At 63.5% G+C, this 51624-nt stretch carries 44 protein-coding genes; 19 read left to right on the top strand and 25 right to left on the bottom strand.

Going from position 1 to position 51624, the window contains the following annotated elements:
* Positions 1 to 306 precede the first annotated feature (306 nt).
* Entirely contained in the window at positions 307 to 1722 is a 1416-nt protein-coding gene (locus JQ586_RS35755; RefSeq protein WP_212399339.1) for an adenylate/guanylate cyclase domain-containing protein, read from the bottom strand.
* A gap of 552 nt (positions 1723 to 2274) precedes the next feature.
* Between JQ586_RS35755 and JQ586_RS35750 the strand changes: the two genes are divergently transcribed.
* The 3 genes from JQ586_RS35750 to JQ586_RS35740 all read left to right on the top strand — a co-directional run bounded on the left by JQ586_RS35750 (position 2275) and on the right by JQ586_RS35740 (position 5434).
* Positions 2275 to 3633 (top strand): MFS transporter, encoded by a 1359-nt coding sequence (locus tag JQ586_RS35750; protein WP_212399338.1) that lies wholly within the window; start codon positions 2275 to 2277, stop codon positions 3631 to 3633.
* Positions 3634 to 3841: 208 nt separating this feature from the next.
* Positions 3842 to 4600, top strand: a complete 759-nt coding sequence (locus JQ586_RS35745) for a phosphotransferase (protein ID WP_212399337.1) — start codon at positions 3842 to 3844, stop codon at positions 4598 to 4600.
* Between the two features lie 318 nt (positions 4601 to 4918).
* Positions 4919 to 5434, top strand: coding sequence for a response regulator (locus tag JQ586_RS35740; RefSeq protein ID WP_212399336.1), 516 nt, complete (start codon positions 4919 to 4921; stop codon positions 5432 to 5434).
* Here JQ586_RS35740 and JQ586_RS35735 read toward each other — a convergent pair.
* The 11 genes from JQ586_RS35735 to JQ586_RS35685 all read right to left on the bottom strand — a co-directional run bounded on the left by JQ586_RS35735 (position 5431) and on the right by JQ586_RS35685 (position 17448).
* Positions 5431 to 6639: an HWE histidine kinase domain-containing protein gene (locus JQ586_RS35735; RefSeq protein ID WP_212399335.1), complete on the bottom strand. Its 1209-nt coding sequence runs from the start codon at positions 6637 to 6639 to the stop codon at positions 5431 to 5433. The genes JQ586_RS35740 and JQ586_RS35735 overlap by 4 nt on opposite strands.
* A 709-nt stretch (positions 6640 to 7348) precedes the next feature.
* Positions 7349 to 8722 carry an amidohydrolase family protein gene (locus tag JQ586_RS35730; RefSeq protein WP_212399334.1) on the bottom strand — a complete coding sequence of 458 codons (1374 nt, stop codon included), beginning with the start codon at positions 8720 to 8722 and terminating at the stop codon, positions 7349 to 7351.
* Complete coding sequence (locus tag JQ586_RS35725) at positions 8719 to 10302, bottom strand: ABC transporter substrate-binding protein (protein WP_212399333.1); 1584 nt, start codon at positions 10300 to 10302, stop codon at positions 8719 to 8721. Before JQ586_RS35725 ends, JQ586_RS35730 begins: the two co-directional genes overlap by 4 nt.
* A 12-nt stretch (positions 10303 to 10314) precedes the next feature.
* Positions 10315 to 11634, bottom strand: coding sequence for a dihydroorotase (locus JQ586_RS35720; protein WP_212399332.1), 1320 nt, complete (start codon positions 11632 to 11634; stop codon positions 10315 to 10317).
* 10 nt (positions 11635 to 11644) lie between these two features.
* Positions 11645 to 12301, bottom strand: a complete 657-nt coding sequence (locus tag JQ586_RS35715) for an aspartate/glutamate racemase family protein (protein WP_212399331.1) — start codon at positions 12299 to 12301, stop codon at positions 11645 to 11647.
* Between the two features lie 7 nt (positions 12302 to 12308).
* On the bottom strand, positions 12309 to 13193 hold the full coding sequence (locus JQ586_RS35710; RefSeq protein WP_212399330.1) for a polysaccharide deacetylase: 885 nt from the start codon (positions 13191 to 13193) through the stop codon (positions 12309 to 12311).
* Positions 13180 to 13995, bottom strand: coding sequence for an ABC transporter substrate-binding protein (locus JQ586_RS35705; RefSeq protein ID WP_212399329.1), 816 nt, complete (start codon positions 13993 to 13995; stop codon positions 13180 to 13182). Before JQ586_RS35705 ends, JQ586_RS35710 begins: the two co-directional genes overlap by 14 nt.
* A gap of 14 nt (positions 13996 to 14009) precedes the next feature.
* On the bottom strand, positions 14010 to 14774 hold the full coding sequence (locus JQ586_RS35700) for an amino acid ABC transporter ATP-binding protein (protein ID WP_212399328.1): 765 nt from the start codon (positions 14772 to 14774) through the stop codon (positions 14010 to 14012).
* The gene (locus JQ586_RS35695; protein WP_212399327.1) at positions 14771 to 15628 is read right to left on the bottom strand and encodes an amino acid ABC transporter permease; all 858 of its coding nucleotides are present in this window, start codon (positions 15626 to 15628) and stop codon (positions 14771 to 14773) included. Before JQ586_RS35695 ends, JQ586_RS35700 begins: the two co-directional genes overlap by 4 nt.
* Entirely contained in the window at positions 15625 to 16452 is an 828-nt protein-coding gene (locus JQ586_RS35690; RefSeq protein ID WP_212399326.1) for an ABC transporter substrate-binding protein, read from the bottom strand. The genes JQ586_RS35695 and JQ586_RS35690 overlap by 4 nt, the downstream gene beginning before the upstream one ends.
* Before the next feature lie 39 nt (positions 16453 to 16491).
* Positions 16492 to 17448, bottom strand: a complete 957-nt coding sequence (locus JQ586_RS35685) for an N-carbamoyl-D-amino-acid hydrolase (protein ID WP_212399325.1) — start codon at positions 17446 to 17448, stop codon at positions 16492 to 16494.
* Positions 17449 to 17600: 152 nt separating this feature from the next.
* Here JQ586_RS35685 and JQ586_RS35680 point away from each other — a divergent pair, with 152 nt between their 5' ends.
* Together JQ586_RS35680 and JQ586_RS35675 are read left to right on the top strand one after the other, a co-directional pair.
* Complete coding sequence (locus JQ586_RS35680) at positions 17601 to 18488, top strand: LysR family transcriptional regulator (protein ID WP_212399324.1); 888 nt, start codon at positions 17601 to 17603, stop codon at positions 18486 to 18488.
* A gap of 135 nt (positions 18489 to 18623) precedes the next feature.
* The gene (locus JQ586_RS35675) at positions 18624 to 19112 is read left to right on the top strand and encodes a dCMP deaminase family protein (RefSeq protein ID WP_249148573.1); all 489 of its coding nucleotides are present in this window, start codon (positions 18624 to 18626) and stop codon (positions 19110 to 19112) included.
* Positions 19113 to 19145: 33 nt separating this feature from the next.
* Here JQ586_RS35675 and upp (JQ586_RS35670) read toward each other — a convergent pair whose 3' ends face one another.
* Genes upp (JQ586_RS35670) through JQ586_RS35660 form a run of 3 tightly spaced genes read right to left on the bottom strand, consistent with a single transcriptional unit; the run spans position 19146 to position 22290 of the window.
* Entirely contained in the window at positions 19146 to 19775 is a 630-nt protein-coding gene (upp, locus tag JQ586_RS35670; RefSeq protein WP_212399323.1) for a uracil phosphoribosyltransferase, read from the bottom strand.
* Positions 19776 to 19789: 14 nt separating this feature from the next.
* Positions 19790 to 21001: a URC4/urg3 family protein gene (locus JQ586_RS35665; RefSeq protein WP_249148572.1), complete on the bottom strand. Its 1212-nt coding sequence runs from the start codon at positions 20999 to 21001 to the stop codon at positions 19790 to 19792.
* 41 nt (positions 21002 to 21042) lie between these two features.
* Positions 21043 to 22290, bottom strand: coding sequence for a GTP cyclohydrolase II (locus JQ586_RS35660; RefSeq protein WP_212399322.1), 1248 nt, complete (start codon positions 22288 to 22290; stop codon positions 21043 to 21045).
* A gap of 272 nt (positions 22291 to 22562) precedes the next feature.
* Here JQ586_RS35660 and upp (JQ586_RS35655) point away from each other — a divergent pair, with 272 nt between their 5' ends.
* From upp (JQ586_RS35655) to JQ586_RS35610, 10 genes are all read left to right on the top strand, one after another.
* Entirely contained in the window at positions 22563 to 23198 is a 636-nt protein-coding gene (gene upp / locus JQ586_RS35655; protein ID WP_212399321.1) for a uracil phosphoribosyltransferase, read from the top strand.
* A gap of 441 nt (positions 23199 to 23639) precedes the next feature.
* Positions 23640 to 24674, top strand: coding sequence for an ABC transporter ATP-binding protein (locus JQ586_RS35650; protein ID WP_212399320.1), 1035 nt, complete (start codon positions 23640 to 23642; stop codon positions 24672 to 24674).
* An 18-nt stretch (positions 24675 to 24692) separates the two neighbouring features.
* Entirely contained in the window at positions 24693 to 25985 is a 1293-nt protein-coding gene (locus JQ586_RS35645; RefSeq protein ID WP_212399319.1) for a PotD/PotF family extracellular solute-binding protein, read from the top strand.
* A gap of 88 nt (positions 25986 to 26073) precedes the next feature.
* Entirely contained in the window at positions 26074 to 26955 is an 882-nt protein-coding gene (locus JQ586_RS35640; RefSeq protein WP_249148575.1) for an ABC transporter permease, read from the top strand.
* 1 nt (position 26956) lies between these two features.
* On the top strand, positions 26957 to 27835 hold the full coding sequence (locus tag JQ586_RS35635; RefSeq protein WP_212399318.1) for an ABC transporter permease: 879 nt from the start codon (positions 26957 to 26959) through the stop codon (positions 27833 to 27835).
* 10 nt (positions 27836 to 27845) lie between these two features.
* Positions 27846 to 28580 carry an aspartate/glutamate racemase family protein gene (locus JQ586_RS35630; RefSeq protein ID WP_212399317.1) on the top strand — a complete coding sequence of 245 codons (735 nt, stop codon included), beginning with the start codon at positions 27846 to 27848 and terminating at the stop codon, positions 28578 to 28580.
* A gap of 131 nt (positions 28581 to 28711) precedes the next feature.
* The gene (locus JQ586_RS35625) at positions 28712 to 30283 is read left to right on the top strand and encodes an ABC transporter ATP-binding protein (protein ID WP_212399316.1); all 1572 of its coding nucleotides are present in this window, start codon (positions 28712 to 28714) and stop codon (positions 30281 to 30283) included.
* Positions 30267 to 31358: an ABC transporter permease gene (locus tag JQ586_RS35620; RefSeq protein WP_212399315.1), complete on the top strand. Its 1092-nt coding sequence runs from the start codon at positions 30267 to 30269 to the stop codon at positions 31356 to 31358. The genes JQ586_RS35625 and JQ586_RS35620 overlap by 17 nt, the downstream gene beginning before the upstream one ends.
* A complete protein-coding gene (locus tag JQ586_RS35615) occupies positions 31345 to 32262 on the top strand; it encodes an ABC transporter permease (protein ID WP_212399314.1) in 918 nt (305 codons plus the stop codon). Before JQ586_RS35620 ends, JQ586_RS35615 begins: the two co-directional genes overlap by 14 nt.
* 73 nt (positions 32263 to 32335) lie before the next feature.
* Entirely contained in the window at positions 32336 to 33412 is a 1077-nt protein-coding gene (locus JQ586_RS35610) for a BMP family ABC transporter substrate-binding protein (RefSeq protein WP_212399313.1), read from the top strand.
* Positions 33413 to 33468: 56 nt separating this feature from the next.
* On the opposite strand, the gene JQ586_RS35605 is transcribed toward JQ586_RS35610, so the two are convergent.
* Positions 33469 to 34818: an 8-oxoguanine deaminase gene (locus JQ586_RS35605; protein ID WP_212399312.1), complete on the bottom strand. Its 1350-nt coding sequence runs from the start codon at positions 34816 to 34818 to the stop codon at positions 33469 to 33471.
* A 131-nt stretch (positions 34819 to 34949) separates the two neighbouring features.
* Here JQ586_RS35605 and JQ586_RS35600 point away from each other — a divergent pair, with 131 nt between their 5' ends.
* On the top strand, positions 34950 to 35771 hold the full coding sequence (locus tag JQ586_RS35600; protein ID WP_212399311.1) for an FAD binding domain-containing protein: 822 nt from the start codon (positions 34950 to 34952) through the stop codon (positions 35769 to 35771).
* Positions 35768 to 38506, top strand: coding sequence for a molybdopterin-dependent oxidoreductase (locus JQ586_RS35595; protein ID WP_212399310.1), 2739 nt, complete (start codon positions 35768 to 35770; stop codon positions 38504 to 38506). The genes JQ586_RS35600 and JQ586_RS35595 overlap by 4 nt, the downstream gene beginning before the upstream one ends.
* On the opposite strand, the gene pucL is transcribed toward JQ586_RS35595, so the two are convergent.
* From pucL to JQ586_RS35555, 8 genes are all read right to left on the bottom strand, one after another.
* Positions 38503 to 39345: a factor-independent urate hydroxylase gene (pucL, locus tag JQ586_RS35590; protein ID WP_212399309.1), complete on the bottom strand. Its 843-nt coding sequence runs from the start codon at positions 39343 to 39345 to the stop codon at positions 38503 to 38505. The genes JQ586_RS35595 and pucL overlap by 4 nt on opposite strands.
* Positions 39346 to 39485: 140 nt before the next feature.
* Positions 39486 to 40370 carry a 2-oxo-4-hydroxy-4-carboxy-5-ureidoimidazoline decarboxylase gene (uraD, locus tag JQ586_RS35585; protein WP_409334567.1) on the bottom strand — a complete coding sequence of 295 codons (885 nt, stop codon included), beginning with the start codon at positions 40368 to 40370 and terminating at the stop codon, positions 39486 to 39488.
* Positions 40371 to 40517: 147 nt separating this feature from the next.
* Positions 40518 to 41450, bottom strand: coding sequence for a sugar-binding protein (locus JQ586_RS35580; RefSeq protein WP_212399308.1), 933 nt, complete (start codon positions 41448 to 41450; stop codon positions 40518 to 40520).
* A gap of 172 nt (positions 41451 to 41622) precedes the next feature.
* The gene (locus JQ586_RS35575) at positions 41623 to 42705 is read right to left on the bottom strand and encodes an ABC transporter permease (protein ID WP_212399307.1); all 1083 of its coding nucleotides are present in this window, start codon (positions 42703 to 42705) and stop codon (positions 41623 to 41625) included.
* Complete coding sequence (locus JQ586_RS35570) at positions 42705 to 43469, bottom strand: ATP-binding cassette domain-containing protein (protein WP_212399306.1); 765 nt, start codon at positions 43467 to 43469, stop codon at positions 42705 to 42707. The genes JQ586_RS35575 and JQ586_RS35570 overlap by 1 nt, the downstream gene beginning before the upstream one ends.
* Before the next feature lie 327 nt (positions 43470 to 43796).
* Complete coding sequence (locus JQ586_RS35565) at positions 43797 to 44858, bottom strand: ABC transporter permease (protein WP_212399305.1); 1062 nt, start codon at positions 44856 to 44858, stop codon at positions 43797 to 43799.
* Positions 44855 to 46381 carry a sugar ABC transporter ATP-binding protein gene (locus JQ586_RS35560; protein WP_212399304.1) on the bottom strand — a complete coding sequence of 509 codons (1527 nt, stop codon included), beginning with the start codon at positions 46379 to 46381 and terminating at the stop codon, positions 44855 to 44857. Before JQ586_RS35560 ends, JQ586_RS35565 begins: the two co-directional genes overlap by 4 nt.
* 64 nt (positions 46382 to 46445) lie before the next feature.
* Positions 46446 to 47411: a sugar-binding protein gene (locus JQ586_RS35555; RefSeq protein ID WP_212399303.1), complete on the bottom strand. Its 966-nt coding sequence runs from the start codon at positions 47409 to 47411 to the stop codon at positions 46446 to 46448.
* A 239-nt stretch (positions 47412 to 47650) separates the two neighbouring features.
* Between JQ586_RS35555 and JQ586_RS35550 the strand changes: the two genes are divergently transcribed.
* Positions 47651 to 48922, top strand: coding sequence for an ROK family protein (locus JQ586_RS35550; protein WP_212399302.1), 1272 nt, complete (start codon positions 47651 to 47653; stop codon positions 48920 to 48922).
* 70 nt (positions 48923 to 48992) lie between these two features.
* Positions 48993 to 49751: an SDR family NAD(P)-dependent oxidoreductase gene (locus JQ586_RS35545; RefSeq protein WP_212399301.1), complete on the top strand. Its 759-nt coding sequence runs from the start codon at positions 48993 to 48995 to the stop codon at positions 49749 to 49751.
* A gap of 170 nt (positions 49752 to 49921) precedes the next feature.
* On the opposite strand, the gene JQ586_RS35540 is transcribed toward JQ586_RS35545, so the two are convergent.
* Positions 49922 to 51115 (bottom strand): M20/M25/M40 family metallo-hydrolase, encoded by a 1194-nt coding sequence (locus JQ586_RS35540; protein WP_212399300.1) that lies wholly within the window; start codon positions 51113 to 51115, stop codon positions 49922 to 49924.
* Positions 51116 to 51624: the final 509 nt, after the last annotated feature.

Here is a 51624-nt window from a genome sequence, read left to right as displayed (position 1 = left end):
GAAAAATCAGAGACGGTGAGGATGACGTGGGCCATTCCGTTGATTTGGATCATCATTCAAAATCCTTTGCCTGGCAGCAAGACCGTCTGGTGGATTTTCGGCGCTCGGGAGCCTGTTGCAGTGCGCCTACCCGGTGATCGAAATCAGGATCTTGTCTTACTCCGGGAGAGTGCGGCAAGGTCCGCTTGGCCAAGTGAACACCTTCATCTATCGCGTGCTCAACGAGCGAAGCAGCGAGAAGCGTGGCCTGATTGAACCGGTTTTAAGGAGCCCCGGCGTCCCGGAAGCCTTGAGTTCACGCTTCTGCTATGGAATCTCGTACACCACCAGTTCGTCCGTGATACCGCGCAGCGATGCGCGCTGCCGCACCGGCTCGAGGCTGCTGGTCTTGAGGATTGACGAGGAACCGGGATGCTCGACAACCGGCCCGGTCGCGAAAATCGAGCGCGAGACGGCAAGGCCCTGAACACGCGAGGCGATGTTCACCGTCTGACCGAAATAGTCCTGCCGATCGTTCACCATGACCGCGAGGCATGGTCCCTCGTGGATTCCGATCTTGAGCAGCAAATCGCGATCGCCGTGCTTGATGCTGGACATCGCGTCGCGCATGCGCAGTGCGGCCGCGATCGCCCGATCCGGGGTAGGAAACGTGGCCATCACGGCATCACCGATGGTCTTCACGACCGCACCGGCTTCGGCGGCGATGATCTCGTGGAGGATGCGGAAATGCGCTCGCACCATATCGTACGCAACGAGATCGCCGACCCTCTCATAGAGTTCGGTCGAGCCCTTGAGATCGGTAAACAGAAAGGTGAGACTGGTGATTTTCAGCCGCTGGTCGACGTCGAGCGTATCGGTACGGTAGATGTCCCGGAACGTCTGGTTCGTGAGCAGGCGGTTGGCGGTGAGGAACGGACGGCGCTTGCCGAGCAGGTGATGGAGCGCCTCGCCGGCGACACACACCGCCGGCAGGACGCGCACATCGGTTCGGTTTTCCAGCGCCAGCCTCAAAGGTCCGGGACGCATCTGAAGCGTCGCGCTCTGGGCGCGGACCTTGTTGAAAACGACCGTGAGGTTCTGGCGCTCTCGCGTCGGTTCGCCCTTGACGTCGAGGAACTGCGCCGCATGCGTAACCGGATCGAATACGATGACAAACTCGGAAGGCAGTTGCAGCGAAAGTGATGCTCTTTCACCCGGCGGCAGTTCGATCGAGTCGATAACGATCTCATCGATGATTTGCTCAAATTTGTCGGGCAGATCGATGCCGGTGCCAAAAAAGATCTGCCGCTGATATTCCCACATCGGCAGCGCCTGGGGGTCGTGTGCGGCGATCCGCCGAATGCGCGGGTTCACTGTGAAGGAAACCTCGACCATTTCATCGAGGGTCGCCTGGTAGCCGGCGCCACACAGCGCACAGTTGTAGTCATGGGTGTGGACCGTCTTGAGCGACGTGTTGGCGTCGAGCACGCCGCCACACCCTGGGCAGAGGACGTTCCAGGACAAATCGAACAGGCCGACGCGGGCCGCGTGGAGGAACGCCGCAATAGCCCGTTCCTCGTCCAGCCGGTTTTTGACAGCGAAATCCAGAACGTTCACCCGGTTGAGCGCGCGGTCGGGCCCTTCGCGGACCAACGCCTCGATGGCGGTCACCGCATCGCCGTCGGCCGACTGACGCAATACGGAGAACAGTGCTTCCGTTTCACTCGCCTGGACGCCGTTCATGGTCGAACCCTGGCAAGAAAATCTCGGCATCTCCACGGGGCACGTACGAACTTGTGTGAACCGACGTCTGCTGGGGACGGGTTCGCCAGGATGACGATAGCACACCACGGTTTGGCAGGCGACTGCCGCGCTGCGCGATTTCGATCCGGCCGGGGCCCGGAGCGGGTCATCAGCGTCGGCTCGATCGTTTGCGGGTGACTTCTGGTCTCACCTCGACTTCGGACGTCTGCCCTGCTGCGCCAACGGTCGCCAAGGCCACAAGCAGACTCGGGGTCCATGGAGTGATGAGCGAGAATGGCTGCAGGGCGGCCGAGAGGCCGCCTTTTCGCTTCTCGCTAGGGGCCATTGCACCACCTCCGGGTTACCACCTCTGGGCTCCCGCCCTTCAGGATCGAATCCTTTTGATCGCTGGACAGGTTCGCTCGCCGAGCACGACCATCAGGAGTTCGCAATAGGCGATGATCCGCACCCGTTCTGACGGGCGTTGGGTCGGGACGTCGGGCCGACCTCGTCACACGGCCGGCGCCATCGTGACATGCTGGAGGTTGTGAAATGGACTCGCGTCCGACCATAAGCAGCGACCCAAGGTCGATCCGAACGATCGTGGCGGCAAGCGCCATCGGCACCACCATCGAGTGGTACGACTTCCTGATCTACGCGACGGCGGCGTCGCTCGTTCTCAACAAGCTGTTTTTCCCGACCGAGGATCCGCTGGTTGGAAAGCTGATATCGATCAGCACCATCGGCGTCGGCTTCTTCGCCCGGCCGATCGGAGCCATCATCATCAGCCATTTCGGCGACCGTATGGGCCGGAAGGCGCCGTTGATCCTGACGCTGGTGAGCATGGGGCTCGCAACGACCCTGATCGGCCTGCTTCCGACTTATTCCAGCATCGGTATCGCGGCTCCTATCCTGCTGGTCGCGTGCCGCCTGGTGCAGGGATTGGCCGTCGGCGGGGAATGGGGCGGCGCCGTGCTGATCGCCACCGAACATTCGCCACCCAACAAGCGCGGCTTCTATGGCAGCCTGGTTCAGATTGGTTTTCCGCTGGGCATGAGCCTCGGCACCGCCTCGTTCTTTGCGCTGGGCTATCTCGACGATCAGCAATTCATGTCCTGGGGCTGGAGAATCCCGTTCGTCGCAAGTGCGGCACTGGTGGCGATCGGAACCTTCATCAGGCTCCGGATCGACGAAACCCCGGATTTCAAGCGCGTCGTGCGCGAAGGCAAGGTCGCGCGCATGCCGGTTTGGGAGGCCGTATTGCGCCATCCGAAGGACATTCTCATCGGGCTCGGCGCGCGCATCACCGAGATTTCCTGGATCTACGTGTTGACCATCTTCGGGCTGAACTACGCCGTCACGACGCTGGCACTGCCTCGCGGTCTGGCTCTTGGCGCCATCGCGCTCGGAGCGGCGGTGGAGCTGATTACCATCCCGCTGTTTGGCGCACTCTCGGACCGCGTCGGCCGGCGTCCGATCTATCTTCTCGGCTGCGTTGCCGCGATCCTGCTTTCGTTCCCGGTTTTCTGGGCACTCGCCACGCGTGATCCAGCCGTGGTGGTGCTGGCTTTCGTGATCGGCATGTCGGTCGGGCATGGTATCATGTATGGCGTCCAGGCAAGCTTCCTCAGCGAGATGTTCCCGTCGAACCTCCGCTACAGCGGCGCGTCACTTGGATACCAGATCGCTGCACCAATCGGAGGCGGGCTGGTTCCGCTGGCCGCCACCGCGGTCGTGGGATTCACCGGCGGCGCGACCTGGCCGGTCTCGTTGCTGATGATCCTGATCGCATCGATGACCGTGGTCGCCGTGCTGGTCGCACGGGAGACGGCACCGAAGCTCGCGCGTCTCCAGCCGGCCTTGTCGATCGTCGGCGACGCATCGCCCAACACCACTTCGGTCATGCTCTGATGCAAGACGTGCGGCATCGAAGGTGACGACGCGCTCGCGATTGCCCGAAAACGTTGATGTCTGAGCTGCCGGGATCTGAGCTGCCAGGACCTGAGCTGCCAGGATAGAACGGATATGCTCTGCCCATCGGCATTCAGTCGCTTCGGGACAACAGGTGACATTCGCCTGTATGATCTCTTGCCGGCCGGCTCGGCGAGGAGTGCCTTTGATGTCGCTGGCGGGATGGGAGGCACTCGGGCAGTGGGGTGAAGACGCAGCTCGCATCGAAAGGCTCGCTGGCGGGGTCGCCAACGACGTATGGAGCGTGCGCGTCCGCGGACAACTCGCGGTCGGTCGTCTCGGTACGAGAAGCGATGCTGATCTCGCGTGGGAGATCGAACTCCTCCAACACCTTGACCGCGAAGGCCAGACCGTGCCGGTGCCGGTCCCGACGATCGACGGCCGGCTATTCGCAGACGGTCTCCTGGTGATGACACATGTGGAGGGCGGGCGGCCCGAGACCGAGGCCGACTGGCGTCGCGTAGGCGAGACGCTCCGCCGGCTGCATCGGCTGACGCAGGGCTGGCCGCAGCGCCCAGGTTGGCGATCGTCGACCGACCTGCTGTATGCCGACACGGGCACGAGGATCGACCTCGGCGCGATGCCGACCGAGGGCGTCGCTCGATGCCGGGCAGCCTGGGCCCGGCTCGTCGGGCGTCAGACCTGCGTTGTTCACGGCGACCCCAACCCGCGCAACATCCGCATGACCGCCGATCGGGTTGCGCTGATCGACTGGGACGAGTCGCACGTCGACGTCCCCGACCTCGACCTGGTGCTGCCCCACAACGCCGCCGGTCTCGACGGCTGCGCGCATGACATCGCCGCGCAAGCGTCAGCCGCATGGGAAGCCGCCGTCTGCTGGGACGACGAATACGCAATCAAGCGGCTTGCCCAAGTTCGAGCGGTCTGTGCCAGCGCGGCGGCTTGAAGACCGCCCTGTGTCGATGGAATCGGCCAACAGCGGACATTATCGGGCGGACTGTTATTGCGTCTCTTCTGCCGGAAATGGCTCTTACGATTTGCGGCCTGTAAAACCGCTCATAGCGGCACCATCTTTGAGTATTAGCGGGGCCTCCACCAGATATTCGCGTGCTATTGCACGATGTACTGCCTCCAGGTCGTTCGACGTGTTGGACAGGCGAAACCGCTCATTGCGAAGGTTCCATCGCAAAAATACCGGAAGCGCGGGCAGGAATGAGCTAGGATACCGTTTTACGAAGACGGGGCGCTTAGTCCGGAGTTCTTCATGAGCCAATCCCACCGTCGCGCCGACCATCTGCCTCTTGCAATGCGACGAGTTTTGATTGTCGAGGATTCGAGCGTCATTGCCGCCAAATTGTCGCTGATCGTGGCTTCGGCAGGAGCCGAGATAGTTGGTCCGGTGGCGACCGTCGCATCTGCAATCAACGCGATCGCCACTGTGAGCTGGATCGATGCCGCCGTGCTGGACGTCGATCTCCGCGGCGAACTTGTTTTTGGCGTGGCCGAGGCGCTCGTCGCCCGTCAAGTCCCGCTTCTGTTTCTTACGGGCTATGATCTGAAGGCCTTGCCCGAGCCTTGGCGCGCATGGCCGCTCATGCAAAAGCCGTTTGCTTCGACCGACGTCGTCAATGCGGTCCGGGCCGCGATCAAGGCCGGCCCGCGGCGTTTGGACGTCACGCCGTCGCAGACGCTTTCCCTTGGGGATCGCCGGAGGTCCGATGCGGTTAATGCCAGTCGAAACCTGATCATGGAAAGTCGTATTATCCGCAATAAAGACTAGAGCGGCAGATCGACGGAAACGTGCACACCGTCCCTCGTGAAATCAACTGTAGTCCTTGCGTCGAGCTCAAAAGGCAGTAGCGATTCCAAAAGCTCCAGACCAAAGCCCCTGGTCGATGCGTCTGCGGTCAATGCCGCCCCCGATTCATGCCAATCCAGGCGAAGCCTCTCCCGGTCCACGTTCGCGACGCTGCCCCAACTGATCTTCAAGCGCCCCTCAGGCCGTCGCAGAGACCCGTGTTTCACGGCGTTCGTCAGGAGTTCGTGAACGGCGAGCGCAAGCAGTTGAATGGCGGCCGGCGGCAGCGGCTGCTTCGGTCCTTCCAGCAGGACGACCTCGCCGCGCAGGTCGAGCCCGCGAGCGGTAAGCTCCAACCGGATCAAATCCTCTACAGTGACGTTCGGCTCAATATCGCGTGACAGGAGACCCTGCACGCGCCCAAGCGCCGCCAACCGCTCCTCGAAACGAGGCGCGAACTCCTCCAACGACCGGCTGGCGGCCAAGGTCTGGTCGGCAACGCCCGAAATCACCGTCAGCAGGTTTCGGGTGCGGTGCTGGAGCTCGTGAATGAGAATCTCCTGCTCGCGGCTTCTCCGCAGTGCGGCCTCAGCGAGGGCGCGTTCAACGAGATGGGCTGCCGATTGCGCAAACAAGTCCGCCCATCGCAATTCGCGGTCGCTGGGTGTGTAGGGATCGTTGAAGTGAACGGTCATGACCCCCAGGAGTTCGTCTCGCCGGGTTTTCAACGGCGAGCTCAACGCCGCACCATAGCCAAGCTCGGCGGCCGTAGACGCATGGTCTGCCCAGCGAGGATCCGAGGCGATGTCTCCGGCCACTACTCGTCCGCCGGTCCGGATGCAGACGGCGCAAGTGGAGTGGAAGTCCCGATCGATCGGCGGCACGGCGGCAAGCGCCTTCTCGTCAAAGCCCCGCGACGCCGCGTAGGACAGGGTGCCGGCTTCAGGGTCGAGGATCTGAACGGTGCCGCGAACGCTGTCGAAGACGCCCAGTGCTGCGTCGAGCACCTCGTTCAATCCGGTTGACAGGTCCGAGATCGCGAGCAGCCGATCGGCAAGTCCGTGCATCCGCGTCATGGTGCGCAGTTCGTCCGTCAGCGTTCGCTGCAGATCGTCCCGCTCGCTGATTGCGGTCTCAGCTTCGAACAGCTGCCGCCTCAGACTTTCGATGGTCGGTTCATCGTCCATGTCCGATCAACGCAAACTTGCCCATGGGACATTGGGAAATCGATCAACTTTTGGCTCTGCGAGGGTCGGTTTTAGGTCACAAACTGCGCTCGTTCAAGCCGTCGCCATGACCGTCCAGGGCCAACGGCCGGTGCAATCACTCTTCATCGGGAAACGCCGCGGCCGCCACCAACGGCCATCCCGTGTTAGCTTGCGCCGCATGGTACAGGACACAGCGACACTTCTCGCGCGTGCCGACCGGGCTATCGCGGAAGCGAAGCGGCTAGGTGAGATGAACCTGGCCTGGTATGATGTCGTTCGGGCGAACATGGATGCCCTACGGCTTCTGCCCCGGTTTGAAGCGGCCAGATCCGAGACCCGGTACCCTCAGGACTTCGGGGGTAATTCCAAACGCATGTGATTGCCGGGCTACCTTCCTTGGTAGATATTGGAGGCATGTCACCGTCCGAGATGCGGCAGCTGGCAGACACCTATGAAGCGAGAGCCGGTTGGGTTTCTGACCAATCCAAGCGGACCGACCTTCACGCGGCCGCTGATCGCTGGAGGCGCCTCGCTCATCAGACTGAGGCGCTTGAAAAAAACCCCACCTATCGGATCATCCGCCGGGCGAGCGGCGCCAACTAAGGCGGGCCGGACTGAACGCTTTCAGAATGCGTTCTGAGCCCCTTTTAGTGCGCAAGCGGAGCCTGCATCGCGCCCGCTTGCCCTGTCAGCCGCTAAAGGCCGCCTGTGCTTCTGGCAGGTCCCAGATCTTCCGGATCGCAGCCGCACCGGCCGATGTAATCGCTGCTTCGTCGCCGTTGACGTAGCGGCCCTCGTCGATGAGCACAATTCCGTCGACGATCGTCTTGTCGATGTTAGCCCGGTTGGCCAGCGCAACGAGTGCTCGCCTGGGATCGTAGAGCGGCTGAAGGTGCGGATGGGTCAAGTCGACGACGGTGAGATCGGCGGTCGCTCCTGGCGCGACCGTGCCAAGATCGGGACGCCTGATGACGCAGGCCGCGGTTGCGGTGATCGACTCGATCAATTCCGGGGAGTTCGCAACATCGGCGCGCTGCGAAGACGTCTTCGAGATGATTGAAGCGGCGTTGAGCTCGCCGAGCAGGTCCATATTGTAGCCGTCGGTGCCGACCACGGTGCGGACCCCCTGCCCTGCGAAGCGACTGAACGCCGCGGTTACACCGGCGCGCGCAAATACACGCGGACAATTCAGCACGGTCGCACCGCGCGATGCCATCAGCTTCAGATCGTCGTCCGTGCTGGCGATGCAGTGAGCGGCCAGGAGATCGGGGGCAAGCAAGCCGAGCCAGTCGAGATATTCCGCCGGCGTCCGGCCACCGTAGCGCTTGCCGATGGTCTCGACCTCGGCGCGGCTCTGCGCCAGGTGGGTGGTGACGGGAACGCCGAGCTCGCGCGCACGCGCCGCGCAAGCCTTCAACAGATCCGGCCCGCAGGTGTCGGTCGCGTGCGGGCTCATGGCGAGGCCAATGCGGCCGTCGCCGCGGCCGTTCCAGCGTTGATAGAGCGCTTCCCAGGTCGCCATGTCGGCCGCCCCGTCATCGCCAGCGTAGCGGACCACGCCATCGGGACCGGCCTTGGCATCCGACGTCGAGAACAGATAGGGCGCGCCGTAGAAGCGAATGCCCATCTCCTCCGCCGCGTCGAACATCTCCGGGATTGAGTTACGGAACGGCTCCATCACCGTGGTGGCACCGCCCTTGAGGAGCTGGAGGATGCCGAGCCGCGCGATGGCGAGGCGTTCCTCCGCCGACAGCAGGTCTGCGCCGCGCTTGGTCAATGGCAGGAGCACGGTGTAGACGATGCTCTGGTTGTTGCGGCGGCCGTTGCCGTCCTCGGTGTGGCTGCGCGCCACCGCCTCACTGAAGCAATGGTTGTGGAGGTTCAGGAGGCCCGGCAGGATGAAGCGGCCCGGCTTGTCATGGACCCGATCTGCGGACGGCCTGTCACGCGTGACTGCCGCAATTCTCTTGCCCTCGACCAGGACCCAGTGGTCGCGCAGAACATCCTGCGCACCGTCCTTGCGCGCCAACACATAGCTTCCGAAGATCGCGATCGTGCTCATGCGGGTCTTACGTTCCAGAATACGGCAGTGCCGTCGAGGATGCCGGTGATGCTTTTGCGATAGGCGGTCGGCTGCTTGTACAGGCCAATGGGAAGATAGGGAATCTCCGCGAATGCCAGCGCCTGGATCTCGCGGCAGACACGCTGTTGCTCGGCGAGGTCGGAGGCGGCCAGCCACCGGCTGCGCAAGCCGCCCATCTTCTCGCTCGCATACCAGCCGGCGACCTTGCCTTCGCCACGGAGATTGGTATTGGCGGCCGGATTGAGCCAGTCGATCCCCTGCCAGTTGCCGACGGCGGCGCTCCAGCCGCCCTGCCCAATCGGATCCTTCTTGAGCTGACGTTGCAGTACGACGGCGAAGTCCAGCCCGGCATACTCGACGTTCATGCCGGCTCTCCGCAGCGTGTCGGCGGCGATCTCGCCAAGCGGCCGCTGCGCCAGCGAATTGGTGGGCACCAGCAGCACGATCTTCTCGCCATTGTAGCCCGCGGCCTTCAGGTCGGCCCTGACCTTCGCGTAGTCGCGCGGACCGCGGAAGACCTCGAGGCCGACGTCGCTCGCCATCGGCGTGCCAGGGGCGAAGAAGCCGATCGGCGACACTTGATAGGCCGGATCGGTGCCCGCCACCGCCGTCATGAAGCTGGATTGATCGATCGCACCGAGCAGCGCGCGGCGAATGGCGGGATTGTCGAACGGCGGCTGAAGGTGATTGAGGCGCAGCATGCACGCATAGCCGCGCGGGTCGAGAACCCGGGTTTCGATGTCGCCGGCGGCCTTGATCACCGGCAACAGGTCGTGCGGCGTCGTCTCCTGCCAGTCCTGCTCACCGGTCTGGAGCGCGGCGACGCCGGTGCCGGCGTCCGGTGTGGTGGTCCAGACCACGCGGTCGTAGTGCACGATCTTCGGACCGGCGGTCCAGTCCGGCTTGCCTTCGGAACAAGGCTGATAGCGATCGAACCGGGCATAGGCGTTGCGCGCGCCCTGCACGCGCTCGTCGGCGAGATAACGGAACGGGCCGCTGCCGATCACTTCCGTCAGCGGCTTTAGCGGATCCTGGCTCGCCAGCCGCTCGGGCATCATGAAGGCGGCGTTGATCGCGGCCTTGCCGAGCGCCTGCGGGAGGAGCGGAAACGGTCGCTTGAGGCGGAAGCGGATGGTGCGGTCGTCGGCGGCGCGCAGTTCGTCGGTCGCCGCCGCCAGCTCGCCGCCAAAACCGTCACGCGCCGCCCAACGCCGGATGCTCGCGACGCAATCGCGCGCGAGAACGCGTTCGCCGTCGTGCCAGAACAGGCCATCGCGCAACGTGAGGTCCCACGTGAGCCCATCATTGGAGATGACATGGCCCGAAACCATCTGCGGCGAGACCTGGAGCGAGGAGCTCATCCCATAGAGCGTATCGTAGACCATGAAGCCGTGATTGCGCGAAACCTGCGCGCTCGAATAGATCGGGTCGAGGAAAGCGAGATCGATCACGGGGATGAAGCGGAGCGTGGTCTGCTCCTCGGCGCGCAGGATCCCCCCCAGCGATAGCGCCGGCGCGGCAGCGACGGCCTTGAGCAGGGAGCGGCGAGAGACCGGCATCGAACGAAACTCCTAGGACGCGAAACGGGCAAGACGGCCGATCGGTACGCCCAGCACCTCGTCGTCACGCATGACGGCTTGTCCGCGCACGATGGTGGCAACCGGCCATCCCGTGATCTTCTTGCCGGCGAACGGTGTCCAGCCGCAGGGTGAGACGATCCAGGACTCTTCGATGGTGCGTTTCGCCTTCATGTCGACCAGCGTGAAATCAGCATCGTAGCCGGCGGCGAGCCGTCCCTTGCCGACGAGGCCGTAGACGCGCGCGGGTCCGGCCGCCAGGAGATCGACAAGGCGCGACAGCGACAGGCGGCCGGCATTGACATGATCGACCATCACGGGGACCAGCGTCTGCACGCCGGTCAGGCCGGCCGGACAATCGGGCCAGGGCAGCTCCTTGGCGGCGCGTGAATGCGGCGCGTGGTCGCTGCCCACGGTGTCGACGATGCCGTCGCGCACCGCAGCCCAGCTCGCTTCCTGGTGACGCGGACCGCGGATCGGCGGGTTCATCACGCCGAAACCCTTGAGGTTGTCGTAGCAATCCGGCGCGACCTGGGTCAGGTGATTGACCAGCACCTCAACGGTCGCAACATCGCGATGATCGCGCAGATAGGTCAGTTCCTGGGCCGTGGAGACGTGAAGGATGTGCGCGGGCCGGCCGGTCTTGCGGGCGAGGGCCATCAGCCGGCGCGTGCCGAGAAAGGCGCATTCCTCGTCGCGCCACTCCATGTGCGAGCGATGCGGCATTCCGCGCTGGAACATCGGCTTGCGCGCCTGGAGGCGGTATTCGTCCTCGCTGTGGAAGGCGATGCGGCGGCGGCCGGCCCGCATCACCCGTTCCAGATGCTCGTCGTCCTCAACCAGCAGCGAGGCCGTGGACGAACCTGCAAACACCTTGATCGCGCATACGCCGGGCTCGCTTTCGAGATGCGCGAGCTCGCCGATATTGGTCTTGGCGCCGGCGATATAGAGACCGATGTCGCACCAGCTCTGTTCCTCGGCAAAGCCGCGCTTCCAGTCGAGCCGCTCCTGATCGACGATCGGCGGATTGGTGTTGGGCATGTCGAACAATGTCGCAATGCCGCCGAGCACGGCGGCGCGCGTGCCGGTACCAAGCGTCTCCACTGCCGGATCGCCGGGGTCGCGCAGATGAACATGGCTGTCGATCAGGCCGGGCAGGACGTGAAGGCCGCTGGCGTCGACCACCTGATCGGCAGTGTCGGCCGAGCTCGCCGACAGCGTCTTGATGGTGCCGTCCGAGACGCCAATGGTGGCGGCTTCCTCGCCCCAGGGAGTCACGCAGGTGCCGTTCCGGATCAGTAGATCAAAGTGCATCGTCCGCCTTTCAAGCTCTCAACAGAACAGCACCGATCGCAGCGGCGATCGCCTGCTGCGCCGGCTCCACCACGGGTACCCCGATCGCCGCCTCGATCGGCGCACGATGCGAAGCCATGCCCGCGCAGCCCATCACGACGACATCGGCGCCGCGTTGCGTGACCAGCGCCCTGCCCGCCTCGATCAGGCGCTGGCGGATATCGGCTCCCGCCGTCTCCGCTGCGCTGGCGCCCACTGACCAGCTCCCCGCATAGCGGCCGTCGACACTCATCTGCCGCACCATGCGTTGCTGTCGGCGAATGCTTTGCGGCGACAGCGCAATGATGCCGAAGCGCTCGCCCAGCGTCAGCGCGCGCAGAATGCCCCATTCGGCGATGCCCATGACCGGGCGGCCGCCGGCCGCCTCCCGGACTGCATGCAGGCCGGGATCGCTGAAGCAGGCGATCACGAAGGCGTCCGCATTTTCGCGCGCGACACGGCCCAGGAGCGGCATGACGACGCTGTCGGCATCGCGCTGCGAGATGATGCTGGGCGGGCCTTCGGCGAGGCCCACCACGTCAATCTCCGGACCGCCTGATATCCTGAGCGGCGCAGCAGCCTCGTCGATCGCCGCGGTAACCGCTGCGGAGGAGTTCGGATTGATGGTCAGGATGCGTCGGCGGGTCATGCTCGGCTCAGCGATCAGTGGCCTCGTGGCGCTGGAAGTTACCGGCGATCGCCTCGCCGGTGGTGATCCAGAGGTCCGGACAGGATCTTGCGTAGGTCAGGAATTCGCGCAACAGGCGAAGTCGCATGGGACGGCCGCTGCATTGCGGATGCAGTACCGTCGTCACCATCGCGCCCCAGTCCCTGACTTCGTCGAGCTCGTCCTTCCAGATCGAGAGCACATGCTCCTTGGGAAAGATCGACCGCGGGCTGAAGCGGGCCGAGAGGCCGTGCATCCAGTCGTCATAGCTCGCGGTCACCGGCAGTTCGATCGTGCCCGGCTTGCCGTCGGCGAGACGGTGGCGATACGGCCGTACGTCGTCGCGGAACGAGGACGTATAGACGATGCCGTGACGCACCAACGCGGCGCGCAGCTCCTCGGTGAACTCCCCATAAGGCGCGCGATAGCCGATCGGCTTGACGCCGAGCCGCCGCTTCAGCGCCTGGAAGCCGCGCTCCAGTTCCTCCTCGATCCAGGGATCACCGGGATCGGGCAGAAGATGATGGTAGCCGTGATGACCGATCTCGTGGCCAGCCTTGAGAATCGACTCGGCCATCGCCGGGTGCGCATCGACCGACCAGCCGGTGACGAAGAACGTCGCCTTGAGATCGAGTTGCTCGAGCAGCTCCAGCAGTTTCGGCGTGCCGACCCGTGCTTCATAGCCGCCATAGCTCATCGTGATCAGGCGTTGCGCGTGGACAGCGTCCTTGCTGGTCCACGCGCTTTCCGCGTCCACGTCGAAGGACAGGAACATCGCCGACGTATATGGCTTGGGCCAGGGATAGTCCGGTGCAGGATCCGCAGTGTTGGCCGGAACGAGCGGGATGCTTGCAAGTGCCTTACTGTCCAGCATTGATGGTCGCCTTTTCTATTCCGTTGTCGTTCAATTTCCACTTGGCAAGCAGGGTGCGATAGGTGCCGTCCGCGATCAGCGCGTCGAGCGCCTCCACCATCGCCTGCTGCAGCGCCTTCTCTTTCACGGGCAGTGCAATCCCCGTGAACCCGGGCGAGAAGGTCTCGCCGACTGGCGTGTAGGCGCCGGGCTCGAGATCCACGATGTAGGGCAGCGTCTCGCTGCCCTGAACGGCGGCGTCGATGCGCCCCTGCTTGAGCTGCGTGCGGGCGTCGGCTGAACCGTCCGTGCCGACGAACTGGACCGGATTGCTACTGCAATGCGCTTCGCTCCACGCGGCGACCTGCGCGGGGAACGCGGTGCGGCGGCTGGCGCCGACCTTCTTGCCGCAGAGCGCGACCGCATCCTTGAACGCAGCCCCTCGCGATTGCTGCACGAAGAAATGCGGCCCGCTGCGCAAATAATCGACGAAACTTGCCGCTTCGTGCCGGCTCGCATAGTCGGTCATGCCGGACAGGATGGCGTCAACGCGGCCCGTCGCGATCGACGGCATGAACTGGTCGAAGCTGGTTTCCTGCCATTCGAACTTGACGCCGAGCTTGCGGCCGAGTGCCTCGCCGAGATCGATGTCGAAACCGGACAGCGCGCTTGTCGCAGGATCGCGAAATTCCAACGGCGGATAGTTCGGCACGATCGCGACCTTGATGCTGCCGCGTTTGGCGATCTCCGCCGGCAGCTCGATCGCCCCCACCGAGGCGGTCGCGGCACACAAGAGCGCCGTTGCAACCAAGAGCCTGATCATCCAAATGCCCCCATTCAAATCACCGCCGACAGAAACGCCCTGGTGCGCGCCTCGCGCGGTGCGCCGAGCACGTCCGAAGCCTGCCCGGATTCGACGATCGAGCCCTGGTCCATGTAGACGACACGGTCCGCGACCTCGCGTGCGAAGCCGAGCTCATGCGTCACCACCATCATGGTCATGCCGCTTTGCGCGAGTTCCTTCATGACCGCAAGCACTTCGCCGACGAGCTCGGGATCGAGTGCGCTGGTCGGCTCATCGAACAACATCAGCATCGGCTTCATTGCAAGCGCCCGCGCGATGGCTACCCGCTGCTGCTGGCCGCCGGAGAGCTGCGCCGGATAGGACTCGGCCTTGGCTGCCAACCCGACGCGCCTGAGCAGCTCGATCGCCTCGGCGCGAACCTGGTCAAGCGGACGGCCCTGCACCTGCGCCGGACCTTCGACGATGTTCTCGAGCGCGGTCTTGTGCGGAAACAGGTTGAAGCGCTGGAACACCATGCCGGTCTTGAGGCGCTGCCGGGCGATCTGCCGCTCGGAGAGACGATGCAGGCGCCCGCCCTGCTCGCGCACGCCCAACAGGTCGCCGTCGAGCCAGATGCCGCCGCTGTCGATCGCGGTAAGCTGATTGACGCAGCGGAGCAGCGTGGTCTTGCCCGAGCCTGACGCGCCGATCAGGCACATCACCTCGCCGGGCCAGACGTCCAGCGAGACGCTCTTGAGAGCCTGAAACTCTCCGAAGTTCTTGCAGACGGACCGGATCGCGACGAGGGGTCTTGTCATCGGGCCACCCGCATTGTGCCACGGGCAAAGCGTCGCTCAAGCAGCATCTGCAATGGCGTCAGGACCGACACCACGAGCAAATACCAGAAGCCGGCGACGATCAGGAGTTCGATCACACGCGAATTGGCGTAGTAGATGTTTTCGGCGTTGTGCAGCACCTCCGGATACTGGATCACGCTGGCGAGCGATGTTGCCTTGACGAGACCGATGAACTCGTTGCCGATCGGCGGGATCACCACCCGCATGGCCTGCGGCAGGATGATGCGCCACAGCGCGCGCAGCCGACCCATGCCGATCGCCTGGGCTGCCTCATATTGCCCGATGTCGACCGAAAGCATGCCGGCGCGCATCACCTCGGACGTGTAGGCGCCCTGGTTGATGCCGAGCCCGAGCAGCGCAGCGAGAAACGGCGTCATGACGTCGACGGCGCGGGCGCTCCCGAGACCGGGGACGCCGATGGTCGGAAACACCAGCGCGAGATTGAACCACAGCAGCAGTTGCAGGATCAGTGGTGTGCCGCGGAACAGCCAGGTATAGCCGGCTGCGACCGATCTCAGCACGGGATTGGGCGACAGCCTCATGATCGCGGCGACCACGCCAAGGACAATGCCGAGCAACATGGCCAGCACGGCCATCACCATCGTATTGACGATGCCTTCGAGGATGACCTTGGCAGTGAGGAAGCGGCTGACATAGGACCATTCGATCTGGCCGCCGGCAAAAGCGCGAGCGATCGCGGCGAGCACCAGGACGATCAGCGCCGCGCCGAACCAGCGGAACCAGTGCGGCTCGCGCGCCAGTCGCATCCCCGACAGATCGGGAAAGCCTTCGGCGAGTGCGGGCGCCGCCTTCATTGCGGAGCCGCATTCATCAGGGGCTCGGCGACGGCGTTCGCGCCCAGTCCCCATTTGTCGAGAATCGCCTTGTAGGAACCATCGGCGATCATGGCGGTGAGCTTTTCGGTCACCACCTCGCGCAGCGCCGTGTCGTCCTTGCGGAACATGATGCCCTGATAGCCCTTGGCAAAGGGCTCGCCGACGACGCGGTATTTGCCGGTCTCCTGCGATTGCGCGTAAGGCAGTGTCTCGCTGCCCTGCACGGCCGCGTCGATGCGGCCTTGCTTGAGCTGGTTGCGGACGTCGATCGAGTTCTCGCCGGGGACATACTGGATCGCAGGCTTGCCGGCCGCCTCGCAGTTCTGCTTGCTCCACTTCTCGATCTCGACCGGGAAGCTCGTGCTGCGCGTGGTGCCGACCTTCTTGCCGCAGAGGTCGGTGGCCGCCTTGGCCTCGCTCTCAGCCATGACGAAGAATTGCGGACCGGTGGTGAGATAGTCGACGAAATCGGCGGTCTCTCGCCGCGAGGCGCGGTCCGAAATGCCGGAAATGATGAAATCGGCGCGCTTGGTCTGAAGCGAGGGGATCAGTTCGGCGAACGGCGTTTCGCTCCAGGTGATCTTGAGGCCCCCGAGCCGCTTGGCGAGTTCGCCTGCCAGATCAATATCGAGCCCAACGAGCTCGCTGGTTGCCGGATCGCGATATTCCATCGGCGCATAGGTGGAGTTGACCGTAAGCCGCAACGTGCCCGCCTGCTTGATCTCGGCCGGAAGTTCGGCCGCCTGTGCGGAGGTGGCAGCCGCAAGCGCTGCAAGTCCGAGAATAAGCGGGAGGCGTGTCATGTCGGCTCCTTTCCCCAACGCCGTGACCGGCGCTTGATGTCAGTCCGCATCGAGAATGGCAGGCTCGATGACGCCTGCCCGTTCGGTGATGACCCTGTATTGCTCCGGCCGCCGATGGGCGGCGAAATTGAACATCTTGTCCTTGCCTTGGCGGCAGAGATCGAGGTCGACGTCTGCGACGACCACTTCGTCGGCCAGTGTCTCGGCCTGCGCGACGATGCGACCGTTGGGATCGACGATGCAGGAGCCGCCAATCAACCCGGAGCCGTCCTCCTCACCCGCTTTTGCGACCGAGATTGCCCAGGTCGCGTTCATGTAGGCGTTGGCCTGCGTGACGAGGGTCGAATGGAAGGTGCGGAGCGCGGCGTCTTCCGTCGTGCCGCCGTTCGGATCGTAGGCGGCCGAGTTATAACCGATGCAGACGAGCTCGACGCCCTGAAGGCCGAGCACGCGCCAGGACTCCGGCCAGCGGCGATCGTTGCAGATCATCATGCCCATGATGGCATGCTCCCAGGCCAGGCCGGCGCGGAAGGCGGGAAAGCCGAGGTCGCCATATTCGAAATAGCGCTTCTCGAGCTGCTGATAGCGCGCGCCCGGCCGCGGTTCGACAGAGCCCGGCAGGTGCACCTTGCGATAGCGGCCGACGATGTCGCCGTCGCGGTCGACCAGGATCGCACAATTGTAGCGGCGGCCATCCGCCGTCAGCTCGGCATAGCCGACATAGAAGCCGACGCGCAGCGCGCGCGCCCGATCGAATAGCGGCGCGACGGCGGGGTTCGGCATGCCATGCTCGAAATACCGGTCGAGCGCCTCGCCCTCGAGCAGCCAGCGCGGAAAGAAGGTGGTGAAGGCAAGTTCCGGAAACACCACGAGGGTGGCGCCGCGGCCGGCCGCCTCCTCGAGAAGCCTGAGCATCCGGCCAAGCGTATGCGCGCGCGTGTCGGCCTTTTGCGTCGGCCCCATCTGGGCCGCGGCGGCACGAAGGATACGAACCAAGACCTGCCTCCATCATGTGCGCAGTGCCGTCTCAATGGGCGAATGAACCCGTTGATCCAGCGTGCAAATCCGGCGCCATTACACAAAAGCCGGGCGACAAAATCAATTCATCGCGCTATGATGTTTTGGCCAAGAATATAATCTGGGATTATATGAACCTGCGCCAGCTGGAGATCCTGCGTGCCGTCATTCGCCACCGGACCACGGTCGCGGCGGCGGACGAACTGGCGCTGTCGCAGCCTGCGGTGAGCAATGCGCTGAAGACGATGGAAGCCCAGGCCGGCTTTGCACTGTTCGAGCGCGTCAACAACCGGCTGTTTCCGACAGCCGAAGCGATGGCGCTCTACAAGGAGAGCGAGGCGATCTTCGCGCTGCATGCCAAGCTCGAAAACCGGGTGCGCGACCTGAGGGAGAACCGATCGGGACATCTCTCGATCGTGGCCACCCCGCCGCTCGCCTACAGCGTCATTCCACCGGCCTTGTCGGGTTTCTTGCGGCGGCGTCCCGAGACGCGGGTGTTTTTCGACGTCCGCCGCTACGAAGGCATTATCGAGGGCGTGCTCAGCCGCGTTGCCGAGCTCGGTTTCGCACTCGGTCTGACGCATCATCCGGGCATCGCGCACGAGGTGGTTCATTCCGGCGAGATGGTCTGCGTGCTGCCGCCGCAACATCCCCTGGCCGAACAGCCGATCATCTCCGCGACCGATCTGGTCGGATTGCCCTTCATCGGACTTGAGCGCGGCACGCGCCTCGGTGAAGCCGTGCGCGACAGCTTTGCCAGAGCCGGCGCACCGTTCCAGCCGACCGTCGAGGTACGCTATTGCAATACGGCCTGCGTCCTCGCAGCCGCCGGCGTCGGCGCGGCTGTCGTCGACCCATTCTCCCCGCGCCAAGGCGGCGGCAACGGCCTGGTCGTGCGCCCCTTTGCGCCGAAAACACTCGCCGTCGCCTATATGCTTTGGTCGGAGGCAGAGCCCTTGTCGCGCCTGGCCAAGGCATTCCTGGGCGAAATTCGGCAGGCAAGCCGTTTGCTGGACTGAGCCAAGCGCGCGGTCGGAGTCGCCGAGCCTCTCCCGCGCACGAGTGTGGAATGATGCGGACGGCATCAGGTAACCGGCTATTGACTTTTTTTGCGCCTATTTGATGCTAGGCAGATATTAAAGAGGTCGGACGAATTGCGAGACAAGAAATGGGATGAGCGGTTCATGCTTCTGGCGCATCAACTGGCGCACTGGAGCGTTGAAAAGGGACGTCGCGTGGGCGCCGTCGTGGTCGGCCCCGACAATGAGATACGTTCGACGGGGTATAATGGCTTGCCGCGCGGGGTTAACGACGCGGTGGAAGAGCGACACTCCCGCATAACAGGCGCAAAATACATCTGGAGCTGCCACGCCGAGCAGAACGCCATTTTCAACGCTGCGCGCATCGGGACGGCGCTCAAGGGCTGTACGATCTACGTTCCCTGGTTTCCATGCGTGGAATGCACAAAAGCGATTATTCAATCGGGCATCTCCGAGGTCGTGGGCTATGAACCTGACCAGCCCAATTCCAATTGGTCCCAGGATTTTGCGATTGCTGCCACGATGCTGAAGGAGGCAGGCGTCGCCGTCCGGTTCATACCGCGGCTCGCAGAACTGCCTGACGTATCCGAGGAAGATGATTGATCAGGCAGCTTCCGCCAGCGCCATCAGATTCAGCTATCGGGTACCGTAGGCACGGTCACCCGCATCACCAAGGCCCGGCAGAATATAGGCGTTCTCGTCGAGTCCTTCGTCGATTGCGGCAAGCCAGATTGGAACATCCGGATGGATACCGCGGATGCGCTCGACCCCTTCGGGAGAGGCGATCAGACTGACCAGCCGGATGTCGTTGGCACCGCGCTCCTTCAGCCGGTCCACCGCCGCGACGGACAGGTTTGCCGTTGCCAGGACCGGGGCAATCACGATGACGAGCCGCTCGTGCAGATCGCTCGGGGCCTTGAAGAAATACTCCACGGCCACGAATGTTTCGGGTTCGCGATAAAGGCCGATATGGGCGACACGCGCAGTCGGCACGAGATCGAGCATGCCTTCCGCGAAGGTGACGCCGGCGCGCAGCACCGGTGCGAACACCAGTTTTTTGCCTGATATCTCCGGCGACTTCATCTTCGCCAGCGGCGTCTCGATTTCGACCGCGGCCAGCGGCAGATCGCGGGTCACCTCGTAACAGAGCAGCATGCCGATCTCCTTGAGGAGCTCGCGAAACGACTTGGTCGAAGTGTCTTTCCTGCGCAACAGCGTCAGCTTGTGCTGCACCAGCGGGTGGTCAACGATCGTGACGCCTTCCATGCCAAGCCCCTGCCCTAGAACACCGTGCCATCGCTGATAATCTTGACCGGAGGCGACGCGTCGGCGCGGCGCTCGCGCGCCAGCCGCCGGCCTGCGGCCCAGGTTCCTCCTTCGAGGATCTTCGCCAGCGGCAGCGCATTTGCATCGAGCCCGAGACGGCGCCGCACGTCATCCGCGACGCGGTCGAGCAACGCCACCGTGAGCCCGCGCCACTCCACGACGAGCGGCGACGCGACATCGTGCTCCCGGTATGCATCGCCTTCGTCACGGAATGTCAGCACACCATTGTCGATGAAGAGGCCGCCGTTTCGATACTCGGCAAGGCCGGTCAGCCCATCGATGTCGGTCACGGCAATGCCGGCATTCTGCAGCGGCTCGATCAGCGAATAGGCCAGCCATTGCGAAAGCTTGTGCAGCGGCATGAGCTGGCTGGTCGCATCGTCAGTCGTCAGCATGGGATGTTTCCAGCAATCGCCGAGCGGGACTTCGCCGAGCACCAGCCGCGACGGCCAGATCGGCCCGAGCTCCCTCAACAACTCCGACAATATCGTGGGGGCCGGAAGCCTGCGATCCTCGGCCAGCGATACCAGCCGGTCGAACAGCCCGCCGGGCCGCGGCGTATCGCAGCGTCCGAACACCGCCGGCTTCGAGGCCAACAGCCGGCCGAGGCTGCGCAGCAGATTCACCCGGCCGTCGATGCCGACCAGCGGATTGGCATCCGATATCTGCATGCCGCGCGCGAGGTCTTCAACGGAAAGATCCGCGAGCGCGTCGGCATCGGCTCGAAGCGGCTGCCGCGGATCCGACGAGAATGTGCCGGCGGTGAACATCGCAAGCGAGGCCAGTCCCAGTCCCTCCGAACGGCCGATGGCCGATCCGGTCACAGGGTCGCGGTAACGCCATGACGGTCCGGCGCCGGCGTCGAGGAAGACGCTGACCATGGCCAGATCGAATTCGGCGCGAGCCCGCGCCGCGGGCTCCTGCCATGCGATCTGGTCGGCGAGCCGGGTCCAGCGATCGACACCGTTCAGGGAAAAATGCCGCCAGCGCGAATGAAACGGCACAGCCAGCAAAGGATACGCCTGCCGCGTGGTCTCCACCACCAGTTCGGCCGTCGAGTCCATGCGGTCGAGGTGGATCCGGAAGCTCGGGAGCCGGTCCTCGAGGCCGATCGCGAGAAGCCGGTGCGCGCGCTCCCGCACTGCCCCCGCACTGAGCAAAGACAAGGCTGCCGACGTCTCGGAACTCACGGAGGACACGGCCGCGCTCAGTACTTGTCGAGCGAACGGCCGACGAAGTCGCGCTGGGTCGTCTCCTCGGCTGAGTAATAGCCGGCAGCCTTCTTGGCGACGATCTCCACCTGGGCATCCGCCGGCACCAGATCGTCGGGGATCGGCACGCGCTCGACGATGTCGATGCCCTGGCTCACCAGTGCGTCATACTTCATGTCGCTCATGGAAACGAAGCGGTCGATGCGTTTCAGTCCGAGCCAGTGCACGACGTCAGGCATCAACTGCTGGAAGCGGGCATCCTGGACACCCGCAACGCATTCGGTGCGCTCGAAATACTGGGCGGCAGCATCGCCGCCTGCCTGCCGTTTGCGCGCATTGTAGACCAGGAATTTCGTCACCTCTCCGAGGGCGCGGCCTTCCTTTCGATTGTAGATGATGATGCCGAGCCCGCCGGTCTGTCCGGCGCGCACGCATTCCTCGATGCCATGCAGCAGATATGGGCGGCAGGTGCAGATATCGGAGCCGAACACGTCGGAGCCGTTGCATTCGTCATGCACGCGGCAGGTGATGCTGGTGCGATGGTCCGGCAATTTGGCGACATCGCCGAACAGATAGGCCGTGGTGCCGCCGATCGGCGGCAGGAACACATGAAGATCGGGCCGGGTCACCAATTCCGGAAACATGCCGGCGGTCTGCTCGAACAACTGCCGGCGCAGATTGCTTTCGGTCGTGGCGAAGCGCGTTGCGATTCCCGGCAGATACCAGACCGGGTCGATCGCGATCTTGACCACGGAGACGCTTCCATTGTCGTGAACGACGGCACCGTCGCGCTTGAGCCGACCGGCAGATATCGCGGCCTGCAATTCCGGCAAATCGAGCCGAGCGCGGGTGATGGCAATGCTCGGACGGATATCGACGCCCTCGGCGATCTCTTTCGCGAACGCCTCTGCCGCCAGGTGCCCCCATGGATCGAGCGAGACGATCCGGTTCGGATCCATCCATTGCGGGAACGGCCCGATCGTGGCAGCAGGTTGCGTATTGGTCAGGTCCGGACGCCGGATCGGATCAAGTGCGCCCGACGAGACTGCCAGCGCCCGATAGATCGAATAGGAGCCGCTGTGAGTGCCGATGACATTGCGCTGCTGGGGGCGTGACACCGTCCCGATCACCGGTCCGCGTTCAACCGCCGAGGCCGCTCCCCAGTGAATCGGGAAATCGATCTTCGCACCCGGCGCCGGATGGGACGTAATCCGAATGTGATCGGTTCGATTAGAACGCGTCATCGTCACACACCAATAGATGTCGATTGCCAGCCGAGCCCGGTTGCCAGCAATCGAAGGATTCTCCAGTATGGCCGAATTGCGGCTGAACACAACGACCGTTTCGGGACCAGCGCGAGGCATTAGCCGTATGGTTTACGACGCGATCATGACCCGCGCAGCCAAGCCGCCCCTGTCTACCCGCCCATGAACATGCGGCGCGCGATGGCTAATAACCGCATGGGGCACGCTCCTTGCACGACGTCCCACGTGCGCCACCCGGACCAAGCGATCTCATGACCAAGCAAAGCGTGAACCTCGTCAGCCACCCCCTGGTCCAGCACAAGCTCTCGCTGATGCGCGCCAAGGATCGCTCCACCAAGGGGTTTCGCGAGCTCCTGAACGAGATCGGAATGCTTCTCTGCTATGAGGTCACCCGCGACTTGCCCTTGGAGATGGTCGACATCGAAACGCCAGTCGCCGCAATGAAGGCCCCCAAAATCGCGGGCAAGAAACTCACGCTCGCTCCGATCTTGCGGGCTGGTGTCGGATTTCTCGACGGGATGCTGGCGCTCGTTCCGTCAGCGCGCGTAGCGCATATCGGCCTCTACCGCGATCCGGAAACGCTTCAGGCCGTGGAGTACTTCTTCAAAGCGCCACAGGATGTGTCGGACCGCATCGTGATCCTGCTGGATCCGATGCTTGCCACAGGAAACTCGGCCTGCGCCGCGGTCAGCCTGCTCAGATCGCGAGGCGCCCGAGACATCAGGTTCGTCTGCCTGCTCGCGGCACCGGAGGGGATTGCCCGATTTCAGGACGAGTGTCCTGACGTCCCGATCTGGACTGCTGCCATCGACGAAAGACTGAATGATCACGGCTATATCGTGCCGGGCCTGGGTGATGCCGGGGACAGAATGTTCGGCACCAGGTAAGCCGCTTCGCCATGGGGGACGAATTGTCAGAGGCCACAGAGCGGTCTGATGAAAATGCGAACAACGTGACTGATTTGTGCGCACGTCCCCTCCTCTCCCATCGCTCTAGGCTGACGACAGGAGATCGCAAGCCATAGCGGCTCCTGTCGCTTCCGGGTGCGGAAAGGCCATGACGGCGTCAACATCGCACTGCGAAAGGACTGTTTTTCAACACCACCCCAATCGCTTACGTCTGGAGCAAGCCTGAGGCGCGGTGGCGCCGAAACCTGACCTCCCTGCCTGATCGGAGCAAGCCGTCGACTTCGCCGAACGGCGGGACTTGCCCACTTTTTGTCGCGTCTGTCGCAATTTATGGCACACCTGTTGCATCCCACCATGGCTAGCGTTCCTGGGTGACAAAGTCGCCGAGGGACCTCGGCAAGACGATGCGGAATGGTGCGGATGACGACGACGGCGGCACTCGAACTGGTGCAATTGACGAAGAAGTACGGCGGCGTCACCGCCGTAGACGCCATCAACCTCAAGATTCCCGCCGGCTCCTATTGTTGCCTGCTCGGGCCGTCCGGCTGCGGCAAGACATCCACGCTCCGCATGGTGGCAGGTCATGAATCGGTGACATCAGGCGACATCCTTGTCGGGCCGAAGAATGTGACGGACCTGCCGCCCGCCGATCGAAGCACGGCGATGATGTTCCAGTCCTACGCCCTGTTCCCGCACCTCTCCGTCATCGACAACGTTGGCTTCGCCTTGAAAATGAAAGGCGTCGCCAAAACCGCGCGCCATGCCGAAGCCAGGAAGCTGCTGGACCTCGTCGATATGCAGGCTTACGCGGCACGGCTGCCGGGCCAGCTTTCCGGAGGCCAGCAGCAGCGCGTGGCGCTCGCACGCGCGCTGATCACCTCTCCCCAGATCCTGCTCCTGGACGAGCCGCTTTCGGCACTCGATCCGTTTCTGCGGCTGCGGATGAGAGCAGAACTGAAAAAGCTGCAGCGCGAGCTTGGGATGACATTCATCCACGTGACGCATGGTCAGGACGAGGCGATGGCGCTGGCCGACATAGTGGTTCTCATGAATGGCGGCCGGATCGAGCAGCAGGGCTCACCGCGTGAAATCTTCAACCACCCCCGGACCGAGTTCACCGCAAGATTCATCGGCGGCCACAACGTCGTTGCCGTGGGCGCCGAGACCTTCGCCGTTCGGGTTGATCGGCTGGCGCTGAAAACGCCGAGCGAGACCGTCACCGGCCCATCGACAGCGGGCACCATCAGCGAGGTCGAATACCAGGGGACCTATGTTCGCGTCGTCATCGCCATCGACGGCGGATCCGAAATCTCGGCCCAAATCACGGAAACCCAATTCGACACGGCCAGCTACGCCGTCGGCGAGCGCGTTCTCGCCACATGGGACCCGGCGCAGGCCAGCCTTCTCACGACCACCGGTTCTGCAATCGTCCGATCGCCTGAAAAGGCGGCGTGACACTCAAGGGAGACAGTCATGACCAAATCTTCGAAACTCAATCGTGGCGTCAGTCGTCGCGCAGTGCTGAAGGGCGCGGCCGGAGCCGTCGGCCTTGCGGCGGGTTCGGGTGCAATTACCGGATTCCCGTACGTCTACTCGGCGGATCCGAAAGTTCTGCGTTATCTCGGAACGGCGGTGAACGAAGGCGACGAGATCTCGAAGAAATGCCTGGAAGATACCGGGATCAAGATCGAATACATCACGGCAACCACCGACGACGTCACCAAACGCGTGATCACGCAACCGAACTCGTTTGATGTGCTGGATACGGAATACTTCTCGCTGAAGAAGCTCGTGCCCTCAGGCAATATCTTTGCGCTCGACGCCAAGAAGATCAAGGAATTCGACAACATCACCCCGGTGTTTACCAAGGGCCAGTTGCCGAACGGCAAGAAGATCGGCGACCAGGGCACCGCGCCGTGGAAGGTGCTCTACCTTGAGGGGCCGAACTCCAAGACGTTCTCCAAAACGCCGACCGAATTCGTGACACTGATCCCGACGGTCTACAATGCCGACACGCTCGGTATCCGGCCCGACCTGATCAAGCGGCCGATCTCATCATGGACCGAACTGCTCAATCCCGAATTCAAGGGCAAGGCCTCGATCCTCAACATTCCCTCGATCGGGATCATGGATGCCGCGATGGTGGTCGAGGCCACCGGTCAGCATACCTATACCGACAAGGGCAACATGACGAAGGCCGAGATCGATCTCACGATGAAGATCATGACGGAAGCCAAAAAGGCCGGCCAGTTCCGCGCGTTCTGGAAGGATTTCAACGAATCCGTCAACCTGATGGCATCGGGTGAAACGGTCATCCAGTCGATGTGGTCGCCCGCGGTCACCAAGGTGCGCTCGATGGGAATTCCATGCATTTTCCAGCCGCTCAAGGAAGGCTATCGCTCGTGGGCATCGGGCTTCTGCGTCTCGAAGGCGGTGTCGGGACCCAAGCTCGATTGGGCCTATGAATTCGTAAACTGGTATCTGTCGGGCTGGGCAGGCGCCTATCTCAATCGTCAGGGTTATTATTCCGCTGTGCTGTCGACTGCCAAGGCCAACATGACGGCCGACGAGTGGGGTTACTGGATGGAAGGCAAGGCCGCCGTCAGCGACATCAAGGCACCCGACGGCACTGTTCTCGAGAAGGCCGGCGCCAAGCGCGACGGGGGATCCTACGACGACCGCATGGGTGCGGTCGCCTGCTGGAACGCCGTCATGGACGAGAACGACTACATGGTACGCAAGTGGAATGAATTCATCGCCGCTTGATGCAATCCAGGGAACTCGATCTGAAGGACTTGCCGGGCCACGGCGCATGGCAAGTCCTTCTTCGCCATCACTGCGATTGGCCCCTTCGATGAAGCAACACCGCAAGACCTTCGTTGCCTGGCTTCAGGCCGCACCGATGATGCTCGTTTTCGCGCTGTTCTTTCTCTTGCCGTTGCTCTTCGTGACTGTTGTCAGCGCGTGGGACTACAACGAATATGAAATGATTCCGGCATTCAGCCTGCGTGGCTACAGCGATACCTTCGAGGGATGCATTGCGGAGTTGCCCAGCCTCTGCACCATCCTGAAGACCTATCTGAACACACTCAAACTGTGCCTGCTGACCTGGGCCCTGACCCTGCTGATCGGCTTTACCGTCGCCTATTTTCTCGCATTCCACGTCCGATCGAAGACCTGGCAGATCGTACTCACCCTGCTCTGCACCATCCCGTTCTGGACGTCGAACGTGATCCGCATGATCGCGTGGATTCCGCTGCTTGGCCGGAACGGGTTGGTCAACAGGGGCCTCGAGGGCGTGGGCTTGATAAGGCAGCCGCTGGAATGGCTGCTCTTCTCCGAGTTTTCCGTCGTGCTCGCCCTCGTTCACCTCTTCACGTTCTTCATGGTGGTGCCGATCTTCAATTCGATGATCCGTATCGACAAGCGGTTGATCGAAGCCTCCTATGACGCCGGCGCCACCGGATGGCAGACCCTGCTGAATGTCATCATTCCCCTGGCGAAACCCGGAATCGTCATCGGCTCGATCTTCGTGATCACCATCGTGATGGGTGATTTTGTCACGATAGGAGTCATGGGAGGTCAACAGATTGCATCGGCAGGAAAGATCATAGAGGCGCGCCTGAACGCATTGCAATTCCCGGCGGCTGCAGCCAATGCGGTCATCCTGCTCGGCGTCACCATCCTGATCATTTCTGCGCTGACCCGGGTCGTCGATATTCGCAAGGAGCTGTGAGATGGGCGAGAAGCGACCGCGATCCTTCTACTTTCTCGCTGCGTTTTTCACCGCCTACGTCCTGTTTCTCTACGGGCCGATGTTCGCAATCTACATCCTGTCGTTTCAGGGACCTGATGGCGGCCTGACCTTTCCCATGAATGGCGTGTCCCTTGTGTGGTTCGGCAAGGTGTTCTCCGGTTCCGGTATCGTCGACATCGGGGCCTCGTTCAAGCGGTCGCTTCAGCTTGGCCTCGTCGTCATGCTGTTGACGGTCGTGCTCTCGGTTTCGGCGGGCCTGGCCTTCCGCAGGTCGTTCCGCGGTGCGTCGTTCCTGTTTTATGTCGCCATCGCAAGCCTGATCATGCCCTCGATCATTACCTCGCTCGGCATCGCGCTGGAATTCCGCCTGCTTGACGATTTCATCATCAAGAGCGGCGCTACAAGTTGGACAACGGCGATGGGGCTCTTCACTTCGGGGCTTGGCGCACATCTGACCTGGACCCTGCCCTTCGGCCTCCTGATCATGTTTGCGATCTTCAACAGGTTCGATGGTCGTCTTGAAGAGGCGGCGCGCGACCTCGGGGCAACGCCGTGGCAGACGTTTCGGCATGTTGTGCTGCCCATCATATTGCCGTCGGTCGTGGGTATCGGTCTGTTCGGATTCACCTTGTCCTGGGATGAACTTGCGCGATCGAGCCAGACCATCGGCTCCGTCAATACGCTGCCCCTTGATCTGCAGGGCCTGACGACGACAGTTACAAAGCCGGACATCTATGCGCTCGGCACGCTGACGAGCGCCGTTTCCTTTCTCGTCATTTTCCTGGCGCTGGTTGTCATCCTCGTGCTTCAGGCCCGGCAAAGACGTCACGGATCGGACGCAGGCAAGGGAATGGTGTAGAACCGACCTCATGCGCATCCTGATCGTCAACCCGAACACCACCGCTGCCATGACGGAGAAGATCGGCCGGGCCGGCAGGGCCGTCGCAGCCCCGGGAACCGAGATCATCGCCGTCAACCCGGCGGATGGGCCGATTTCCATCGAAGGTTATTATGACGAGGCATTTTCGGTGCCCGGACTGCTGGCCGAGATCGCCAAAGGTGATGCAGCAGGCGTGTCCGCGCACATCATTGCTTGTTTCGACGATACCGGCCTCGAGGCGGCGCGCTGCATCTCGCAGGCTCCCGTGATCGGGATCGGCGAAGCGGCGTTTCATCTGGCCGCGATGCTCGGCCATCGTTTCACCGTCGTGACCACCCTCTCCCGGTCGATCGCGGCCATCGAGAACAATCTCTTGAAGTACGGGCTGGCCAGCCGGTGCGCGAAGGTGCGCGCATGCGAAGTGCCCGTTCTGTCCCTCGATGACCCCGCGTCCAATGCGGCCGCACAGATCAGTGAGGAAATCGAACGATCGAAGCAGGAGGATCACGCCGAAGTGGTCGTGCTCGGATGCGCAGGCATGGCCGATCTGGCCGCGCGGCTGTCGGAGAAACACGGGCTGCCCGTGATCGACGGGGTCGCGAGTGCGGTCAAGCTTGCGGAAGCATTCGGTGCGTTGGGCCTCAAGACATCCAAGACCGGAGCTTATGCGCCGCCACGACCGAAACCATATCTCGGATCTTTCGCACCGTTCGCACCCCGCTAGAATTCTGTCCGGCGCTGCGCGGCGAAGTCGGCCGCCGATCGAGCCCTCGCCGGCGCTTTTTCCCCCTTACCTCCCCGCACGATCTAGCACAGTATTGAGGCAGTCCTTCCGTAGAGCTGTGCCACCGACGCATGTCAGACCCGATGCCTGCCGCCCTGCACACCGCAGCCGCGCCGTTGTTTCAAGCGGCGGGCCTGACCAAGCGCTATGGCACTTTCCTCGCCAACGACCGGATCGACATCGATATCTGGCCAGAGCAGATCCATGCCCTGCTCGGCGAAAACGGCGCTGGAAAATCAACCCTGGTGAAGACGATATACGGGCTGATCCAGCCGACCGAAGGTGAGATGCGCTGGCGCGGCCGCCCGATGGTGCTGGCGGGCCCCTCCGAGGCTCGCGCCCACGGCATTGGCATGGTGTTCCAGCACTTCTCGCTGTTCGACAATCTCACGGTTGCCGAGAATGTCGCGCTCGGCCTCGACGGCAAGGAATCCTTCAGGGACATATCGGCACGGCTGGAGCAGGTATCGAAAACATACGGTCTGCCGCTGGATCCCAGGCGCGAAGTCTGGCAACTCTCCGTCGGCGAACGGCAGCGTATCGAGATCGTCCGCGCCTTGATGCAAAACCCGGGATTCCTGATCCTCGACGAACCGACCGCGGTGCTGACTCCCCAGGAGGCGGACCAGCTCTTCACCGTGCTCAATCGCCTCAAGGCCGAAGGCCGCGCCATCCTCTACATCAGCCACAAGCTTGAAGAGGTGAAGCGCCTTTGCGACACCGCGACCATCCTGCGCGGCGGCAGGAAGGTCGCGACCTGCAATCCGAAGGCGGAGACTGCGGCATCGCTGGCCCGGATGATGGTCGGCGGCGAAATCAAGCAGGTAAGGGCCGCAGCGGACCGGCGGATCACCGTCCCCCGCCTCATCGTCAACGACCTCTGCCTGACACCGGACGATCCCCACGGCGTTTGGCTCGAGCACATCGGCTTTGAGCTCAGAGGCGGCGAGATCCTGGGCATCGCTGGCGTGGCCGGCAATGGACAGGACGAGCTGTTCGCCGCGCTGTCGGGCGAACGGCTGTCGAAAGAGCCCGGCACGATCGTGATCGACGGCCATGCTGCCGGACATCTCTCGATCACCCAGCGCCGCAAACTCGGTGCGGCCTTCGTTCCCGAGGAACGGCTCGGACACGCCACTGCGCCGCGGATGCGGCTGTCCGAGAACGCGCTGCTGACCGGGCATGCCACCGGCAACATGGTCCGGCGAGGTTTCGTGAACACCGCCGCGATGCTGAAGACCGTTGATCGGACGACCGAGACCTTCGATGTGCGCAAGGCCAAACGCGATCCGGAAGCGGCAAGCCTGTCAGGCGGCAACCTGCAAAAATTCGTCGTCGGCCGCGAGATCCTGCGCGAGCCGGTCGTCCTGGTGGTGAACCAGCCGACCTGGGGCGTGGATGCAGGCGCCGCTGCCGTGATCCGCCAGGCCCTGCTTGATCTTGCCGCAAGCGGCGCCGCCGTCCTTGTGACGAGCCAGGATCTGGACGAGCTCGCCGAAATCACCGACCGCATCGCCGTGATGTTCCATGGCCGCCTCTCGGCACCGTTGAAGACCGTGGAAGCGAGCCGCGAAAGGCTTGGCCTCCTCATGGGTGGCAGCAGCATCGACAGCACGGAGGCGCCGCATGCAGCTCGTGCTTGAGAAACGCGCCGAACGATCGGCCACGATCGCGCTGGTGTCGCCGCTGATCGCAATCGGACTCACCTTGGTCACCATGAGCATCCTGTTCGCGATCCTCGGCAAGAATCCGTTATCGGCGCTTGGTGTCTACTTCATCGATCCGCTGATTGACGGCTATTCCCTGCAGGAGATCGCGGTAAAGGCGACACCGCTGGTCATGATCGCAATCGGATTGTCGCTCTGCTATCTCGCCAACGCCTGGAACATCGGCGCCGAAGGCCAGTTCCTGATCGGCGCCGTCGCGGGAAGCTGGCTCGCCGTGAAGACCCAGGGCACCGATGCCGGCCATTGGGTATTACCGGCGATGCTCCTGCTTGGCGCGCTCGCGGGAGCACTCTACGCGCTGATCCCCGCGATCTGCAAAGTCAGATTCGGCGCCAGCGAGATCCTGACGTCACTGATGCTGGTCTACGTTGCCGACCTGCTGCTCGACTATCTCGTGCGCGGCCCCTGGCGCGACCCCAAGGGCTTCAATTTTCCGACCACGGCCGAGTTCGATCCGGTCGCGACCGTTCCGGTGCTGATCGAAGGCGGCCGATTGCATCTCGGTGCGATCATCGCGCTGGCTGTGGTCGCCGCCGGGGCCGTGCTGCTCGGCAGGACCATCAATGGCTTCGAGATCCGCGTGGTCGGCGCAGCTCCCCGCGCCGCGCGGTTCGGCGGCTTCAACGCCACGCGGTTGATCCTACTGACTTTCGCGATTTCCGGCGCGCTTGCAGGACTTGCCGGAATCGTCGAGGTCGCCGGTCCCGTCGGCCACCTGCAACCCGGCATCTCGCCGGGCTATGGCTTCACCGCCATCATCGTCGCATTCCTGGGGCGGCTGAATCCGATTGGTATCCTGGTCGCGGCGCTGTTCCTCGCACTGACCTTCATTGGCGGCGAACAGGCCCAGATCGCGATGAAGATCCCGTTGGACGTCACCAAGGTTTTCCAGGGTATCCTGCTGTTCTATGTGCTCGCTTGCGATTCCCTGATCTTGTACCGCTTCCGGCTCATTGCCGCGTCATCCAAGGTGCAAAGTGGAGCTCATTGAAGCCATCCTCCTCTCGGTGCTCGCGGCCTCCACGCCGCTGCTGCTGGCGGCGACCGGCGAGCTGGTGACCGAGCGCGCCGGCGTTCTCAACCTTGGCGTCGAGGGCATGATGATCGTCGGCGCGGCTTGCGGCTTCGGCGGCGCCTGGCTCTCCGGTTCGATCATCGTCGGCGCGTTGTGCGGCATGCTCGCGGGCATACTGATGTCGCTGATCTTTGCGCTGATGGCTCTTGGCCTCGCGGTCAACCAGGTCGCGACCGGACTGGCCTTGACCATCTTCGGCATCGGGCTGTCGGGCCTGATCGGCGCTCGCTTCGTCGGCGAGAAAATCACCCCTGCGCCGCATCTCCACGTTCCCGGGTTGACGGACATCCCCCTGGTCGGCCGCATCCTGTTCGGTCAGGATGCATTCGTATACCTGTCGCTCGTGCTGATCGTCGCCGTCTGGTACGTCCTGTACCGCACCCGTCCCGGGCTGATCCTGCGTGCCTGCGGCGACAATCACATTTCCGCGCACGCGCTCGGCTACCCCGTGCTCCGGATCAGAACATGCGCCGTGATGTTCGGCGGCGCCTGCGCCGGACTTGCGGGAGCCTACCTGCCGCTGGGCTACACGCCATTCTTCATCCCCGGCATGACCGCAGGCCGCGGCTGGATCGCGCTCGCGCTCGTCGTGTTCGCCTCTTGGCTTCCGGGACGGCTCGTGATCGGCGCCTATCTGTTCGGCGCGGTGAGCATCCTGCAATTGCACGCGCAGGGTGCCGGGATCGGCATTCCTTCCCAGCTCATGTCGGCGCTGCCGTATCTCGCGACCGTCATCGTCCTTGTCCTGATTTCGCGCGCTCGCACCGGTGGCTCGACCGCACCGGCAGCGCTTGGAACCGTGTTCGTGCCCGATCGATGATGACCCTAACCGCGCGGAACGGGGCGCCGTGCGTCGGGAAATATGTCCGTTAGCCCGCCAACAGGAGAAAGACATGAGAAAGTTTTTCGTTGCGGCAGCCGCAGCGATGCTCGCGACCGGAGCGGGTCTGTTCGGCGCACACGCCGCCGACAAGCTCAAGGTCGGATTCATCTATCTTGGACCGATCGGGGATCTCGGCTGGACCTATCAGCATGATCTCGCCCGTCAGGCGCTGGTGAAGGAGCTCGGCGACAGGATCGAGACCACCTACCTCGAGAATGTCAGCGAAGGTCCGGACGCCGAGCGCTCCATCGAGCAACTCGCCCGCGCCGGCAACAAGCTGATCTTCACGACGTCGTTCGGCTACATGGAGCCGACGCTGAAGGTCGCCAAGAAGTATCCGAACGTGCATTTCGAGCATGCGACCGGCTACAAGCGTGACAAGAACATGTCGACCTATTCCGGTCGGTTCTATGAAGGCCGCTACATCCAGGGCCTGATCGCGGCTAGGATGTCGAAGTCCGGAGTGCTCGGCTATATCGGGTCCTTCCCGATTCCCGAAGTCATCTCGGGCATCAACTCCACGATGCTGGCGGCACAGACCATCAACCCGAACATCAAGGTCAAGATCATCTGGGTCAACTCATGGTTCGATCCGGGCAAGGAGGCCGATGCCGCGAAGGCACTGATCGACCAGGGCGCCGACGTGATCATGCAGCACACCGACAGTCCGGCAGCGATGCAGGTCGCAGCCGAGCGCGGCAAGCTCGCATTCGGCCAGGACTCCGAAATGATCAAGTTCGGCCCGAAGACCCAGCTCACCTCGATCATCGACAACTGGGCCCCCTACTATATCGAGCGCGTCAGGGCCGAGCTCGACGGCAAGTGGGCGTCCGAAAACACCTGGGACGGCCTGAAGGAGAAGATGGTGGTGATGGCGCCCTATACCAACATGCCTGATGACGTGAAGAAGATTGCCGAGGACACCGAAGCCGCGATCAAGGATGGCAAGCTGCATCCGTTCAAATGCCCGATCATCGGACAGGACGGCAAACAGGTCGAATGCAAGGGTGAGCACCTGTCCGATGACCAGATCCTCAGCATGAACTTCTACGTGAAGGGCATCGACGAAGCGATTCCCGGGAAGTGACTCCCGGCGAGACAGTGAGGGCCTGGGCAGCGGTGCCCAGGCCCCCGCATGGGCCCCTACCGCCCGGACATAGCGCGCGCGGCAGCGCCGTGGCGGCGGATCAGGTCCGGTATATCGAGGCCGGGAATGGCGCCGTCGATCACGGCCCATTTGCCGCCAACCATCACCCTGTCGGCACGATGCGCGCCGCACAGCACCAACGCCGCGAGCGGATCGCCATGGCCCGAGAATCGCAGTTCGTCGAGCTTGAACAGGGCAAGATCGGCCGCATTGCCGACCGCGATTTCGCCGAGCTCGGGACGACCAACACAGGCAGCGGAGCCCTTTGTCGCCCAGCGCAGCGCGTCCCGGTGACCGACGCGGGTGACGCCGTAGCGCGCCCGCTGCACGAGAAACGCGGCGCGGACCTCCTGCATCAGGTTGGACGCATCGTTCGACGCGGAACCGTCGACGCCGAGCCCGATACCAACCCCGGCCTCCTCCATATCGCAGACCGGACAACAGCCGGATGCAAGAACCTGGTTGCTGCACGCGCAGTGACTGATCGTCGTCTTGGCGCGGCCGAGGCGCTTCATCTCATCGGCATTGAAATGGATGCCGTGTGCCAGCCAGGTGCGCCCATTCAGCCAGCCGCACTGCTCCAGATAGTCCAGCGGCCGGCAGTTGTGCATCTCGAGGCAGAACCGGTTCTCGTCCTCGGTTTCCGCCAGATGTGTATGGAGGCGAACGTCAAGCTTTTCGGCCAGCGCGGCGGTCCTGGTCATCAGCGAGGTCGTCACCGAGAACGGCGAGCATGGCGCGAGCGCGATCTGCACCATGGCCTCAGTGCCACGCTCATGGTGCCGCGCGATGACGCGCTCGCTATCGGCAAGAATCGTATCCTCGTCCTGCACCACGCTGTCCGGCGGCAGGCCGCCGTCGCGTTGCGAGCGATTCATCGACCCGCGCGTCAACAACACGCGGATGCCGAGGCGCCGGGCGGCGGCCACCTCGATGTCAACGGCATCTTCCAGCCCGGCTGGAAACACGTAGTGATGATCGGTCGTCGTGGTGCAACCGGACAGCAGCAGTTCAGACATCGCAACGGTTACGGCAAGGTCGAGCGATTCGGGTGCCAGCCTCGCCCAGACCGGATAGAGCGCTCGCAGCCAGGGAAACAGCTCACGGTCGAGCGCCGCCGGCAGCGCCCGCGTCAGCGTCTGGAAGAAATGATGGTGGGTATTGATCAAGCCGGGCAGGACAGCATGTGCCGACGCATCAAAGACCACGGTATCTGGCGTGGACGGCTCGCGCCCGCGTGCGACCAGTTCGACGATCCTGCCGTCCTTTACAACGGCTCCGCGCTCGGCGCCGTCCGCGAGTATGGCGAGAGGATCCCGGATCCAGATCGGCCGCATTTGCTCCATGACGTCAGATCTCCGCAACCACTACATCCTGGTCGGCTTGCAAGGACTGTCCCGGCCGCCACGACAGCTGGCGCCGGTCCCGCAGGATTTCATAGCCAAGGATGCATCCTCTTGAAAGCGAAGATGTATCAATGGACCTGAACACCATCACCGAAATTGTCCGACCGAGGGCACGTGATGAACTACCCGCCTGGATGGCAGGCGATGCCTGGCTCGCGGGCGGGACGTGGTTGTTCTCCGAGCCGCAGGTCGACTTGACGCGGCTGATTGATCTCACTGATCTGAACTGGCCGGCATTGGCGATCGACGATGCCGGGCTTTCGATCGCCGCGACATGCACGGTTGCGCAACTCGACGGCCTCCAGTGTCCTCCTGATTGGATCGCCGCGCAGCTGGTCAATCGATGCTGCCGCGCCTTTCTTGCCTCCTTCAAGATCTGGAAGACCGCAACCATCGGCGGCAACCTCTGCATGTCTCTGCCGGCCGGGCCGATGATCTCGCTGACCGCAGCGCTCAACGGTATCTGCACGATCTGGCAGGTCAATGGCGGCGAACGCACGATACCGGTGGTGGATTTCGTGACCGGCAATCAACGGAACGTGCTGCAGCCCGGCGACCTGCTACGGCAGATCGACATTCCGCTCGCAGCGCTGAAACGTCGATCGGCGTTCCGCCAGATCTCGCTGACGCCGGTCGGCCGCTCGGCTGGGCTGCTGATCGGAAGCCTGGCTGGTGACGGCGGCTTTGAGCTGACCGTCACAGCCTCGACCGTCCGTCCCGTCCAATTGGCATTTTCCGCGCTGCCCGCCGCCGATGAGCTTCGACAGGCGATATCGCAGGGCATCCCCGACACGCTTTACCACACCGATGTCCACGGCAAGCCATTGTGGCGCAGGCACATGACGCTGCGGCTCGCAGAGGAAATCCGCCGTGAATTGCAGGTGCGGCCATGACGATCGTGATCAATGGCAAGGCATTCACGGACAGGCCACGCGCCGGACAGTGCCTGCGCACGTTCCTGCGTGAAACAGGCCATTTCGGGGTCAAGAAGGGCTGCGACGCCGGCGACTGCGGCGCCTGCACGGTCCTGCTCGATGGCGAGCCGGTTCATAGCTGCCTGATTCCGGCTTTTCGGGCCGATGGCCACGCAGTCACCACGATCGAAGGGCTGGCGCCCGATGGCGGCATCCATCCACTGCAACAGGCGTTCGTGGATGCACAAGGTTTTCAGTGCGGCTTTTGCACCGCCGGCATGATTCTGACCTGCGCTTCGCTGAACCAGGCCCAGCGGCAGGACCTCGGCGCTTCACTGAAGGGCAATATCTGTCGATGCACCGGGTACCGATCGATCGAGGATGCGCTCGACGGCAAGATAAACATCGAAGCTGTTCCGACAGGACCGGCCTTTGGCCGCAGCCTGGGCGCACCCGCAGGCCCGCTTGTCGTGCGAGGCGCTGCGCGGTTCACGTTCGACACCGCGATCGAGGGCCTCCTGCATATCAAGCTGCTGCGCTCGCCGCATCCGCACGCGCGCATCGTCGCGATCGACAAGACGGCGGCGCTGGCGGTTCCAGGCGTGCACGCGGTGCTGACGCATGACGATGCACCCGACCGCCTGTTCTCGACAGCCCGGCACGAACGGGATTGGATGGATCCCGACGATACCCGAATCCTCGACGACGTCGTCCGCTTCGTCGGCCAGAAGGTCGCGGCCGTGGTCGCGGATACCGAGGGGGCGGCAGAGGACGCTTGCCGCAAGCTCAAGGTCCACTACGAATTGCTTCCGGCCGTGTTCGATCCCGAGGCGGCGATGGCCGATGGCGCCCCGATCATCCATGGTGACAAGACGCCGGCACATCGCATCGCCAACGCTGCGCGCAATGTCGCCGCCGAAACGCATGGCGAATATGGCGATGTCGCGCGCGCCCTGGCCCGATCCGCCGTTTCCTACGAAGGCACCTTCACCGCGCAGCGGCTGCAGCACGCCGCGCTCGAGACCCATGGTGGACTGGCCTGGCTGGATGGGTCTGATGTCCTCAATGTCCGTTCCAGCACCCAGGTCCCGTTCCTGACCCGGCGAACGCTGGCAGACCTGTTTCAACTGCCGCCGGACAAGGTTCGCGTGTTCTGCGAACGCGTCGGCGGTGGCTTTGGCGGCAAGCAGGAGATGCTGGTCGAGGATATCCTGGCACTCGCTGCATTGCGGACCGGCAGGCCCGTGGCGCTTGAGCTGACCCGCGAGGAGCAGTTCGTCGCGACCTCCACGCGACACCCGATGCGCGTGACGATCAAGGCCGGAGCCGACGAGGATGGCAAGCTGACCGCGCTTCAGCTCGACGTGATCTCCAACACCGGTGCTTATGGCAATCATGCCGGCCCGGTGCTGTTCCACGCGGTGAGCGAAAGCATCAGCGTGTACAACTGCCCCAACAAGAAGGTCGATGCCGTCGCCTGCTACACCAATACGGTGCCTGCCGGCGCCTTTCGCGGCTATGGCCTGCCGCAGACCGTGATTGCGGTGGAGGCGGCGATCGACGAGCTCGCAAGGCAACTCGACCTTTCGCCGTTCGAGATGCGTCGGCGAAACGTCGTGAAACCCGGAGATCCCATGCTCGCCCCGCCGGGCTCCGCGTATCACGACGTGATGTACGGATCCTATGGGCTCGACCAATGTCTCGATCTCGTCGAGCGCGCGATGGCAGCCGATGCGACCAGGCCTGAGCTCTCCGCCGACTGGCTGATCGGCAACGGCAGCGCTCTGGCAATGATCGACACGGTGCCGCCGGCGGGTCATATCGCGGACTGCAAGATCGCGCTTCGCGCCGATGGCAGCGTCGAGCTCACGGTCGGTACCGCCGAGTTCGGCAACGGCACCAGCACGGTGCATCGCCAGATCGCCGCCACGGTGCTTGCGGCCTCGGTCGACCGGGTCCATCTCAGGCAATCCGACACCGTGCATGGCGGCCACGACACCGGCGCCTACGGTAGCACCGGTACCTTCGTGGCCGGACGTGCGACGCAGGCGGCAGCGGAGAAGCTGGCGCGCGACCTGCGGGCCCTGGCCTCTCATATCACCGACGTCGATCCCTCCGCCTGCCTGCTCGAAGACGAGCATGTTGTGTGCGGCAAACGGCGCCTCTCCTATGCCGAACTCGCCGGCGCGGCAATCGGCAGCGGCCGTACATTGGAGGCCAGCGGCACCTCCGACGGAACGCCGCGCTCGGTTGCCTTCAACGTGCATGGGTTTCGGGTCGCGGTGAACAAGGGCACCGGCGAAACAAGAATCCTGAAGAGCGTGCAGGCCGCCGACGCCGGCCGGGTCGCCAATCCCATGCAATGCCGCGGTCAGGTCGAGGGGGGTGTCGCGCAGTCTCTCGGTGCCGCGCTCTACGAGGAAATGGTGATCGACGACAACGGCCGCGTGATCAACGCAAAGTTCCGCGACTATCACCTGCCGTCTTTTGCCGACGTCCCCCGAACCGAGGTCTACTTCGCCGACACCACGGACGCCGTCGGGCCGATGGGCGCGAAGTCGATGAGCGAAAGCCCCTACACTCCGGTCGCCGCTGCGCTCGGCAATGCGATCGCGGACGCCACCGGCATCCGCTTCACCGACACGCCCTTCAAGCCGGACCGGCTGTTTCCGGCGCTGCTGAAGAAGTTCCGCGGAGAGCAGGATCCTGCCTAACCCCGCCCCACCGTGCACTCGATCTGGCCGTGCGGCTCGTCCGTCGGCAGGAACACGTCATTGTTGTTATCCAGCCCGAACGCCGACAGGTTCATCGGAATGAAGTGCATGTTCGGGCAGGCCATGCTGATCTCGGAAATCTCCGGCACCGCCGCCAGCGCCGCCTCGCCCATGCGGTAGAGGCTGTCCTGCACGCTCTTGCTGTAGGTGGTCGAAAACACTTCCAGCACCGTGTCGAGAATCCTTCCGTTTGTCGCCGGATAGCTCCCGGGCTTTCCCGACCACACCCAGGACGCCACCATGCTGGTCGCGCAGATGCGGTCGGCCGTCGGCGGGATCGTCGTGTAGCGGTCCTTGACGTAGTTCTCCCAGCCCGACTGGGTCGACTTCATGAAGGCAAATCCGTCGATACCCGACACCAGGGTTGATGCGCCGCCACGTGTCATCGACACCTCGACCGTCGGCTTGCCGTTCGCATCGAGCACGAAGCTGTGCGGATGCGGCTTGCCGTGGAAGCTCAGCCGGCTCCATTTCGTCTCGTGGGAGGTGATGGCGACGGACGAGATCTGTGGATAGGTTTCGAGGTACTTGTTCGCCAGCACCTGGCAGAATTCCTCGGCGCACAGGCCGGTATTCTCCCGCGCCACGACGTTGACGACGTTCTTGATGGTGTCGGTCGACACCGTGGTCGCATTGTCGCCATGGGTGTAGGTACGGGCAAAATCGCCCTCGACCATCGCCTTGATATCGAGTTGGCTGACCTCTTGCCGATCGCCGTCGCGATGGATCCTCATCACGCGGACGCCGCCCTTTCCGTACCGGTTCTTGATCAACGGCATCTCGAAGCCTCCAGCCTGGCGGGCGATTGCGTGGGGAATCCCGCGGTGTTCCGGCCGATATTGAGCAACGTTCGTGCCACCGGCAAGCCTGTGGGCAGGCTCGGTCACCGCCGCATCATGCGAGCCGGAACACCCGACGGCTAGCTGCCGCGATAGGTCGCATAGCTCCACGGCGTCACCAGCAGTGGGACGTGGAGATGTCCCTCGGGCTCGCTGACGGAAAAGCGCAATGGAATGCGATCCAGGAACGGCGGATCCGACTGCGCCACCCCGCGCATCGCAAAGTAGACGCCAACGCCGAACGTCAGCTCATATTTGCCTGACGGCACCGGGCGGCCGCCGATCAGGGGCTGATCGGTACGACCGTCCGAGTTCGTGGTGGTGCGCGCGACCACGCGGCTCGCGCCGAGATCGGCAAGCTCGATCAGTTCCACCGCGATCCCTGCCGCCGGCATGCCGCTGTGGGTATCCAGCACATGGGTCGAGAGCCGACCGTGCACCGGCAGCCTGTCGTCCGCGGCGACCAGCTGATCGAGCCGAAGCGCCGCGATCCGGCAAATCTCCTCGAGCGATCGTTGTGTTTCGGCCGCCGGATCGTTCGGCAACCGTCGCTCGAAATCGCGCAGGATGGAATCCCTGGTGTGACGACGCGCGCAGACGATATAGGGGAAACCGAACTTCGAGCGATAGGCGTTGTTGAAGCGCTCGAACGCTTCATATTCGGCGTCCGACAGTCGATCCAGCCCGACGCTGGTCTGCTCGGAATCCGACTCTGCGGTCAGGCCGGCGGCCCGCTGGGCCTTGTCGGCAAGATCGGGATGCGCCTTGATCAGGGCCAACCGCAACTCGACGGGCGCCCGCTCGATTGCACCCTTCATCGCAGAAAACAACTGGGTGACGCCTGCGAACGGCCGCCCCATCGCCACCTGCTCCGCGATCCACGGCGAATGTTCGAAGATATTGCCGAGCGCGGCGACGAACTCGTCGCGGCCTGCGCTGTTCAGGTCGGTTAGCGTGATCGTCATCAGCCCTATCCCAAGCCAATCTACCGCTAGCCTCCTTGCTTGCGCCTGTCAAAGACCGGCCGAACACCCCCCGGTCCTGCATCGGCGGCGCCGTTGGCCGGCGGCCTCTCCGCAACGGGAGAGGCCGCCGGGACTTTGCGAACGCCCCTACTTCAACATCTTCGCAACGTTGTCCTTCGTCACCAGGTCAAGACCGGTGTAGACGATCTCCGGCACCTTCTCGCCTTTCTTGATCGCAAGCAGCGTATCCATCGCCTTCTCGCCCATCTCGAACGGACGCTGACCGACCAGGGCGTTTGCATAGCCGTCGCGCAGCAGCTCGAGCTGCATTCTGAGGGTGTCGGCCACGACCAGCGTGAACTTGCCGGAGTCGATATCGCTCTTCTTCTTGCTGGCGAACGCCTTGAAACCTTCCGGCGCAAACATCGGCCAGCCGCCGACCGGGATAATTGCGGCGAGGTCCGGAGTTGCGGTCTGCAGATCGGTCATCTGCTGGATCGCTAGCGCCGGATCGTCGTTGCAGAAGGTCGGCGATCCTCCGACTTCGGTCCACTTCGAGCCCTTGAGCGCTTCACGGACGCCGTTGACGCGTTCGGCGAGATTCTCAGCGCCGGGACCACCCGAGACCATCGCGTATTTGCCGCCTTCCGGCCGAAGTTGCAGTAGCTGCTTGCCGAGTGCGAGGCCGAATTCCTTGTTGTTGGTGCCGATATAGGCGATCCGCTTCGAACCCGGCGCATCGGCATCGAAGGTGATGACGGGAATGCCGGCCGCGGTCGCCGCCTCGATCGATTTGGTCATCGCCGCAACGTCGGCGACCGAGATCGCAAGGCCATCTACTTTCTGCGTCACGAAGTCCTGTATGATTTGCGCCTGCGTCGCCGGCTCATGCTCGACGGGACCTTTGTAGACGCATTCGACGTTGCCGAGCTCCTTGGCGCGCTTCTCACAGCCGTCGCGCGCGAAGTCGAAGAACGGATTGTTCATGGCCTTGGGCACGATAACGAATTTGTAGTTCGCCGCGAATGCGGGCGTCGCCATCATCGCGACAGCGATTCCGGCCAGAAGAAACTTCCTCATGCTTCCCTCCACGCTTCTTGTGCCTATCCTTTGGAAATCTGTGGCTCCGGGAGGCGGATAGGCAACATGTTCGTTGCCCTCCAGGAGGGTCTCTCGAAAGCATGATCCGTTGGCTTCCGAAACGATCATGCTCAAACCAGAAGCTGAAGCGCGATGACGATCGCGTCGCGCTTCAGGCCATGCGCGAGCGTACGCGATCGACCAGCACCGCCAGGATGATGATCACGCCCACCAGGGTCTGCTGCCAGTAGGAGTTGACCTGCGCAAGCACGAGGCCGTTGCGGATCACCTCGAGCAACACGCAGCCGACGATGGCTCCGAGCGGGCCGCCGAGCCCCCCGGCGAGATTGGCACCGCCGATGACCGCGGCCGCAATCACGTTGAGCTCGTAGGACGTCGCCATGTTGGCCGGCGCCGATCCCAGCCAGCCGGAGATGATGATGCCCTGCAGACCGGCCGCAAGCGCGCCGATCACATAGACCTCGATCTTCACCCGAACAACCGGTATGCCGGTCAGCTCGGCCGCCTTCTCGTTGCCGCCCAGCGCAAAGACGTGGCGACCGAAACTGCTGTGGTGCAGCACGATCCCCATCGCGATCGCGAGGATCACGAGATAGATGAACGGAGCCGGCATCCCGAGCACATTGCCCGAGGTCAGCGCGTAGAAGTAATCGGCGTCCGGTCCGCCGGGAAAACTGCCGCGGCCGTTAGAGACGACGTAGCAGAGCCCGCGCACGATCGAGAGCATGCCGAGCGTGGTGACGAAGGGCGACAGCCCGAGCACGGCGATGCAGAAGCCGTTGACGAGGCCTACGATCAGTGCGACGCCGAGCCCCGAGAGGACGGAAATCAGCAGAATTAAGCCCGGCACGTTGGCGACCACGGTCTTGCCGTCGGCGGCAAGATGCACGAACCATGACGCACCAGGCATGCCCGGTGTCGAGAGGCCGGTCATGACCATCGACGTGATCATCGCGGAAAAGCACATCATCGAGCCGACCGAGAGGTCGATGCCGCCCGTGATGATGATGAACGTCACACCGAGCGCGGCGATGGCGATGAAGGAGAAATTCTTGGCCACGTTCTGGATGTTGCCCTCGGTGAGGAAATAGGGGCTGGCGAAGTTCATCACGACGAACAGAACCACCAGCGCGAGCAGGACGTAGCCGGTCTGCGACGCAAAGAAACCGCTCTGCCACCATTTGGCCTTGCTGACATTGGTGAAGGTGATGGGAGATTCCAGGGGCGTGGCCATCACGCAGCCTCCTTCGCTCCCGTGATGAGGGAGGTGACTTCCTCGGGGCTGGTGTCGCCGACCGCCTTGTCGGCACGCTTCTCGCCGCGGCGCATGACGACGACGCGGTCGCAAACCGCGAACACGTCGGGCATGCGGTGCGAGATCAGCATGACGGCGACGCCCTGCTCCTTCAGACGATGGATCAGGCCCAGGACCTGCTCGACCTGGCGGACCGAGATCGCGGCCGTCGGCTCGTCCATCATCACCAGCTTGGCGTTGGAGAGCCGCGTCCGCGCGATCGCGACCGCTTGGCGCTGGCCGCCCGACATCTGCTTGACGAGGTCGTGCGGACGGGTCTCCGAGCGCAACTCGCCAAACAACTCCAGCGCGCGCGCCGCCATCGCCTTGTGATCGAGCAAGGTGAACGGACCAACCTTTCGTTTGAGCTCCCGGCCGAGGAAGACGTTGGCCGCCGCCGTGAGATTATCGGCGAGCGCGAGGTCCTGGTAGACCACCTCGATTCCGACTGCGCGGGCATCGATCGGACGGCTGAAATGGACCGCATTGCCGGCGAAGCGGATCTCGCCATGGCTCGGCCGGAAATTGCCGGCGATGATCTTGACGAGCGTCGACTTGCCCGCGCCATTGTCACCCATCAGCCCGACCACCTCTCCGGGGAAGACCTGCATGTCGACACCATGCAGCGCGCGGATCGCACCGAACTCCTTGCCGATACCGGTCAACTCTAGGACCGGTTGCCCGGCAGCGTGAGGGGTTACCATGGTTGGCCTCGCTCAGACGTGCTGGTTCACCAGCCATTCCAGATAGTCCTGGCGTCCGGCGCGCGGTAGCGGATCGAACCCGGGCTCGGGATGCCCGCGTACGGGCATGCATGGATTTTTCGCGTTGGAGCCGTTCAGCTTTCCGATCCGAACGGACCGCTGGCACGTCAGAAGTGTACCACGGAGAGCGCTCCAAAGACCCAGGCATTCTCGGTCTTAGGTAGAAGTGTCCCTGAACTTGCGTTCGAAGCCCTCCGCTTGTTCCCTGACCCCGGTAGCAGCGACCAGATCTGGAGCGCCTCGTCGCGCCTTCTCGTTATCGAGATGTCATGCATGATCGCCCGTGCTCGTTGGCAATGCAGTCGCGCCGCGCACTGACGTATTCTGATTTCCCTGCCCAAGCGTCGGCTTTGGCGTCGTGCGGGCCAGGCCGGCCAGCGCCGCCTTGCGGCGACGACGGGCCTGCAACTGCTGATCCGCCAGCACGCCAACCAGAATCACCGTCCCCATCACGGCGAAGTTCAGGGAATTGGGGATGCCCAGGATATTCACGAGGTTCTGCAGCACCTGCAGCAACGCCGTCCCCAGCACGATGCCGAGGATCGAGCCCTCGCCGCCGCGCAGGCTGCACCCCCCGAGGACGGCCGCCGCGATCGCATAGAGCTCGTAGAAATTGCCGAAAGAACTCGGAGAGACCGAGTTGGTATAGAACACGAATAAGACGGTTGAGACCCCGGCGAGCCCGCCGCTGATGATGTAGGCGGTCGCAATCACGATATTTGTGCTGATGCCGGAGAAGCGCGCCGCTTCCTCGTTCTTGCCCACGGCATAGAGCCAGCGCCCGTAGACCGAGCGGTGCAGCAGCACGCCGAGGATCAGCGCCAGGATGATCAGGAAGATGAAGGTGTTCGGGATGCCCGCGATGTTGCCGGAGGCGATGTTGCTCAGCGTGCTGGCCTCGTCACCGTAGCCGAAGCCGCGCGTCGAATCGCTCGTATAGTAGCGCGCAGCGCCGCGATAGATCAGCAGCCCGCACAGCGTCACGATGAAGGGCTGCATTTTCAGCCGCGTGATCAGGAAACCCTGGATGGCCCCGAGCGCCAATCCGGCCAGCAGGACCAGCAGAAGCGCGAAGGGCCAAAAAATCTCATAGGTCGTCAGAAGATCGATGAAGACGACGCCAAGCAGCGCGAACATCGAGCCGAGCGAAAGATCGATGCCTCCTGTGATGATCACGAGCCCCTCGCCCAGCGCGAACACGCCGAACAGCCCGATCAGATTGGCCATGTTCAGCAGGTTCACCCACGACAGGAAGGCCGGATTGATCGCGCCCGTGATGGCGGAGATCACCGCCAGCAGCAGAAAAAGGCCGAGTTCCTTCTTCATCATGATGCAGCGGCTTCCATGGTTTCCAGCGTTTGACCGACCGCCAGCCGAAGCACGTTGTATTCGCTGAACTGCTCACGCTCGAGCACGCCGCTGACGCTGCCTTCATGCATCACTGCCACCCGGTCGGAGACGCCGATGACCTCCTCCATGTCGGAGGAGATCATCACGATCGCGACGCCCTGGTCGGCGAGGTTGCGCATCAGTGCGTAGATTTCGCTCTTGGCGCCGACATCGATGCCACGGGTCGGCTCGTCGAAGAACATCACGCGCGGCTGCATGGAGAGCCACTTGCCCAGCACGACTTTCTGCTGGTTGCCACCGGAGAGCGTCACCACCTCCATATCGATGCTCGGCGCCTTTATGGACAGGCGCCTCGCCTGTTCCTTCGCAACCTTGCGCTCGGCCGCGCCGTTGACCAGCCACATCCGCACGTAATCCAGCAAGCTCGCGAGCGTCACGTTCTCCCGGATCGGCAGTTCCAGCACGAGCCCGGATTTCTTGCGGTCCTCCGGCACGAGGTAGATTCCTTGCCTGATCGCGTCCCGGGGCGACGCGACACCGACCGGCGCATTGTCGATCCTGATCTCGCCACCCAGCAGCGGGTCGATGCCGAAGACCGCGCGGGCAAGGGAGGTGCGGCCGGCGCCCACCAGGCCGGCCAGGCCGAGGATCTCGCCGCGTCGAACGGAAAGGTTGATCTGCCGATCTGGAAAGGCTGTTGTCGCAACGCCGGCAATTTCGCAGCCGCCCGGCTGCGGCGACTGCTTGGGCGGCGTATACAGCGCCTTCAGGTCGCGGCCGATCATCAGCCGGATCATTGCGGCATGGCTTAGCTCGTCGCGCGCCAGCTCCCCCACGGTTCGCCCGTCGCGCAGCACCACGACGCGATCAGCGCAGGTCATGATCTCGCCCAGCCGGTGAGAGATATAGATCACCGAGATGCCGTGCGCCTTCAGGTCGGCAATCACCTCCAGCAGCCGTTCAGTCTCCGAAATCGTCAGGCTGGAGGTCGGCTCATCCATGATGATCACGCGGGCGTCAATCGAGAGCGCCTTCGCGATCTCCACCATCTGGCGCTCCGCGATGGACAGGTTGTCGACCAGCGTGCTCGGCGTGAAATCGGCACCGAGCCGCTCCAGCAGCGGCATCACTCGGGCACGCATCTCCGCGTTGTCAACCAGCTTCAGCGGCCCGCCGGCAAGCTTCTCGCGCCCGATGAACACGTTGGCCGCGACGTCGAGATTCTCGAACAGGTTCAGCTCCTGGTGCACGAAGGCTATTCCGGCCTGCGTCGCCTCGCTCACCGTCATTCGGGCGTGGTCGTTGCCGCCGATGCGGATCACGCCCTCGCTCGGCGCGATCACGCCGGCCAGAACGCGCATCAGCGTCGATTTGCCGGCGCCGTTCTCGCCGATCAAGCCCACCACCTCGCCGCGACACACGCGCAGGGACACGTCGTCGAGGGCCCGGATGCCGGGATAGGTCTTGCTGATCCCGCTGAGTTCAAGCAGCGTTTCCGCCATTTGGCGTTTCCTCTCCGCACAACGCCCGGCTGCCTGTGGCAGCCGGGCGGTCAGCACACTGAATTCACTTCTTCAACAGGTCCTTCAGCTGTGCCGTGAACTCCGCAACGTTGGACTTGCTGATCACCTTGGTCGGCACGATCAGTTTGCCGTCCGCCGGGATCCAGGACTTGTCGCCGTTCAGCGTCTTGATGATGTTGGTGGCGGAGAGATAGCCGAACTCGTAGGGCTGCTGCACAACCGTCGATTCGATCGTGCCGTCGGCAACGCCCCGCAGTGTCCGCTGGTCCTCGTCGAAACCGACGATCTTCACCTTACCGGCCTTGCCCGCCGCCTTCACCGCGTCATAGATCAGTGGCGTTTCGTAGCTCCACAAGCCGGACAACAGCGCGATGTCGGGATATTTGACGAGCACGTTCTCCATGTTCGCCTTGGCCTTGGCAAAGTCCACCTGGTCGGTGAACACGTCGACCAGTTCGACCTTGGTGCCGGCGATCGCTTCCTTGATGCCCTGCACCCTCTCGCGGGCGTTGTCGGCGTCCATCGTTCCGACGAACAAGGCGATCTTGCCGCCGCTCGGCAGCGCCTTCTTGATCTCCTCGCCTGCCTGCCGCCCGGCCGCGACGTTGTCGGTGCCGATATAGGCGAGACGCTTGCTCTGCGGGGCGTCGCTATCCGTCGTGATCAACACGGTCTTGGCCGCGACCTTGTTGAGTTCTTCGGTTGCGTGCGGCGCGTCGTCGACGGAGATGGAGATACCGGCGACCCCGCGCACGAGCAGGTCGTCCAACTCGCGCCGCTGGCCCGCCGCGGTGCCTTCGTTGGTGACGATCAACTGGATATCGTAGTCCGGGTGCTCTTTCTGCGCCTTCTCGAGTCCGCGCCCGGCAATGGTCCAGAAGTCCGCCGCGACATTGGTCACCAGCGCGATGGTCTTCTTCTGCTGCGCCTGTGCCAAGCCCGTGGCCATCGTGAGCGCGGCTACGCTCGCCAGCAGTGGCACGATCAACTTCTTCATTGAGCCCTTCATCTGCACCTCCCTTTCGCACCCCCTGACGGGGATTCCCGTACGGCGCTCATGACGCCTGTATTTTATTTATGAGCTGAACAAATTAGCGGAACAAAATGGCCAGTCAAGGCTGTTCTTGATTGATATTCACCATCTTGAATAGAATCTTCGGTCCAACATGGCGTGGTTGGCTGCGCGTTTCGACATTCGTCTGTCTTATACACGTTGATTAATTTCACGGATCGAATTAATAAGCCGACATGGATGAGCAGCCTGAGCCGACGAGACGTACTTCGAGCGTAGCTCGTGGATCGAACCGCGGCCGCCTCGTCGAGGTCCTTCGACGCCAGGGGCCATTGCCGCGCGTGGAGCTTGCACGCAGCACGGGGCTGAGCTTCCCGGCCATTTCCGCCATAACATCGAAGATGATGGCCGAAGAACTGCTGTGCGAGGCCGAAGCCGGAGCGGCGGCAACGTGGCCCGACGATTCCGACGAAGAGGATGCGGATGGACTGGGTGGCCGTCGCCGTGGCCGGCCGGCGGTCCTGCTCAATCTGAACCCCGAGTTTGGCCGCATCATCGCGGTGTCGGTCCGCATGAACCTGATTGAGACGCTGATCGCGGATTTCAGCGGCGCCGGCTTGGCGCAAGCGCGGTTCGCACTCGCGACGCGCGCCCTCGACGCAGACACGTTGTGCGATCTCGTGATCGCGCAGATCGACGCCATGCTCGACGCGACCTCCACCCCGCGGCACCGGCTGCTGGGAATCGGCATTGCGCTGCAGGGCATCGTCAACGCCGAAACCGGCCGACATCTGTGGAGTCCGGCGCTGTCGATCACCGAAGTCGATCTGGCGAGGCCGCTTCGCCAGGCATTCGGCGTCGAGGTCGTGATGGCCAACGACGCCGTCGCGGTTGCGCTGGCCGTCGTAGCCTCGGACCCGGCACTGGCGCAGGGCCTCTCGGCCACGATCATGGTCGGCCACGGCGTCGGGATGGGCATCGTCGTCGACGGTGAAGCGCGCTGGGGTGCCGACGCAGGCTGCGAGATCGGCCATGTCAAGCTGGCGCCCAACGGTCCGCAGTGCCGCTGCGGTCAGCGCGGCTGCATCGAGGCCTATCTCGCCGACTATGCGCTCTACCGCGATGCCCGCGCCTTTCTCGACCTGCCGCCGGCAGTCTCGCAGCAGCCGTCCGAGGCACAGATGGCGCTGCTGCGCGAGCGAGCGCTGGGCGGCGATCCTCGCCTCGAGCACTTGTTCCAGCAGGCAGGCCGCGCGCTTGCGGAGGCGGTCGCCGTGACGATATCGGTGCTGCGCCCGCATCATGTCATTCTCGCGGGTCCCGGCCTGCAGGCCTTCGACATGATGCGCCGCGCCTACGAGGAGCGGCTCGATCAGGCGGTGTTGCCATGGCTGCTCAAGTCCACGGCGATACACTTGCGCCCCAGCGAGTCGGCGGCAATCGTCGATGGCATGATGCGGCGGACCCTGCGGGTCGTCGACCGAAGCCACATGGAAACGACCGAGTGAAACCCGCGGCCCTTACGTGAGCCGCAACTACGCAACCGACGCCGTCAGGCGCATATCGAGAGGATGCCAAATGCAGGGCGCCATCTACCCAAGCCTCAAGGACCGCACTGTGCTGGTGACCGGCGGAGGCTCCGGCATCGGCGAAGCCATCGTCCGCCAGTTCGTCAACCAGGGCGCGCGGGTCGGTTTCATCGACATCGACGCGGATGCCTCCAAGCAGCTGCTGGCCAGCCTGCCCGCGCAGGCCAGCGCGCGGTTCGAGCACGCCGATCTGCGCGACATCGATGCCCTGAGACGCGCGATCGCAGGTGTCCGCGAGGCGCTCGGGCCGATCACCATCCTGATCAACAACGCGGCCCGCGACGACCGTCACACGATCGAGGAAGTCACGCCGGAATTCTGGGACGAGCGGATCGCCGTCAATCTGAAGCACCAGTTCTTTGCCGCTCAGGCGGTCGCGCCTGACATGATCCGGGCGGGAGGCGGCTCGATCGTCAACATGGGCTCGGTGAGCTGGGTGATCGGCCAGGGCAACATGCCCTGCTACACCACCGCCAAATCTGCGGTTCAGGGCCTGACCCGTGGGCTCGCGCGCGATCTCGGGCCGAACAACGTGCGGGTCAATTCAATCCTGCCCGGATGGATCATGACGCAACGGCAGCAGGACATGTGGCTGACGCCTGAAGGCGAGGCCGAACTCATGCAGCGCCAATGCATCAAGCGCAAGCTGGTGCCCGATGACATCGCCCGCGTCGTCCTGTTCTTTGCGGCCGACGATAGCGGCGCCTGCACCAACCAGAACTACATCGTCGACGGCGGCTGGGTCTGAAGCGCGATGAGACAAGGCTGAATCGTCATCGCGCTTTAGCTCCTTGTTTGAGCATGATCTCCGCAGCTCCTTGTTTGAGCATGATCTCCGCGCAAACGCGTTCCGCGTTTGTCGCGATGAAAAACCGCTGCACACTTTTCCGGATCATGCTCTAGCATCCCAGCCGGAGTTCACCGCATCGTCGCGAGCTGGACCGCGAGCGCACACGCGCGATCGTACTCGTCGAGATTGATCCACTCGTCGATCGTGTGCGGCTCGTTCTGCCCGGCGCCGAAGGTCACGGTCGGGACGCCGTGGCGAACCATCCAGTTCGCATCAAGTCCGCCACTCGCAGATCGGATCACCGGCGTCCCACCGATCCCGGAGACTCCCGCGACCGCGCGTTTGACCACCGGCAGACTGTCCTTCATGCGGAACGGATGGTAATCGGTTTCGGCCTTGAACTTGATGCGGCCGGACTTGCCGTCGCTGTTCTTGACGCGTTTTGCGGCGTTCTCGAATGCTGCCTTGTAGGCCCTGGTGATCTCCTTGAAGAACTTGCCGTCATGGCTGCGGCTTTCGCCGCGCACATGCACGTAGTCGGTGACGACATTGGTGGCGTCGCCGGCCGGTCGTCCCTCCCCGCCGGTGACGGGGCCGACATTGCTGGTGCCCTGCCGCTTGCCCTTGACCACCTTGCCGAACCATCCATGCGCCTTCACGTCGGCGAGCGCCAGCGCGAGGATCATGGTCGAGCTGATGCCGCGTTCGGGCGCGACACCGGCATGCGAGGCGCGGCCGATAATCTCGACCTGCCAGCGATCCGCACCGACGGCGCCGATCGTGACATTGGAGGCAGAGCCGCCGTCGTAGTTGAAGGCCATGACCGGCGAGCCGAGCTCGGCGGTCTTGACGTGGCGCGCGCCCCAAAGCCCGCTCTCCTCGCGCACGCAGAACAGCAGCGTGATCGGCGGATGATCGAGCTTCTGCTTCGCCAGCTCGGCCGCCAGCGTGACGAGGACGCCGCAGCCTGCGCGATTGTCGCCGCCGAGCGCGGTCTTCGCATCGTTGACGATCTTGCGCCGCGCAACCCTGGGCTTCGCCCCGGCGCATAGCGGGACGGTGTCCATATGCGTCATGAACAGGATCCGCGGCTGGTTGTGCAGCGCGCCGCGGCCGGGCAGATCGACAATGAGGTTGCCGGTCTCCGTCGGAACGGGAATGCGCGTGTTGGCGTCATCGAGGCGGATCGCCCCCGCCGGCACGCCAACGCCCTTCAACGCAGCGGTAAGCTCGCGTCCGATCGCCGCCTCCTTTCCGGTGACACCCTCGACGGAGAGGAAGCGCATGAGGCGGTCGGTAGCGGCTTGGGTGTCGACGGGCACGGCGAATCCTTCGGGTGAGGTTGCGGACCGCCTAACCATCCTTCGAGAGTTCCTGCTTTGCAAGCTCCGCAGGAACTGGCTGCCACGCGTCCGGCGATGACGGCTCTTGGATCAGGACGCACATTCGCATTCTCGCGACATGATCCGTCCGAGGTCTGCCTCTCGTTTCACCCTCTCCTCAAGCAGAGGGCGCAGGGAAAGCCGGGTGCCGATCGCACCCATGGGCCCCGTGCAATGTAGAAAGCACGGGGGTAGGACCTCAGGTGTAACCGGGAACAACCCGGCTTTCCCTGCGCGATGGGTTACGGCTTATACGTGCTCTCCCCGGCGAGACTGGGCTTTTTTGTCACCGTCGCCAGCGAGAGACATTGCCCTCGCTGATGAGACACCTGCCACCAGGGCGTCAGGCCTGCACGATTTCGCCGTCCGCCTCATGCGCTCTCGTCAGTCACGCATGCAGCGTCCACCGCATCCCACCACCACGTTCGTGACGATCGCGAGCGCCCCTC

This window comes from Bradyrhizobium jicamae (genome assembly GCF_018130215.1).
Classification (GTDB): Bacteria; Pseudomonadota; Alphaproteobacteria; order Rhizobiales; family Xanthobacteraceae; genus Bradyrhizobium; species Bradyrhizobium jicamae_A.
This window is presented reverse-complemented; position numbering and strand designations above follow the sequence as displayed.

What these genes read in the sequence shown, in the direction of transcription:
- JQ586_RS35715 (WP_212399331.1), bottom strand. Translation starts at nt 12,301, where the DNA reads ATGACCCGCCGACGCATCCTGACCATCAATCCGAACTCCTCCGCAGCG.
- JQ586_RS35710 (WP_212399330.1), bottom strand. Translation starts at nt 13,193, where the DNA reads ATGCTGGACAGTAAGGCACTTGCAAGCATCCCGCTCGTTCCGGCCAAC.
- JQ586_RS35575 (WP_212399307.1), bottom strand. Translation starts at nt 42,705, where the DNA reads ATGGCCACGCCCCTGGAATCTCCCATCACCTTCACCAATGTCAGCAAG.
- JQ586_RS35555 (WP_212399303.1), bottom strand. Translation starts at nt 47,411, where the DNA reads ATGAAGGGCTCAATGAAGAAGTTGATCGTGCCACTGCTGGCGAGCGTA.
- upp (WP_212399323.1), bottom strand. Translation starts at nt 19,775, where the DNA reads ATGGAAGGCGTCACGATCGTTGACCACCCGCTGGTGCAGCACAAGCTG.
- JQ586_RS35695 (WP_212399327.1), bottom strand. Translation starts at nt 15,628, where the DNA reads ATGAAGGCGGCGCCCGCACTCGCCGAAGGCTTTCCCGATCTGTCGGGG.
- JQ586_RS35650 (WP_212399320.1), top strand. Translation starts at nt 23,640, where the DNA reads ATGACGACGACGGCGGCACTCGAACTGGTGCAATTGACGAAGAAGTAC.
- JQ586_RS35745 (WP_212399337.1), top strand. Translation starts at nt 3,842, where the DNA reads ATGTCGCTGGCGGGATGGGAGGCACTCGGGCAGTGGGGTGAAGACGCA.
- JQ586_RS35570 (WP_212399306.1), bottom strand. Translation starts at nt 43,469, where the DNA reads ATGGTAACCCCTCACGCTGCCGGGCAACCGGTCCTAGAGTTGACCGGT.
- JQ586_RS35700 (WP_212399328.1), bottom strand. Translation starts at nt 14,774, where the DNA reads ATGACAAGACCCCTCGTCGCGATCCGGTCCGTCTGCAAGAACTTCGGA.
- JQ586_RS35625 (WP_212399316.1), top strand. Translation starts at nt 28,712, where the DNA reads ATGTCAGACCCGATGCCTGCCGCCCTGCACACCGCAGCCGCGCCGTTG.
- JQ586_RS35735 (WP_212399335.1), bottom strand. Translation starts at nt 6,639, where the DNA reads ATGGACGATGAACCGACCATCGAAAGTCTGAGGCGGCAGCTGTTCGAA.
- JQ586_RS35640 (WP_249148575.1), top strand. Translation starts at nt 26,074, where the DNA reads ATGAAGCAACACCGCAAGACCTTCGTTGCCTGGCTTCAGGCCGCACCG.
- JQ586_RS35605 (WP_212399312.1), bottom strand. Translation starts at nt 34,818, where the DNA reads ATGGAGCAAATGCGGCCGATCTGGATCCGGGATCCTCTCGCCATACTC.
- JQ586_RS35740 (WP_212399336.1), top strand. Translation starts at nt 4,919, where the DNA reads ATGAGCCAATCCCACCGTCGCGCCGACCATCTGCCTCTTGCAATGCGA.
- JQ586_RS35620 (WP_212399315.1), top strand. Translation starts at nt 30,267, where the DNA reads ATGCAGCTCGTGCTTGAGAAACGCGCCGAACGATCGGCCACGATCGCG.
- JQ586_RS35610 (WP_212399313.1), top strand. Translation starts at nt 32,336, where the DNA reads ATGAGAAAGTTTTTCGTTGCGGCAGCCGCAGCGATGCTCGCGACCGGA.
- JQ586_RS35595 (WP_212399310.1), top strand. Translation starts at nt 35,768, where the DNA reads ATGACGATCGTGATCAATGGCAAGGCATTCACGGACAGGCCACGCGCC.
- uraD (WP_409334567.1), bottom strand. Translation starts at nt 40,370, where the DNA reads ATGACGATCACGCTAACCGACCTGAACAGCGCAGGCCGCGACGAGTTC.
- JQ586_RS35560 (WP_212399304.1), bottom strand. Translation starts at nt 46,381, where the DNA reads ATGGCGGAAACGCTGCTTGAACTCAGCGGGATCAGCAAGACCTATCCC.
- JQ586_RS35755 (WP_212399339.1), bottom strand. Translation starts at nt 1,722, where the DNA reads ATGAACGGCGTCCAGGCGAGTGAAACGGAAGCACTGTTCTCCGTATTG.
- JQ586_RS35725 (WP_212399333.1), bottom strand. Translation starts at nt 10,302, where the DNA reads ATGCCGGTCTCTCGCCGCTCCCTGCTCAAGGCCGTCGCTGCCGCGCCG.
- upp (WP_212399321.1), top strand. Translation starts at nt 22,563, where the DNA reads ATGACCAAGCAAAGCGTGAACCTCGTCAGCCACCCCCTGGTCCAGCAC.
- JQ586_RS35645 (WP_212399319.1), top strand. Translation starts at nt 24,693, where the DNA reads ATGACCAAATCTTCGAAACTCAATCGTGGCGTCAGTCGTCGCGCAGTG.
- JQ586_RS35750 (WP_212399338.1), top strand. Translation starts at nt 2,275, where the DNA reads ATGGACTCGCGTCCGACCATAAGCAGCGACCCAAGGTCGATCCGAACG.
- JQ586_RS35630 (WP_212399317.1), top strand. Translation starts at nt 27,846, where the DNA reads ATGCGCATCCTGATCGTCAACCCGAACACCACCGCTGCCATGACGGAG.
- JQ586_RS35600 (WP_212399311.1), top strand. Translation starts at nt 34,950, where the DNA reads ATGGACCTGAACACCATCACCGAAATTGTCCGACCGAGGGCACGTGAT.
- JQ586_RS35720 (WP_212399332.1), bottom strand. Translation starts at nt 11,634, where the DNA reads ATGCACTTTGATCTACTGATCCGGAACGGCACCTGCGTGACTCCCTGG.
- JQ586_RS35545 (WP_212399301.1), top strand. Translation starts at nt 48,993, where the DNA reads ATGCAGGGCGCCATCTACCCAAGCCTCAAGGACCGCACTGTGCTGGTG.
- JQ586_RS35730 (WP_212399334.1), bottom strand. Translation starts at nt 8,722, where the DNA reads ATGAGCACGATCGCGATCTTCGGAAGCTATGTGTTGGCGCGCAAGGAC.
- JQ586_RS35705 (WP_212399329.1), bottom strand. Translation starts at nt 13,995, where the DNA reads ATGATCAGGCTCTTGGTTGCAACGGCGCTCTTGTGTGCCGCGACCGCC.
- JQ586_RS35680 (WP_212399324.1), top strand. Translation starts at nt 17,601, where the DNA reads ATGAACCTGCGCCAGCTGGAGATCCTGCGTGCCGTCATTCGCCACCGG.
- JQ586_RS35565 (WP_212399305.1), bottom strand. Translation starts at nt 44,858, where the DNA reads ATGATGAAGAAGGAACTCGGCCTTTTTCTGCTGCTGGCGGTGATCTCC.
- JQ586_RS35690 (WP_212399326.1), bottom strand. Translation starts at nt 16,452, where the DNA reads ATGACACGCCTCCCGCTTATTCTCGGACTTGCAGCGCTTGCGGCTGCC.
- JQ586_RS35580 (WP_212399308.1), bottom strand. Translation starts at nt 41,450, where the DNA reads ATGAGGAAGTTTCTTCTGGCCGGAATCGCTGTCGCGATGATGGCGACG.
- pucL (WP_212399309.1), bottom strand. Translation starts at nt 39,345, where the DNA reads ATGCCGTTGATCAAGAACCGGTACGGAAAGGGCGGCGTCCGCGTGATG.
- JQ586_RS35660 (WP_212399322.1), bottom strand. Translation starts at nt 22,290, where the DNA reads ATGACGCGTTCTAATCGAACCGATCACATTCGGATTACGTCCCATCCG.
- JQ586_RS35550 (WP_212399302.1), top strand. Translation starts at nt 47,651, where the DNA reads ATGGATGAGCAGCCTGAGCCGACGAGACGTACTTCGAGCGTAGCTCGT.
- JQ586_RS35635 (WP_212399318.1), top strand. Translation starts at nt 26,957, where the DNA reads ATGGGCGAGAAGCGACCGCGATCCTTCTACTTTCTCGCTGCGTTTTTC.